Origin of the sequence: Psychromonas ossibalaenae ATCC BAA-1528 (assembly GCF_000381745.1) — a bacterium.
Lineage (GTDB): Bacteria > Pseudomonadota > Gammaproteobacteria > Enterobacterales > Psychromonadaceae > Psychromonas > Psychromonas ossibalaenae.
The window spans coordinates 1-55,001 of the sequence record NZ_KB907001.1 but is presented as its reverse complement, the minus strand read 5'-3'; the positions used below and the strand labels follow the sequence as shown (position 1 = coordinate 55,001).

The 55,001-nt window shown below is 43.1% G+C and carries 43 protein-coding genes; 18 read left to right on the top strand and 25 right to left on the bottom strand.

Translation table 11 applies throughout. The features are described 5' to 3' along the window. Positions 1–80 precede the first annotated feature (80 nt). Both pykF and G327_RS0116025 read right to left on the bottom strand, forming a co-directional pair. Positions 81–1,490 (bottom strand): pyruvate kinase PykF, encoded by a 1,410-nt coding sequence (gene pykF, locus G327_RS0116030; protein ID WP_026339401.1) that lies wholly within the window; start codon positions 1,488–1,490, stop codon positions 81–83. A 182-nt stretch (positions 1,491–1,672) separates the two neighbouring features. Further along, the gene (locus tag G327_RS0116025; RefSeq protein ID WP_425413794.1) at positions 1,673–3,031 is read right to left on the bottom strand and encodes a DegQ family serine endoprotease; all 1,359 of its coding nucleotides are present in this window, start codon (positions 3,029–3,031) and stop codon (positions 1,673–1,675) included. 182 nt (positions 3,032–3,213) lie between these two features. Here G327_RS0116025 and zapE point away from each other — a divergent pair, with 182 nt between their 5' ends. The 9 genes from zapE to G327_RS0115980 all read left to right on the top strand — a co-directional run bounded on the left by zapE (position 3,214) and on the right by G327_RS0115980 (position 10,143). After that, on the top strand, positions 3,214–4,329 hold the full coding sequence (zapE, locus tag G327_RS0116020; protein ID WP_026339400.1) for a cell division protein ZapE: 1,116 nt from the start codon (positions 3,214–3,216) through the stop codon (positions 4,327–4,329). 238 nt (positions 4,330–4,567) lie between these two features. Continuing rightward, the gene (rplM, locus tag G327_RS0116015; protein WP_019615814.1) at positions 4,568–4,996 is read left to right on the top strand and encodes a 50S ribosomal protein L13; all 429 of its coding nucleotides are present in this window, start codon (positions 4,568–4,570) and stop codon (positions 4,994–4,996) included. 13 nt (positions 4,997–5,009) lie between these two features. Continuing rightward, positions 5,010–5,399 (top strand): 30S ribosomal protein S9, encoded by a 390-nt coding sequence (rpsI, locus tag G327_RS0116010; RefSeq protein WP_019615813.1) that lies wholly within the window; start codon positions 5,010–5,012, stop codon positions 5,397–5,399. 205 nt (positions 5,400–5,604) lie between these two features. Next, entirely contained in the window at positions 5,605–6,129 is a 525-nt protein-coding gene (gene ftnA / locus G327_RS0116005; protein WP_019615812.1) for a non-heme ferritin, read from the top strand. Between the two features lie 241 nt (positions 6,130–6,370). Beyond that, on the top strand, positions 6,371–6,961 hold the full coding sequence (petA, locus tag G327_RS0116000; protein ID WP_019615811.1) for a ubiquinol-cytochrome c reductase iron-sulfur subunit: 591 nt from the start codon (positions 6,371–6,373) through the stop codon (positions 6,959–6,961). Next, positions 6,961–8,241 (top strand): cytochrome b, encoded by a 1,281-nt coding sequence (locus G327_RS0115995; RefSeq protein ID WP_019615810.1) that lies wholly within the window; start codon positions 6,961–6,963, stop codon positions 8,239–8,241. Before petA ends, G327_RS0115995 begins: the two co-directional genes overlap by 1 nt. Beyond that, positions 8,238–8,972, top strand: coding sequence for a cytochrome c1 (locus tag G327_RS0115990; RefSeq protein ID WP_019615809.1), 735 nt, complete (start codon positions 8,238–8,240; stop codon positions 8,970–8,972). The genes G327_RS0115995 and G327_RS0115990 overlap by 4 nt, the downstream gene beginning before the upstream one ends. A gap of 122 nt (positions 8,973–9,094) precedes the next feature. Beyond that, the gene (sspA, locus tag G327_RS0115985) at positions 9,095–9,730 is read left to right on the top strand and encodes a stringent starvation protein SspA (RefSeq protein ID WP_019615808.1); all 636 of its coding nucleotides are present in this window, start codon (positions 9,095–9,097) and stop codon (positions 9,728–9,730) included. Next, positions 9,730–10,143 carry a ClpXP protease specificity-enhancing factor gene (locus G327_RS0115980; protein ID WP_019615807.1) on the top strand — a complete coding sequence of 138 codons (414 nt, stop codon included), beginning with the start codon at positions 9,730–9,732 and terminating at the stop codon, positions 10,141–10,143. Before sspA ends, G327_RS0115980 begins: the two co-directional genes overlap by 1 nt. Before the next feature lie 68 nt (positions 10,144–10,211). Here G327_RS0115980 and G327_RS0115975 read toward each other — a convergent pair whose 3' ends face one another. From G327_RS0115975 to miaB, 10 genes are all read right to left on the bottom strand, one after another. Then, positions 10,212–10,538: a hypothetical protein gene (locus G327_RS0115975; protein ID WP_019615806.1), complete on the bottom strand. Its 327-nt coding sequence runs from the start codon at positions 10,536–10,538 to the stop codon at positions 10,212–10,214. A gap of 64 nt (positions 10,539–10,602) precedes the next feature. After that, positions 10,603–11,550 (bottom strand): alpha-L-glutamate ligase-like protein, encoded by a 948-nt coding sequence (locus G327_RS0115970; protein WP_019615805.1) that lies wholly within the window; start codon positions 11,548–11,550, stop codon positions 10,603–10,605. Between the two features lie 3 nt (positions 11,551–11,553). Beyond that, positions 11,554–13,080: an inactive transglutaminase family protein gene (locus tag G327_RS0115965; RefSeq protein ID WP_019615804.1), complete on the bottom strand. Its 1,527-nt coding sequence runs from the start codon at positions 13,078–13,080 to the stop codon at positions 11,554–11,556. A gap of 9 nt (positions 13,081–13,089) precedes the next feature. Next, on the bottom strand, positions 13,090–13,830 hold the full coding sequence (locus tag G327_RS0115960; protein WP_019615803.1) for an ATP-dependent zinc protease family protein: 741 nt from the start codon (positions 13,828–13,830) through the stop codon (positions 13,090–13,092). Between the two features lie 128 nt (positions 13,831–13,958). Then, complete coding sequence (locus G327_RS0115955) at positions 13,959–15,329, bottom strand: MATE family efflux transporter (protein WP_019615802.1); 1,371 nt, start codon at positions 15,327–15,329, stop codon at positions 13,959–13,961. Between the two features lie 3 nt (positions 15,330–15,332). Continuing rightward, entirely contained in the window at positions 15,333–16,901 is a 1,569-nt protein-coding gene (gene lnt, locus G327_RS0115950) for an apolipoprotein N-acyltransferase (RefSeq protein WP_019615801.1), read from the bottom strand. Then, positions 16,891–17,760, bottom strand: a complete 870-nt coding sequence (gene corC / locus G327_RS0115945) for a CNNM family magnesium/cobalt transport protein CorC (protein WP_019615800.1) — start codon at positions 17,758–17,760, stop codon at positions 16,891–16,893. The genes lnt and corC overlap by 11 nt, the downstream gene beginning before the upstream one ends. Positions 17,761–17,769: 9 nt before the next feature. Next, positions 17,770–18,246 (bottom strand): rRNA maturation RNase YbeY, encoded by a 477-nt coding sequence (gene ybeY, locus G327_RS0115940; RefSeq protein ID WP_019615799.1) that lies wholly within the window; start codon positions 18,244–18,246, stop codon positions 17,770–17,772. Next, entirely contained in the window at positions 18,246–19,280 is a 1,035-nt protein-coding gene (locus G327_RS24910; protein WP_019615798.1) for a PhoH family protein, read from the bottom strand. The genes ybeY and G327_RS24910 overlap by 1 nt, the downstream gene beginning before the upstream one ends. Positions 19,281–19,398: 118 nt before the next feature. Continuing rightward, on the bottom strand, positions 19,399–20,829 hold the full coding sequence (gene miaB, locus G327_RS0115930) for a tRNA (N6-isopentenyl adenosine(37)-C2)-methylthiotransferase MiaB (protein ID WP_026339397.1): 1,431 nt from the start codon (positions 20,827–20,829) through the stop codon (positions 19,399–19,401). Between the two features lie 221 nt (positions 20,830–21,050). Between miaB and G327_RS0115925 the strand changes: the two genes are divergently transcribed. Next, positions 21,051–22,211, top strand: a complete 1,161-nt coding sequence (locus G327_RS0115925) for an FAD-dependent monooxygenase (RefSeq protein WP_019615796.1) — start codon at positions 21,051–21,053, stop codon at positions 22,209–22,211. A gap of 85 nt (positions 22,212–22,296) precedes the next feature. On the opposite strand, the gene G327_RS0115920 is transcribed toward G327_RS0115925, so the two are convergent. Further along, on the bottom strand, positions 22,297–23,490 hold the full coding sequence (locus G327_RS0115920) for a carbohydrate porin (RefSeq protein WP_019615795.1): 1,194 nt from the start codon (positions 23,488–23,490) through the stop codon (positions 22,297–22,299). A 483-nt stretch (positions 23,491–23,973) separates the two neighbouring features. On the opposite strand from G327_RS0115920, the gene G327_RS0115910 reads away from it, so the two are divergent. Then, the gene (locus G327_RS0115910; protein WP_019615793.1) at positions 23,974–24,981 is read left to right on the top strand and encodes an ABC transporter substrate-binding protein; all 1,008 of its coding nucleotides are present in this window, start codon (positions 23,974–23,976) and stop codon (positions 24,979–24,981) included. A gap of 64 nt (positions 24,982–25,045) precedes the next feature. Here the strand turns inward: G327_RS0115910 and G327_RS24905 are convergent, their stop codons facing one another. Continuing rightward, on the bottom strand, positions 25,046–26,056 hold the full coding sequence (locus tag G327_RS24905; RefSeq protein ID WP_019615792.1) for a DUF2860 family protein: 1,011 nt from the start codon (positions 26,054–26,056) through the stop codon (positions 25,046–25,048). A 568-nt stretch (positions 26,057–26,624) separates the two neighbouring features. Between G327_RS24905 and G327_RS26165 the strand changes: the two genes are divergently transcribed. Further along, positions 26,625–27,203 (top strand): winged helix-turn-helix domain-containing protein, encoded by a 579-nt coding sequence (locus G327_RS26165; protein ID WP_019615791.1) that lies wholly within the window; start codon positions 26,625–26,627, stop codon positions 27,201–27,203. 127 nt (positions 27,204–27,330) lie between these two features. Next, a complete protein-coding gene (locus G327_RS0115895; protein WP_019615790.1) occupies positions 27,331–27,642 on the top strand; it encodes a hypothetical protein in 312 nt (103 codons plus the stop codon). A 50-nt stretch (positions 27,643–27,692) separates the two neighbouring features. Here the strand turns inward: G327_RS0115895 and G327_RS0115890 are convergent, their stop codons facing one another. From G327_RS0115890 to G327_RS0115880, 3 genes are all read right to left on the bottom strand, one after another. Further along, positions 27,693–29,015 carry a DUF1501 domain-containing protein gene (locus G327_RS0115890; RefSeq protein ID WP_019615789.1) on the bottom strand — a complete coding sequence of 441 codons (1,323 nt, stop codon included), beginning with the start codon at positions 29,013–29,015 and terminating at the stop codon, positions 27,693–27,695. 4 nt (positions 29,016–29,019) lie between these two features. After that, positions 29,020–30,537, bottom strand: coding sequence for a DUF1800 domain-containing protein (locus G327_RS0115885; protein WP_019615788.1), 1,518 nt, complete (start codon positions 30,535–30,537; stop codon positions 29,020–29,022). Between the two features lie 270 nt (positions 30,538–30,807). Beyond that, entirely contained in the window at positions 30,808–31,791 is a 984-nt protein-coding gene (locus G327_RS0115880; protein WP_019615787.1) for a LysR substrate-binding domain-containing protein, read from the bottom strand. 130 nt (positions 31,792–31,921) lie between these two features. On the opposite strand from G327_RS0115880, the gene G327_RS0115875 reads away from it, so the two are divergent. Next, positions 31,922–33,124 (top strand): multidrug effflux MFS transporter, encoded by a 1,203-nt coding sequence (locus G327_RS0115875; RefSeq protein ID WP_019615786.1) that lies wholly within the window; start codon positions 31,922–31,924, stop codon positions 33,122–33,124. 208 nt (positions 33,125–33,332) lie between these two features. Then, complete coding sequence (locus tag G327_RS0115870; RefSeq protein ID WP_026339396.1) at positions 33,333–36,413, top strand: DUF2339 domain-containing protein; 3,081 nt, start codon at positions 33,333–33,335, stop codon at positions 36,411–36,413. A gap of 4 nt (positions 36,414–36,417) precedes the next feature. On the opposite strand, the gene G327_RS0115865 is transcribed toward G327_RS0115870, so the two are convergent. From G327_RS0115865 to G327_RS0115855, 3 genes are all read right to left on the bottom strand, one after another. Further along, complete coding sequence (locus tag G327_RS0115865; RefSeq protein WP_019615784.1) at positions 36,418–37,440, bottom strand: hypothetical protein; 1,023 nt, start codon at positions 37,438–37,440, stop codon at positions 36,418–36,420. A gap of 274 nt (positions 37,441–37,714) precedes the next feature. Further along, positions 37,715–39,397 (bottom strand): NAD-dependent malic enzyme, encoded by a 1,683-nt coding sequence (locus G327_RS0115860; protein ID WP_019615783.1) that lies wholly within the window; start codon positions 39,395–39,397, stop codon positions 37,715–37,717. 189 nt (positions 39,398–39,586) lie between these two features. Next, complete coding sequence (locus G327_RS0115855) at positions 39,587–41,431, bottom strand: hypothetical protein (protein ID WP_019615782.1); 1,845 nt, start codon at positions 41,429–41,431, stop codon at positions 39,587–39,589. A gap of 319 nt (positions 41,432–41,750) precedes the next feature. Here G327_RS0115855 and G327_RS0115850 point away from each other — a divergent pair, with 319 nt between their 5' ends. After that, positions 41,751–42,386 (top strand): alpha/beta fold hydrolase, encoded by a 636-nt coding sequence (locus G327_RS0115850; RefSeq protein WP_019615781.1) that lies wholly within the window; start codon positions 41,751–41,753, stop codon positions 42,384–42,386. Between the two features lie 342 nt (positions 42,387–42,728). On the opposite strand, the gene G327_RS0115845 is transcribed toward G327_RS0115850, so the two are convergent. The 5 genes from G327_RS0115845 to rapA form a co-directional block, all read right to left on the bottom strand. Beyond that, entirely contained in the window at positions 42,729–43,160 is a 432-nt protein-coding gene (locus tag G327_RS0115845) for a GNAT family N-acetyltransferase (protein WP_019615780.1), read from the bottom strand. 188 nt (positions 43,161–43,348) lie between these two features. Continuing rightward, positions 43,349–44,722 carry a Re/Si-specific NAD(P)(+) transhydrogenase subunit beta gene (gene pntB, locus G327_RS0115840; protein ID WP_019615779.1) on the bottom strand — a complete coding sequence of 458 codons (1,374 nt, stop codon included), beginning with the start codon at positions 44,720–44,722 and terminating at the stop codon, positions 43,349–43,351. Positions 44,723–44,724: 2 nt separating this feature from the next. Beyond that, positions 44,725–46,269, bottom strand: a complete 1,545-nt coding sequence (locus tag G327_RS0115835) for a Re/Si-specific NAD(P)(+) transhydrogenase subunit alpha (RefSeq protein ID WP_019615778.1) — start codon at positions 46,267–46,269, stop codon at positions 44,725–44,727. 437 nt (positions 46,270–46,706) lie between these two features. Continuing rightward, entirely contained in the window at positions 46,707–47,375 is a 669-nt protein-coding gene (locus G327_RS0115830) for an RluA family pseudouridine synthase (protein ID WP_019615777.1), read from the bottom strand. 73 nt (positions 47,376–47,448) lie between these two features. Beyond that, positions 47,449–50,361 (bottom strand): RNA polymerase-associated protein RapA, encoded by a 2,913-nt coding sequence (gene rapA, locus G327_RS0115825; RefSeq protein ID WP_019615776.1) that lies wholly within the window; start codon positions 50,359–50,361, stop codon positions 47,449–47,451. Between the two features lie 653 nt (positions 50,362–51,014). On the opposite strand from rapA, the gene G327_RS0115815 reads away from it, so the two are divergent. Then, positions 51,015–52,235: a sugar ABC transporter substrate-binding protein gene (locus tag G327_RS0115815; RefSeq protein WP_019615774.1), complete on the top strand. Its 1,221-nt coding sequence runs from the start codon at positions 51,015–51,017 to the stop codon at positions 52,233–52,235. After that, on the top strand, positions 52,225–54,243 hold the full coding sequence (locus tag G327_RS0115810) for a sensor histidine kinase (protein WP_019615773.1): 2,019 nt from the start codon (positions 52,225–52,227) through the stop codon (positions 54,241–54,243). Before G327_RS0115815 ends, G327_RS0115810 begins: the two co-directional genes overlap by 11 nt. The last annotated feature ends 758 nt before the right edge of the window (positions 54,244–55,001 follow it).

The window sequence follows — 55,001 nt, the reverse complement described above, 5'->3', positions numbered from 1 at the left end:
AATCAACTTATGGATGACCGAAATCCAGACAAAAAAAAGCACCGCTAAATGCAGTGCTTTTATTTTTCCGTATTTAGTTATTAAGCAATAACGTGTACAGAAGAAGTGTTTGTAGTACCTGAATCAACAAGAGCACCAGAAACAATCACTACTTTATCACCACTTACTACTAAACCTTGCTCTTTAGCGAAGTCCATACCTAGCTTGTAGAAATCTTCGATAGTAGCTTGCTGTTCGATAACTTTAGCAGAAACACCTTTAGTTAATGCTAACTGTTGGCGAGTCTTAGGATTGCTTGTTAGCGCTAAGATTTGTGCAGTTGGGAAGTATTTACGTACTGAACGTGCAGATTTACCTTCGCCTGTTGCTACGATGATTAATTTAGCACCAAGTTGCTCAGCGTTGACTACTGCGCCACTACATACTGCTTCAGTGATGCGTAGTTCAGATTTAGCACATGCAGTTTGTGTTGGCATAACACCATCGGTACGTTGACAGATAGTTGCCATGATTTCAACTGCTTCTGCAGGGTATTTACCTTTAGCAGATTCACCTGAAAGCATTACTGCATCTGTACCATCGATGATTGCATTTGCAACATCACCAGCTTCAGCACGTGTAGGACGCGGGTTTTTGATCATTGAATCAAGCATTTGCGTAGCAGTAATAACTGGTTTACGTGCTGCATTGGCTTTTTCGATCATCATTTTCTGTGCGAAGATTACTTCTTCAACAGCGATTTCAACACCTAAGTCACCACGAGCAACCATGATCGCATCAGAAACTGCTAAGATTTCGTCGAAGTTATCAACGCCTTCCTGGTTTTCAATTTTAGAGATGATCTGGATCTTTTCGCCGCCGTTTGCTTTTAATAGCTCACGGATTTCTAAAACGTCTTCTTTCTTACGAATAAAAGATGCTGCGATGAAGTCTACCTGCTGCTCACAACCAAATACTAAATCACCTTTATCTTTAGGAGATAGAGCTGGAAGTTGAACTTTAACGCCTGGTAAGTTAACACCTTTGTTTTCGCCTAGCTCACCAGTATTCATTACTTCACAAACAACGTTTGTATCTGTGATGCTTTTAACTGTCATTTCGATTAGACCATCGTCTAATAAAACAGTGTTACCAACAGCTAGGTCGTTAGTTAGGTTTTCGTAAGTTACTGCAACGATAGTGTTATCACCAACGATTGTCTGGTCTGTAGAAAGAGTGAACTCTTGACCTGCAGTTAATAATACGTCATCACCGTTTGCCAGTTTAACTGTACGGATTTCTGGACCTTTAGTATCTAATAATACTGCTACGTTTTTACCAGTTTCAGTACAAATTTCACGAATAGTCTCGATACGGCCGCCGTGCTCAGCGAAGTTACCATGTGAGAAGTTAAGGCGCATAACATTCATGCCGTTCTCAACTAGTTTAGTTAACATCTCTTTCGATTCTGATTTTGGACCAATCGTACATACTATTTTAGTTTTTCTCACCGTCTTTTCTCCAAGAGTGATTATGTTTTTTTATTACAAGTTTTAAAAAAAATTTAATATCCATATTTAATGGCGCGTATTTTACAAGAAATAATCGAATAAAAAATGATTTATAATCAATTTATTTCGATTTTTAGCCTTTATTTGTAAGTTTATTACGAATAAAGGCCGTTTTACCTTGTTTATTGGTTTAATATTAAATATAAACGTCTAGTATCGCGGAGCACATTTAATGCTAAAATCTCCGGCGATGTTTTAATTAGATCCGAAAGTTCCTTTAAATTGCGGATTCGCGTGCGGTTAATACCTATTATAATATCTCCCTGCTGCAGACCATAACGCTCAGCAGTTGAATCCCTCTCAACTTCTGTTACTACTACACCTTTATTTTCATCTGGCGAAATTGTATTGGTTAATACAGCTCCCGATAAAGAGGGGTGGATTGCCTGCGCCTGCACTTTACTGCTTGATGACTCTTTGAGTACAGCTGTGAGATTGAGAGTTTCACCGTCTCTTATAAGGGTTAATGAAATCTGCTTGCCTGCACTCAGACTGCCGATTTTTGCGCGCAGCTCTGCGAAAGACTTAATGGTATACCCGTTTAATGAAACAATAACATCTCCTGCTTTAATTCCTGATTCTTCAGCGGCTGAGTAAGGACTTACTTGATATATGAACGCTCCGTGCTGAGATTCCAGGTCAAAAGTTTTAGCCAGCTCCGGTGTTAATTCCCCGCCTTTTATTCCTAAAATACCTCGGCGGACTTCGCCATATTGTAATAACTGCTGAACTAAGTTGTTTACCATATTGGCAGGGATCGCAAAACCTATGCCTATATTGCCGCCGTTAGGGCCTAAAATGGCGGTATTAATGCCGATTAGTTCACCATTGAGGTTAACTAACGCTCCTCCGGAGTTGCCGCTGTTAATAGCCGCGTCTGTCTGGATGAAGTTTTCTAAATTCTCCAGATTAAGACCGCTGCGTCCAAGTGCACTGATAATACCCGAAGTAACCGTTTGCCCTAGGCCGAACGGGTTGCCGATGGCAATAACAAAGTCGCCGACCCGCAGATTATTAGAGTTAGCCAGGGGGATTTGAGTTAGTTTTTTACTGGTCTTAATTTGTAAAAGCGCAATATCACTGTGCATATCCTGCCCGATAACCTGTGCATCAAACTGGTGGCCTGATTTTAGTGTCACTTTTATTTCTTCTGCATTTTCAATAACGTGAAAATTGGTAATGATGTAACCTTGTTTCGAGTCAAAAATAACACCGGATCCTAGACCTATAAAGGGCTGTTTAGGAGTTTCAGCTTGACCGTCTTTATCGAAAAACTGAAACAGGTCGGGAAAAATCTGCTGATTAGACTGACTGCCTGAAACTGAAATATTAACTACTGCCGGGCTTACTTTATCGACGAGAGGGGCAAGGCTCGGCAGGGCTTTTCCGGCAACGGCCAGCGGCAGAGCTGCGTATGAGTTAATGCTAAGCATTATTAAACTGCAGGTGAAAAAAACGGAAGCGCTGAATTTACTCACAATAAAATTCCTTATTTATGGTCAAGATTTAAGTATTGACTAAAGGATTGCTTAATAGTTCTGTAAATACAAAGAAAAACAGGGCTTTATTTCTCACTTGTAAACAATATTTTAAAATATTGTTGAATAACCTCGGCTGCTGGGTTAAATATCTGATTAAACTTATTTATTACATCGAGCTATTTGTGACCCCACTTTCTTTATATCAGGCGGATCTGGAAAAGCCTGACTTTTTTGCGGACCCTTCCCAGGCCGCCGCTGTCGAACACCTGCAGCGTCTTTATACCGACTTGCAGGGGCAAACTGCCGAGCACGTGGAAAATGGCTTTCTGCCGTCTTTATTAAAAAAGCTGCTTAATAAACCGTTAAAAAAACAGCCTCTAAACGGGTTGTATTTTTACGGCGGCGTAGGGCGCGGCAAAACGTATCTGATGGATCTGTTTTTTCATAGCCTGCATACAGAGCGCAAATTACGCCTGCATTTTCACCATTTTATGCTTCGGGTGCATAAAGAACTGTCTGAGTTACAAGGGCAGGTTAATCCGCTGAAAATGATTGCTGAAAAATTTTCATCGGAAACTGATATTTTGTGTTTTGATGAATTTTTTGTTGATGACATTACTGATGCTATGATTCTGGCCGGTATGTTAGAAGCCCTGTTTGAACAGGGAGTCGTGCTGGTTGCCACTTCCAATATTCATCCGGCCGATTTATATAAAAACGGATTACAACGAGCGCGTTTTCTGCCAGCTATAGAATTAGTCTGTAGTTTTTGTGAAATAGTTAATTTAGACGGCGGAAAAGATTACCGTATAGGGCGGTTAATTGAAGCGGAGATTTATCATTACCCGTTAGATGAAGGAGCCGCTGTGCAGATTGAGCAGACTTTCGAAAGCTTAGCTGATGGAGACCGGGTATATGCTCAGCCGATTAAGATCAACGGCCGCAGTATTGCCGCTGCCGCTTATAGTGTTGATACTTTAAGTATTGAATTTGAATCACTGTGCGGCGGCCCTCGCAGTGTATTAGATTATATTGAACTGGCAATTCTCTACCGTACTGTTCTGATTGCCAATATTAAACAGATGAATGATCAGCATAATGATCTTGCTCGCCGTTTTATTGCGATGGTTGATGAATTTTACGATCGTCACGTCGTGGTTATTATTTCTGCGGAAGTGGAAATAATGCAGTTATATATAGGAACTAAGCTGAAGTTTGAATTCCAGCGCTGTATTTCCCGGCTGCTGGAGATGCAGAGTACAGCCTATTTACAGCAGGCACATCATAGCGAAGAGTAAAACTTATCCGCGCCAGTTTAAGCCGAAAATAATTATTGTTAATTATTTCAATATTAAGGTGATCTCTGTTGGTTTTTTCTATATAATTTCGCCGCCCACCTTATCCACACCCCAAAATTAATATGGTGGATTTGATTACGCTTGACGTATTCGAAGGGATACGAAATGGCAAATACATTTTTGATTATCAATAATGATAGTCATATTTTTTTTAAATCATTAAATTGGGTATAACTTAATGAAAACTTTTGTTGCTAAACCAGCTGAAGTCAAACGCGACTGGTTTGTAGTCGATGCTGAAGGTAAAACTTTAGGCCGTCTGGCTACTGAAATCGCTTTACGTCTACGTGGTAAACATAAAGCAGAATACACTCCGCATGTTGATACTGGCGATTACATCGTTGTTATCAATGCTGAGAAAATTACCGTAACTGGTAATAAAGCTAAAGGTAAAATCTACTACCACCACACTGGTTTCATCGGTGGTATTAAATCAATTAATTTTGAAGATCTTATCGTGCGTGCACCTGAACGTGTTATTGAGAAAGCTGTTAAAGGTATGTTACCAAAAGGCCCTCTAGGCCGTGCAATGTACCGTAAACTGAAAGTTTATGCTGGTACTGAGCATCAACATTCTGCACAGCAACCACAAGTTTTAGACATCTAATAGGATTAAAACAATGGCAAATCAATACTACGGCACTGGTCGTCGCAAAAGCTCTACAGCTCGTGTTTTTGTAAAAGCAGGTAGTGGTCAAATCACTATCAACAAGCGTAACATCGATGAATACTTCGGTCGTGAAACTGCTTGTATGGTTGTTCGTCAACCATTAGAACTTGTTGGTGCTACTGACAAGTTTGACCTTAACATCACTGTTAAAGGTGGTGGTACTACGGGTCAGTCTGGTGCTATCCGTCTAGGTATCACTCGTGCATTAATGCAGTATGACGAAACTCTTCGTTCTGAACTACGCGGCGCTGGTTTTGTTACCCGTGATGCACGTAAAGTTGAGCGTAAGAAAGTTGGTCTACACAAAGCACGTAAACGCCCACAGTTCTCAAAACGTTAATATTTCGTTTTCAGTACTGCAAAAAGCCCGGTTTATACCGGGCTTTTTTTATTCTAAATTTCCGTCTGCAGTCTAGTTGATTCCCCTTCGTCCTTTATTTTCCTGCCTCATTTTCATTCTCTCTCCAGCATCGCTTATTCTATATATTTGGTATAAAGTGAATGTTTAAAGAAATACTTACAGTAATTTAATAATGGAGTTCAATATGCTGGCCGATACTATGGTTGAAAAATTAAACGAACAGATTAATCTGGAATTTTACTCGTCGAACTTATATCTGCAGATGAGCGCGTGGTGTGAAGATAAAGGTTTTGAAGGGGCTGCATTAATGCTTCGTAATCACGCTGCAGAAGAGATGGAGCATATGAACCGTTTGTTTACCTATGTGAGTGAAACAGGGGCGTTACCCATTTTAGGGGCGATTGAGGCACCGCCGCATGAATTTGACTCTTTAAAAGATATCTTTATGGAAACTTATCAGCATGAATGCCTGATTACTAAAAAGATTAATGAGCTTACCCATGCTGCATTCAGCAGTCATGATTATTCTACTTTTAACTTTTTACAATGGTATGTCGCTGAGCAGCATGAAGAGGAGAAATTATTCAAAGGCATTCTAGATAAAATAAAATTAGTCGGTGAAGACGGCAAGGCGCTGTTCTGGATCGATAAAGATCTTGCCGAGTTAGCTAAGAACGGCTCGGCATCAATCATGGACAGCCCTGCATAATTAATGTCGTTTATTTTTAGTCTATTACCTCATAAATAGTTCACTTAATGAGAGCATGGTCAATTAAGCCGTGCTTTTCTTCTTCTGCCTTCGTAAAAGTAATGTTAATAGCTTGTAAATATTGGTCTATTTCTTTAGAATTCAGCCAGTTTTTGTGCACTTATTGCAACATGAAAAATGTGCATATCAAGTTTTATGTTTTCTGAACTGCTTTTCTGCAGCTCACAATGGAGATGGTTAAATGAGCAATGCGCCTGTTAATTCTGGTCGCCGCAAGTTTCTGACACTGACAACCGCGGTTGTCGGCGGAGTGGGGGCTGCCGCTGTTGCAGTACCTTTCGTGAAATCTTGGAGCCCAAGTGAAAAAGCAAAAGCGGCTGGAGCCCCTGTTGCTGTTGATGTCAGCAAGATTCAGCCGGGTCAGCTGATTCGTGTTGAATGGCGCGGTAAACCCGTTTGGATTGTATCTCGTACGCAGAAGATTATCGATGAATTAGCCTCGCTTTCAGGGCAGTTACGCGATCCTGACTCGCAGGAGCCGCAGCAGCCTGAATATGCATCAAATATAAATCGTTCATTAAAAGAAGAGATTTTCGTCGCTGTTGGTTTATGTACACATCTGGGCTGCTCTCCTACTTACCTTCCAGATTCCTTTGGCGAACAGGTTGAAGGGATCGAGTCCGGTTTCTTCTGCCCTTGTCATGGTTCAAAATTTGATATGGCGGGACGCGTTTTCCAGAATGTACCAGCTCCGCTAAATTTAGTTGTACCACCGCATCATTATGTCAGTGATACACAAATTCTAATCGGTTTAGATAAAGGAGATGCCTAATGCTTAAAAAACTAGTCACAGGCACAATCGACTGGGTTGATGCACGTATTCCTATGACTGAAACGTGGAATAAACATTTAGCACAATACCCGACGCCTGTTAATTTTAACTTCTGGTACTTTTTTGGTTCACTAGCGATGTTGGTGCTGGTTAATCAATTATTAACCGGTATCTGGTTAACAATGCATTATAACCCGTCTGCAGAAGGCGCATTTGCATCTATTGAATACATTATGCGCGATGTACCCTACGGCTGGTTATTACGCTACATGCACTCAACGGGAGCTTCTGCATTCTTTGTGGTTATCTACCTGCATATGTTCCGTGGTTTAATTTATGGTTCTTACCAGAAACCGCGTGAGCTTATCTGGATCTTCGGCATGCTGATCTTCCTGGTACTGATGGCTGAAGCCTTTATGGGCTACCTGCTGCCTTGGGGGCAGATGTCATTCTGGGGAGCTCAGGTAATCATCTCTTTGTTTGGTGCGATACCAATTATTGGTGATGACCTGACTTTATGGATCCGCGGGGACTATGTTATCTCCGGCGCTACCTTAAACCGTTTCTTTGCACTGCATGTTGTTGCTTTACCTTTAGCGCTGGTCGCCTTAGTTTTTTTACATATTGTTGCACTGCACGAAGTGGGCTCAAATAACCCCGATGGTATTGAGATTAAACAGAAAAAAGGCAGTGCTTCTGAAGAAGCTAAGGGTAAATTTACTTTCCACAAACATTACAGTGGTAAAAAAGATATTATCGATGCCATTCCCTTTCACCCCTATTTCACGGTTAAAGATATTATGGGGGTCGCGGGATTCTTAATCTTCTTCTGCGCCGTTATTTTCTTTCTACCTGAAGGCGGTGGTTACTTCCTTGAGCCGCCGAACTTTGAGCCGGCAAACAGTCTGAAAACACCGGATCATATCGCGCCAGTGTGGTATTACACGCCGTATTATGCAATTCTACGTGCAATTCCTGATAAATTAATCGGTGTAGTATTTTTCGGCGGATCAATTGCCATTTTATTCCTGCTGCCGTGGTTAGATCGCTGTAAAGTAAAGTCAATCCGCTACCGCAGCTGGATTCATAAAGCGAATATTACTCAGTTTATTATTTGTTTCATTGTATTAGGTGTCTTAGGCGCGCTAGCTGCAACACCGGTTCGTACCATCATTGCACAGATTGCCTCTGTTGGTTACTTCGGTTTCTTTATTGCACTTTGGGTATACAGTAAAAACGAAAAAACTAAACCGCTGCCAACGAGGTTAACATTCAAATGAAAAAATTAATGATAGCCTTAGTGGCACTGTTACCGACACTGGTGTTTGCCGCCGGTGGTAATGTTCATTTAGATAAAGCTGAATATGATTTAACGGACAAAACCTCACTGCAGAACGGTGCTAAGTTGTTCATGAATTACTGTTTTGCATGCCATTCAACGGGGTATCAGCGTTACCAGCGAGTGGCGACAGATCTGGATATCCCTGCTGAATTAATGCAAGATAATCTGATTTTTACCGACAGTAAAATCGGTGATTTGATGAATAACAGCATGGATGAAAAAGATGCTGCGAAATGGTTTGGTAATCCGCCGTTAGATCTGACATTAGAAGCACGTTTACGTGGTCCTGACTGGATCTACACTTATCTGCGTTCTTTTTACAAAGATGAAAACCGCCCGTTTGGTGTGAATAATACCGTGTTTAAAGATGTGGGCATGCCTCATGTACTTGAAGAGCTGCAGGGTATTCCTACGGCCGTTTTTGAAACTACCGTTGTAAACGGCGTTGAGCATAAAACGATTGTCGGTTTTGAGAGCAATGAAAATGGTGAGATGTCATCCGATGAGTATGACGCCGCGGTACTGGATCTGGTAAACTTCCTCGTTTACGCCGGTGAACCGAATAAGCTAGAGCGTCAAAACTTAGGTTTCTGGGTACTTGGTTTCCTAGTGATACTATTTATTCTAAGTTACTTATTGAAGAAAGAATATTGGCGTGATGTTCATTAAAGCTATCTATTCCTAATGCTAGGAGCAGGTGGTGCGTAATTATCGGCAATGCTGGTTTTATACCGTCATTGCCGTTGTCGTTTTTAAACAAATAGAATTTTAATTAATCTTAGGGGATTTCCATGGCCGTAGCTGCAAATAAACGTTCTGTAATGACACTCTTTTCGGGTGCATCAGATCTGTATAGTCATCAAACACGTATTGTTTTAGCAGAGAAAGGCGTTAATGTTGAAATCACATACGCTGACGAAGAGAACTGGCCTGAAGAGTTAGCTGAACTAAACCCTTATAATAACGTGCCGACATTAGTTGATCGTGAACTAGTCTTATACAACTCACGTATTATTATGGAATATTTAGACGAGCGTTTTCCGCATCCGCCTCTTATGCCTGTTTACCCGGTAGAGCGTGGCAAAAGCCGCCTGATGATGCAGCGCGTTGAAAGCGACTGGTATCCGTTAGTTGAAATCATTATGGGCAGCGATGCGCAGGCTGCTGAGCAGGCGAGAGTGAAATTGCGCGAGTCAATTTTGTTAATTGCACCTGTATTTGATCATTTCAGCTACTTTATGTCTGAAGAGTTCACTCTAGTTGATTGTTACATGGCACCGTTATTATGGCGTCTACCTGAATTGAATATTGATTTAGGCAATGAAAATGTCAGCGGCATTAAAAGCTATATGGTTAAAGTATTCGAGCGTGAATCTTTCCAGGCATCAATGACTGAAACCGAACGTGAAATTAGAGTAGGTATGTAATGACAGTTATGTTAGTGCAGCGTCCGTATCTTTTACGTGCATTCTATAACTGGATTGTTGATAGTGAATGTACCCCGCATATCATTGTTGATGCGGCTCAGCCTTGTGTTGAAGTGCCTCTGCAGTATGTTGAAGATGGAAAAATTGTTCTTAATATTGCACCGCAGTCTGTGATGCAGTTTTCCATGGATGATGATGCAGTTGCATTTAATGCTCGATTTGCTGGACAGCCTATGCAGGTATATGTACCTTTATACGCAATTGAAGGTATTTACGCCCGCGAAAATGGTGCCGGTACTATCTTTCCTGAAGAGCCGGCTTATCAGGCTCTGGATAAGCCGTTAGAGCCTGCACCTGAAGAACAGAAAAAACCTAAGCCGGGCAAACGCCCAAGCTTAACCGTGGTTAAATAATTTTTGCCCGCGCAGAAAAAACCGAGATTTATCTCGGTTTTTTTATATCTGCAGGAAACGTATTGAAATTAGTTATGGTTTGCCGCATTAAGATCGCTTTTTGCCCAGAATAGATAAATAGAATATAAGCAGGCAGGTATCATCAGCAGTGTGACCACTGTTGACGCTGAGAACAGCCAGGGTTCAGCGGCAAATAGAACGGGCTTAACTCTACCCGGAACCAGGTAACTTGCTATCTGCTGAGTATAAATGGCAGTCCAAAGCAGGTGAAAAAAGAGGGCTGTAAATGCGCTGCTGACAACCAGATTGAACAGCAAAGGCAGGCGGTAAATGCCGTGTGCACTGTCATTCGTATTCATTTTTAAGGTATTACGCAGCGGTATCTGTTTAAACATTATTTATTCCTATAAAAAAGCCGCTATGTGCAGAGCAGATAGCGGCTTTATGCTGAACTTTTAATTACTGAGAGAAATTTTCCTTAGAAAAAGCAATGCGCTCTTCTACGGTCATTCCATGGTCATCACCAAGGCTTTCAACCAGTTTTAAGCGCGGCAGGATACCTTCACCGTTAGCAATCTGAATAGCCAGCCCCGGGCGGGCATTAAGCTCTAACAGCATTGGCCCTAAATCTCGGTCAAGTACCATGTCCGTGCCTAAATAACCCATACCGGACATTTCATAACAGCTGGAAGCCAGGTAGATCAAACGCTCCCATTTCGGTACTTCTAACAGAGCAAGCTCTTTATTGGTGTCCGGGTGATATTTCACCGGCATATCAAACTGTACAGCGTGCAGTGCTTTACCTGTGGTGATATCGATGCCGACACCAACAGCACCCTGGTGTAAATTAGCTTTGCCGTCAGAAGCCGCCGTTGACAGGCGCATCATTGCCATCACTGGAAAGCCCTTAAATACGATTACGCGTACATCGGGCACACCTTCAAAACTAAAGCCGTCAAAAGCATTATCGAACTGGATTAAACCTTCTACTACAGCAACATCTGCACTGCCGCCTAGGCTAAACAGACCAGCAAGAATGTCAGTAACATGGCGTTTAATTTCAGACAGGCTCTCTTCGCTGCCGTTCGGCTTGAAATAGCGTCCGTTTTCAATTTTCGTAATAACCAGAATGCCTTTACCGCCGCTGCCTTTCGCGGGTTTAATAACAAAGCCTGGGGTGTCTTTGATATAGGTTTCAACCCCTTCAACTTCTGCCTGCATGGAGATAACACCTAATAAAGCCGGTGTTGTCACATTTGCTTCGCGGGCAATGATTTTGGTCTTTAGTTTATTATCAACTAACGGGTACAGTTTACGAGGGTTATAACGGCCGATATAGCCGCTATTACGCTGGTTCATGCCCATAATTCCTTTGCTTCTAAGCTTAAAGGGGCTGCAGAAAACCATAGGTTATTCCTTATCGGCTAAAGGTTTAAAGCGACGAAGCTCTAATAAACGGTAACCGGTATAACTTCCAAGAAGCAGCACCAGTGCCATAACAACGAACTGCAGGCCAATGAAGTTAAACATAAGATGACGAGTCACCTCATTGCTCATAGTAAAGTAGGCAAGTACCGCAACCGCTAAACTGCCTCCGCCCTGGAGCATGACTTCTTTTGCGCCTTCTTCTTCCCATAAAACCGACATACGTTCAATTGTCCAGGAAAGGATAATCATCGGGAAGAAAGTAATTTTAAGCCCTTCGGTTAACCCAAGCTTGTAGGACAGCACGCCGAACATGGCAATCAGCAGGATAACCATAATAATCACGGTGGATATTCGCGAGACCAGGAGCAGGTTAAGATGGGAAAGGTAGGAACGGATAAATAAACCGACAGCTACCAATAGAATAAAGCCGACTAATCCAGTTAGCAGGCTGGTTTGAATAAATGCCATAGCGATTAAAACCGGCATAAAAGTGCCCGATGTTTTAAGGCCGACTAATACGCGCATTATCACTACAATCAATACACCTAACGGAATCATTAAGATGCCTTTAAATAGTGACTGATCTTCAACGGGCAGGCTGTGAATTGAAAAGTTGAACAGGTGTTCATTTTCCGCTTTCTGCATAATTGCAGCCAGTGCCGGCTGCTCCTGCTGAATCATGGAAAAGCTGACCTTTGAGTTTCTAGCGCCGGTTAATTCCAGCAGGGCTGTACCGCTTTGATCCCAAAGCAGCAGGTTGCTGCGGTCTACCGCTTGTACACTGTCAGCATCAAATAAGCGTGAAGTTATTACACCATCTTTTTCTTGAAAAACTTCAACCAAAGGCTGCAGATGCTGCCGACGGCGACCGTCTTCCAGATAAAGCGCGCCGACTTTTTTCGATGGAATTTTAGCTTTGTTAAGTAATGAAATTAACAGATCTGTTTTACTGCTGTCCTCGTTGAGGACCAGGCTGACATTCTGACTGGTTTGTTCAGCGTTAAGTACTTTTAACAGCTCGCGGGTAAAACTAAATGCATCTGCACTAGTTTTTAATGCATCATTTATTATTTCTGCACCAGCAGTCTGCCCGGCTGGATCATACTGCAGATCAAGCAGGGGAGGCATCTCATCGATAGGTTGATCGGTGCTTTTAGCATCAGCTAGAAACTGCACATTGTAATATAGAGTCTGTTTACCGGTTGCTTCGCGAATTGTCCACTGTGCCTGCGGAGCATTACCTTCCTCTAAAAATGACAAGCCGTAACCTGGAGACGCAGCATTCTGGCTGAGCTGCAGATAACCGGCTTGTGCTTTCGGTGTGGTTAAAGAAGCGATGACTTCTTGACCATCGGCTTCAAAATCTATTTTTGCGTCAATATTCCAGATGGTACGTGTTTCGCCTGGCATCCATGGAATATCAAACGCCATATGACGCTGAATCGTCTGCGATAACCCTAAAGCAAATAAACCGGCCACGAGGACAAAAAAGAAAATACGAGCATTCATAACGGTTCCCTATTTTTTAGTTTTTTCTTGATATTTTGGGTGAATGTATTCCTGGCTGACGTCAACTAAAATCACATCACGCATAAATGTTCGGCCGATTAATACCGGGTATTCCATATGCTGACGGTCAGTTAAAGTGAATTCTGTCAGATGCACCGTATCGCCTATGCGTACCTGCAGGCGAACTACCGGACGTTCGTCAGTGACACCTGGTTTACTTGACTGGCTGATTTTAGCTATACGCTCTATTTTTGCTTCAATACGCTGAGGTTCGCTATCTTTGTTGTGCTTTAAGCTGAAGCGTACCCATTTTTTCCCGTCACGTTCGAAACGTTCGATATCAACGGCATTAAGTGATGAAGTAGTTGCACCAGTATCAATTCGTCCTTTATAACTGTTTTTGGCTGCTGAAATATAAACCCACTCAATGCGTCCAAGAACGGTTTTATCATCAAACTGCACTATCTCTTTTTTATCGCTAACCGGTACAATTTCAGTTTTAGGTGCTTTAGCTTTTTTGGCTTTTACCAGTAAAGCACTTAGTTCTGTTACTTTATCCTGGCTGGCTTTTAACGCTTCACTGGAAGCCGTTAACTCATCTTGTGTCTTCTGGTTGGTTTTTTGTGATTCCACAAGTTCACCTTGAAGATTGGTTATTTGTGTTTGTTGTGATTCAGTATCAATACTGACACAGCCGGAAGTCACAAAAAGAGCAAGTGCAGTCAACAACACTGTTTTATTTAAAAACATTAAAAATTCCTTAGCCATATATATGATAATCAAATAATAGATGTTATCAGCTTGACATCAAAATAGCAGGATTAATCTCACTATTTTGTTGGGTTTGCATCATAAGCATTAGATATAAAGTGATATTTTTACGGGTGCAGCATGTTTTTTAGCCAGTGTTTTTTATGAACACGCAGAATAACTAGAATAACCTTTATGAGCTCTTCCGATAGTGTGACTAGATAAGCTTCAACTAAAGTGAAATTATAATATTTAACGGCAATAAAAGTGAGTGGAATGCCGACACACCACATACAAAATATATCAATGAAGGTACTGTAATTAACATCTCCGCCGCTGCGTAATACGCCAATGATGCCGATAAAGTTAATAACGCGAACAAACAAAGCAAATGCCAGCACCATTAATACCTGTGAAGCACTTGCGGCTGCACTAACAGAAAGCGTCGGAAAAAATGCTAATACCGGCTCCCTGAAGAAAATAATAACCGGCGCAAAAAAAATCGCCAGGACCGGAACAAATAAAATAAAAGTCCAGGCCTGCTGCCAGGCTTTATCAAATGACTTTGCGCCCAGTTCATGGCCTATCATGGTGCCGCTGGCAATCGCAATACCGATAAACAGAGCAAAAATAGTTTGTTCGATAGTGGAAACCATGCTCATTACAGCCAGCTCCTGGATGCCTATCATGGCAAAAATCAGTGTATAAACAAAAACACCCAGTGCCCAGCAGCCGTCGTGCAGCACCATAGGTACAGCAAGTTTGATATAACGTTTTATTTCAAAAGCACTCAGTGCCTGCTTGATTTCCGCGGCCGCTGCGATAATAAAAGGACGCCTTTTCGCAACAAAAAAGAGCATTAACAGTAACTGAATAAATCGAGCAGCCACTGTGCCCCAGGCACTGCCTTCCACGCCCATTGCCGGGAAGCCAAAATGCCCGAAAATGAGTATGTAGTTCAGAAATGCATTGATCGGCAGTGCGAGCATGCTGATACGCATCGCTGTTTTAGTATCACCAGCGGATCGTAGTGCAGTCTCAACGGGCAGTACTACCGCAGTAAAAATAAAACTCCACGCGGTAATGACTAAGTAGTCATTTGCAAAACCTAAAAGATGTGAGTCATCACTAGCAAGTCCGGTAACTGTTTCCGGGGATAAAACATAAAAAGCGATAAAAGGAAGGGTGCTGACTACACTGAATAACAGCGAAATGATCAGGCTGCGTCTTAATCCAGAAAGATCTTCTGCGCCGTAATACTGCGAGGCCAGTACACCGCCTGCGTGACTGATCCCGACCATAACCAGTAGATTAAAGAAGAAGATTTTATTACCCAGTCCAACGGCGGCAATTTCACTCTCACCTAACTGGCTGACCATTAAAATATCAACCAGGCCGAGAAAAGAATATAACAGTGATTGAAAAGTAATAGGCAAAGCTAACTTCCAGAGCTTATTCTGGAAGTCAGGATGACGAAATGTGGCAATTTTGTTTTTCATTTATTACCCTGCAGACTTTTTAAGTTTTCTGTGATAGAAAAACATCCCTGTCAGTATTAATAAGCAGTATAGATACAGCGGCGTCGTTCCGTAACGCTGGTAGGGGGTCTGCCCGAATGCCGGCTGCACATTTTTACTCAATACCGCAGCTGTGTTTACCGGTAAGCGGCCGACTTCATTTCCAGATGAATCAAAAATAGCGGTTACCCCGTTATTTGTGCTGCGCAGCACCGGTCTGGCAAACTCAATGGCGCGCATCCTGGCAATCTCTAAATGCTGTTCCGGACCGATTGAATCACCGAACCAGGCATCGTTGCTTAAGGTCAAAATAAAACCAGTCTTTTCTGCGATATTTTTGCGTAGTAATTCGGGAAAAGCTATTTCATAACATAAAGCGGATGCTAAATCGGCCTGATCATTGTGCAGATTCGGCTGAATTTCAGCACCGCGCTGAAAACTCGACATCGGCAGGTTGAAATAGGGTGCTAGCGGGCGTAAATATTCTTCAAAGGGAACAAACTCGCCAATCGGCAGTAACTGATGCTTCTGGTAGCGGTTATCACTATCTAATGAATACTCATGTCCCTGCGGCAGTCTGCCCAGCATAATAATTGTATTGTGGTAATCCTCTGTCTCCAGTTCATAACCGACAATACCAGTGATCAGGGTTTTATTTTTACTGCTTAGATCGTCAGATAAAGGCACTAGGAAGCGCTGCATATCCAGTTCTAACGCGGCAATGGCAGACTCCGGCCAGATGATAAGCTCGTGTTGATCATCTAATCCGGTTTCACTGAGATCCAGGTATTTAAACAGCGACGGATAGAGCTGGTCTCTCTGCCATTTTTCATTCTGGTCAATATTACCCTGTACCAGTGAAATCATTACCTGCGGCTGCAGCTGTGTGTATTTCTGCTGCTGTAAAATGCTGCCGCCTAGCAGAATGGCGCAGATTAACAGTATATTTAAAAGTACCTTCTGTTTTTGGATAATCAGAGTCAGTGCACCGCAGATAATCATAATCGCCAGCGTGATCCCCTGAACACCTAATAACGGTGCAAACCCGACTAAAGGCGTATCTGCATGGCTGTAACCTAAATAGGCCCACGGGAACCCGGTTAACACATAACCGCGAAGCCAGTCTGAAATCAGCCAGAAAACGGGAATAACAAACAGATAGCGTTTACTGCGGGAAAAATGCAGGAAGCGTGTGCCTGCCCATAATGCCAGGGTTGGGAACAGGGCTAAATAAGCGCATAACAGAATTATTAAAAAAATACTGACCGCTGCCGGCATTCCCCCGAACTGATCCATGCTGACATAAACCCAGTGAATGGTCGCGATAAACATCGATAAGCTGAAGGTGAAGCTGACTAAAAAATAGCGTTGAGTCGTTTTTTGTACCTGCTGCAGTAAGAAGTACAAACCGATAAATGAAGGATAGACTGCCCACCATAACGAAAAAGGTGCAAAAGCAAAAACTTGTACAGCCCCCAAAATAAGGGCTGCAAAAAGCTGCCCTGGTAGATTTTGTGTAACAGCCGGCAGTTTTTTAAGGATATTATTGCTCAATATTTTTCAGCTCTCTAGGAAGGCGAACTTGAAGTTGTACTAAACGGCGGTTATCGGCGTTGATCACTTTAAATCGATGATCTTCAATAGTGATACTTTCACCTCGGCCCGGCAGATGCCCGAGTTTATGGATAATTAAACCGGCAATGGTATCCTGTTCATCAATATTAAACTGGGTTGCAAAGTAGTCATTAAAATCATCAATTGAAGTTAAGGCATTGACCGCATAAGTTCGTTTACCGATTTTGCGGATTTCGGCAACATCAATATCATCAAATTCATCTTCGATTTCACCGACGATAACTTCCAGGATATCTTCGATGGTTACCAGGCCGGAAACGCCGCCGTATTCATCAACAACAATTGCCATATGGTAACGCTGACTGCGGAAATCTTTAAGCAGGGTATCTAAGCGTTTGCTTTCAGGAACAACTACGGCTTCGCGCAGAATATCTTCAATTTTAAAATCGTCTGCTTCACTGCTGAAACCAAATTTGAGCAGATCTTTAGCCAGCAACAAGCCGACAATATGGTCTTTGTCTTCTGTTATCACCGGAAAACGGGAATGAGCGGATTCAATTAACTGTGGAAGAAACTCTTCCACACTTTGATGCAGCCCTAGTGTGATCATTTGTGAGCGGGGGATCATAATGTCGCGTACGCGTAGTTTGGAGACATCCAATACACCTTTGATCATCTCTTTGGTTTTTTGATCAATGACCTGGCGATTTTTTGCACCTTTTATTACTTCAAATAACTCTTTCTGGTTTTGCGGCTCTCCCTGGAAAAGGCTGCCGATTTTGTCTAATAGTCCAGATCTAGAGTTTTCAGGTACGCTTTGTATATTGTCTTCAGACATTAATTTTATTTACTCTTTTTCACTTAAATAGGGATCAGCAAAACCAAGTTCCATTAATAGTTTTGTCTCAAGGGTTTCCATCTCAACAGCTTCCTGCTCGATGATATGGTCGTAGCCTAACAGGTGTAATGTGCCGTGGATAAGCATATGCGCCCAGTGTTCCGTCTCAGATTTATTCTGCTGTAGTGCTTCTTTTTCAACCACTTGTTTACAGATTACCAGATCACCTAATAAAGGTAATGTGATCCCCGGCGGATTTTGAAAAGGAAACGACAGTACATTGGTCGGTTTATCTTTGCCGCGGTAGGTATTGTTCAGCTCCTGGCTTTCGTCCTGATCGACAATGCGCACGGTTAATTCGACTTCTTCGCGCTGTACCTCTAAACCTGCCAGCAGAGCGGCACATACCCATTTTTCAATAGAGAGAAGATCCGGCAGTTTGTGTTCATTTTCACTGGCAATTTGTAAATCAACAAACAGATCCATTATTTATTACCTAATTCAGAAGCTGCAATCTCAGCTTTACGGTCAAATGCTTCATAAGCTTTAACAATACGTGCTACAACCGGGTGACGCACCACATCTTCGGCAGCGAAGAAACTAAAGCTGATATCCTCTTCAACCTCACCAAGCACTTCTATTGCATGGCGCAGGCCCGATTTCTGATGACGAGGCAGATCAATCTGCGTGATATCACCGGTAATCACTGCGGTTGAATTAAACCCAATTCGGGTTAAGAACATTTTCATCTGTTCAACCGTGGTATTCTGACTTTCATCAAGAATAACAAATGCGTCATTTAAAGTACGGCCGCGCATGTATGCTAATGGGGCAATCTCAATAACATTTCGTTCAATTAGTTTTTCAACTTTTTCAAAACCTAACATTTCAAATAAAGCGTCATATAACGGGCGCAGGTAAGGATCTACTTTTTGGGACAGATCGCCGGGTAGGAAACCCAACTTTTCACCGGCTTCAACGGCTGGACGGGTCAGTAAAATACGTCGCACTTCCTGGCGTTCTAAAGCTTCAACTGCACAGGCAACTGCTAAATAGGTTTTACCCGTACCGGCTGGCCCGATACCAAAACTGATGTCATTTCTTAATATGTTGCTGACGTATTTGGTTTGATTTTCACCGCGGGGTTTAATAACACCACGTTTGGTTTTAATTGACAGGCTCTGATAACCGACCTGATCGTCTGCAGATTTGGCTTCTAATAAGCGGTGGTGGGAGATTAAATCCTGCAGTGCTAGATGCACCTCTTCATCTGATAAAGCTGCTGTTTTACCTTTGACCGGCATGGTGTCTATATACAGATCTTTTAAAAGATCCGAACATGCCTGAGCATAACGATGCTCGCCGACAACCTGGAAGTGTGAGTTTTTATAAATAATCTCAACACCTAAACGACGCTCAATCTGTTTAAGGTTGTCATCAAAAGATCCGCATAATACCGCTAAACGGTTGCTGTCTTCTGGTACTAAATCAAGATGAACGGTAGTCAGTTTTGTTGTCAAAATAATGGAACCTTATTTCAGATGAAGTTGTTTGAATCAGTTTATTAATGAAAGTTATATGCTGCCGGGCAGTTATATAAAACGGGTATAAAAATGTATACCCGTTTTGGGGGATATATTAACCGTTTAACTCAGGTGTGAATGTTTCCACACCGAGGTTTTTCTCATGTTTGTTAACGATATCGCTGGGACGAATTGATTCACGTAGATTCATATCAGCTTCACCGCGGATAAACTTACCGCGAATTGAGTTGGTATGTACTTCGGTAATTTCAACATCAACGAAACCGCCGATTGAGCGATGATCACCTTCAAAGTTAACAATACGGTTGTTTTCTGTACGCCCGCACAGTTCCATAATATTTTTACGTGAAGGACCTTCTACTAAAATACGCTGTACAGAGCCGACCATACGGCGTCCGATCAATTGTGAATTCTGATGGATTCTGTCCTGTAAGACAGCTAAACGCTGTTTTTTAGTTTCTAAGGTAACATCATCGGGCATATCAGCCGCCGGTGTACCCGGACGCTGGCTGTAGATAAAGCTGTAGCTGGTATCAAAACCGATGTAATTAATTAGATCCATGGTTTCCTGAAAATCAGCATCGGTTTCATTCGGGAAACCAACAATAAAGTCAGAGCTTACCGTCAGATTAGGACGAACGGCTTTCAGGCTGGCAATTCTTTCTTTGTATTCATCTGCCGTGTGGCCGCGTTTCATCAGGCTGAGAATACGGTCTGCACCGGCCTGGACCGGTAAGTGTAAGAAATCCACTAATTCAGGCGTATCGCTATAAACGTCAATAATATCATCACCAAAATCAATCGGGTTACTAGTGGTGTAGCGTAAACGGTCAATGCCGTCAATTGAGGCTACATAACGTAATAGCTCGGCAAAACTACAAATACCGCCGTCGTGAGTTGCACCGATAAATGAGTTTACATTCTGGCCTAACAGGTTAATTTCACGTACGCCCTGTTCAGCTAACTGCGCAACTTCTAATAAGATATCATCAAGCGGGCGGCTGACTTCTTCACCGCGAGTATAAGGAACAATACAGTAAGTACAGTATTTTGAGCAGCCTTCCATAATTGAAACAAATGCAGTTGCACCTTCTGCGCGCGGCTCAGGTAAGGCATCAAACTTTTCAATTTCAGGGAAACTGACATCAACGACGGTGCCGTGATTCTCTTTAACCTGCTTAATCATCTCCGGTAAACGGTGCAGAGTCTGCGGGCCGAAAACAATATCAACATAAGGTGCGCGGCGGCGAATTGCTTTGCCTTCCTGAGACGCAACACAGCCGCCGACACCAATAATTAAATCAGGTTTTTTATCTTTTAATTTTTTCCAGCGCCCCAGCTGGTGAAATACTTTTTCCTGGGCTTTTTCACGAATTGAACAAGTATTAAGCAAAATAACGTCTGCATCTTCTGCATTATCTACGGCGGTATAACCGTTGCTTGAATTTAACAGGTCTGCCATTTTTGATGAATCGTATTCATTCATCTGACAACCCCAAGTTTTGACGTGTAATTTCATGCTCATAATCTGTTTACTCATACTGTGTTCTATAAAAAGAGGTCGCATTTTACGCACTTCACCGCAATCATGCTACTTTTTGTTTAACTCTCTTAATAACCGCTAAAGCGCTTATAAACAGTGGGGAAATAAGTTTTTGAAATTTTGTGTTTTTATCTATTATTTTTCCATAAGTCAGGATAATTTGATTACAATAAACAGAGTTTAAAATTTTCAGGGAAATAATAATGCAGAACAGAGAAGTAATAATAATCGGCGGCGGTATGGTTGGCGCATTAACTGCATTATTATTAGCCCGGCAGGGGGATATTATTCATCTGGTGGAAAAAACGCCCTGTACTACTCCGTCTGCAGACGAAATCTTTGACCTGCGTGTATCGGCCTTTAGCGCGCAAAGTAAAAATCTATTAGAGCAGGCCGGAGTATGGGAGCAGATCCCCGCAAACCGCCTTTGTGCTTACCGGGGCTTACAGACCTGGGAAAAAGGCAGTGCCAGATTGAAATTTGACAGTGCAGATATTGGTATCGACGCTTTAGGTTATATTGCCGAAAATCGCTGGATCCAGGCTGTATTATGGCAGGCGCTGAAAGAACTTGATAACGTTACTTTCCACGAAAACAGACAGGTTAACAGCATCACTAACGCGGATTCAGGCGTGTCGATAAACTTAGACAATAATACGCAAATCAGTGCAGATCTGTTAATTGCCTGTGACGGTGCAAACTCTACTGTTCGGCAGTTGTTAAATATTGGTATTACAGCATGGGATTATCGTCAGCAGTGTATGCTGATTAATATTAAAACAAATCGTGGTCAGCAGGACATTACCTGGCAGGAGTTCCGAGAAACGGGACCCTGTGCATTTTTACCGCTTGCAGATAATAATGCCAGTTTAGTCTGGTATCATCATCCACTAAAAATCAATCAGTTAAAGTCATTATCTAATGCGCAGTTAAAAGAAGTGATAAAAGCTGAGTTTGCCTCTTTAGATTTTGATTTTGAAGTTCAAGACAAAGGTTCATTTCCTCTGACTCGCCGTCATGCGCAGCGTTATTATAAAGGTGTATGTGTTTTGTTAGGTGATGCTGCTCATACCATTAACCCCTTAGCAGGTCAGGGGGTAAACCTGGGATTTAAGGATGTTGAATGTTTAGTGGATCTTCTGCACAACAGCAGCGATCTGCCGCTGCAGAGTATATTAAAACGTTACGAAAACAGACGTAAACCGGCCAATTTACTAATGCAGACGGCTATGGATGTTTTTTATAAAGGCAGTAAGTGTGAATTAAGTTCGGTGCGCTTGTTACGTAAAGGCATTTTAGGACTGGCACAGAACAGCGGGGTCCTTAAAAACAGAGTGATGAAATATGCGATGGGACTACAGTAGTGAGTATTTGTGCTTAAAGAGATAATGTTGAAGATTAACAGGAGCCACCGGCTCCTGTTAATCTGATTGTCAGGTCAGTCTAGGTTTACCACCATGCTTCAGCCTGCATACCCACACTAACTTCGCTGTCTGCGCCGTTAAATGCTGTTTCATTTTCGTAATCATTCATGTAGCTTGCAAAAACCCGAATTTCAGGACGCGACCAGAAACCGACCTGTGGCACCCATGCCTGTGCAACAGTAAATTTACTGCCGGCACCGTCAATATCGTTAATTGTCTGTGTAAAGCCGCCTACTTCTACTATGGTACGCATCTTCTCTGTCCATTTGTACATTGGACGAGCAACAGCACTGAACAGCGTGTCATCAGTATCAGTACCGTCAACATCTCCTGCAGCGGCAAAAAGTACTGAGTGACCAAATTCGATATCATCACTTAAAGATATTACACCCCAGTTGATAATACGGTAGCCTGAAGCATCGTTATCATTAACATCACGTTTTATTCCGTTACCTGAACCGTAACCTGTCATCTGTTCTGCATATCCGGCAGTGGCTGCTTGTAAAATGGTTTTATTAAAACCGGCATCTAAGTTCTGCGTTATGCTGGCGGTCAACAATATACTGTCATCTGCATCAATCGACTGGCCGTTTCTTTCATGCCCGTAGTTGTAGTCAACACCTACTTCCAAATCAGCCCTGTTCCATAGAGGAATACCTGCATAACGGATGTCAGCTATCACTGCAGTGATTTCCTGACCGTCATCAAGGTCACCTGTAACTTCATCTTGAATCAATGCCATAGATAATTTACCCGGGCCCATATTGATATGTTCAATACCTGCACCTGTACCGCTTATATCCCAGTAGTAAGAGTCAAGAATATGCACGTCATGACGCTGGTAGTAACGTTTACCGCCCCAAAGAACAATATCTTTATCTTCAAACAGCCCCTTGGCCTGTACATTAAACTGTGCAACTTCTACATCACCTCCGGCTCCGTCCTGACCAGCCCAGTACTTAAGCATTGAATCAACAACATATGAAGTTTCACCGTCATTAAAAACTTCTTTTTTAAAACCAAATTCACCGTAGAGGTCATTTTCGTTACCTAAACGTCCAACTTTGTTGACTTCCCATTTTGGATTAGAGCCGCTTTCACTGCCCAGGCCTACACCGCCGCGCATGTAACCGTTAAATTCTAGAGGAGACGTTTCTGCCGTTACATTTGCTGATAATAGTGCTGCAGAAATTGCGCCTGCAAGAGGTAATAGTTTCATTGTTGTTTCCTTATTGTATTAAAGCTTAATCATATAAGCAGTCTGGATTTGCTGTATTTCCTTCCTACACCTTGTTTTAAAAGGCATTTTAAGTAAACGTGGTCATTGCTCCGGTTAATGAGAATCTCTGCGCTGAAGAATTTATTAAGTTCTTCGGTAAAATTGTTCACTCTTACCCGGTTTTTGGGACTGGTCCCGGGACCGGTCCCTATAATGTCTATTTAATAAAAAAATAAAAGTCGTCAACAGTAATATTGTGATCTACATAACGGTCATTTTTTACTCATTTTTATAAGGTTTATATGAATGTCGCTGATAATTTTTGCAAGCTATTGTTTTATACATCAATAATTTCGGTAGGAGTAGAGGCTGGTAGTTTATAACTCTTCTACTTTAATCTAGAAGAATAATGCATGTTTTTTATACAAAACAAGTAACAGTGTTGTACGCTATAAATGGATTCTAAATAATAGGGATATTAGTATGCGAAAACTCCTTGTCACCTCATTTTTTCTAGCATTAACTTCATTTTCCAGCAGTGCTTTTTCCAGTGAGTGTGGCAGAGTCAGTATTGCAGATATGAACTGGGATTCTGCGACTCTGATTGCCAGCCTCGACCGTTTTATTCTTGAGCATGGTTTTGGTTGTGACGTTCAGGTTATAGCCGGAGATACTATGCCTACGGGAGCTTCGATGATTGCTGCCGGGCAGCCGGATATTGTCCCTGAGTTCTGGAATAACTCGTTTAAGCAGGCATTAGACCTTGGTGTACAGCAAGGGGTCATTCGTTATGCCGGTTCGCCATTATCCGATGGCGGAGAAGAAGGTTTTTGGGTACCTGATTATATGGTGGAGAAAGATCCTGCATTAGCGACGATTGCCGGTATTAAAGCAAATGCAGCACTATTCAGAGATCCGCAAAATCCCGGTAAGTCAGTGTTTATGGGGTGTCCTGTCGGCTGGAACTGCCGGATTTCAGCAGGGCACCTGTTTCGCGCGCTGCAGTTAGATAAGTTCGGTTTTGATTTAGTTGACCCAGGTTCCGGCATAGCGCTTGCCGCCTCGATCGCTGAAGCTTATGAGCGTAAACAAGCATGGTTTGGTTACTACTGGGCGCCGACATCAGTGCTTGGTAAGTATAAAATGGTCAAGGTTGATTTCGGGTCGGGAACTGACGAACAGTATTTTAAAGAATGTATTATTCAACATGACTGCGCCGCGCCTAAAGTCACCATGTATCCGCTGTCTGTTGTTGATACAGTGGTAACTGAAAGGTTTGCAAAAAATGCACCTGAAGCATTAGCCTACATTTCAGCGCGCTCATTTACTAATGTACAAATGAATCAATTATTAGCCTGGATGGAAAAACAGCAGGCTGATGGCGAAGAGACCGTCGAATATTTTTTAGCACATTATCCGGGAATTTGGACCGAGTGGCTTGATACAGCAACCGTCGGAAAAATAAAAAAAGCATTGTCAGAAATCCAATAACAAGCAGTGGCTTGTAGTGAGTCTTGAATATTCTGACATAGTACTTTGCGCAGCTGAGTCCGCTTTAAAATTTGTAAACAACTCCGACTGAAACACGGGTGATCGTTGAGTCAAAGAAATCTTCCTGGGAATTTGATTGTCCCCACAGGACGGCAGCCAGCCCGCTTAGTGAATTTACTCCAAAGAGATTATGTCTGAACAGGCTGACATTGACTGCTGTTTCAGCGGTGTCGGTTTTTGTATCATAGACAGGATTGTTTTCATCATAGAGTAAGGCACCGGCATAAAGGTTGCTGACAATTGTGTAATTTTGAGTGGACAAGCTATGGGTGAGCTGTCCGCCGATACGCGTTCGACTCATCGCATCTCCCTGCAGATCATAATTTTCCCAGATCAGTGCACCGGTCAGCTGCTGATTATTCTGCAGCCGCCAGCGGTAGGCGCCTTCAAGCGAATTTATTGTGCCGTTGCGGTCCAGGCTCTGCTGCTCATTAGCTGTTAAGTCTAAACTACGACCGCTGCTCTCCTCTGTCAGGCTCTGCTCTCGTCGTGTGTAAGTTAGCGTTAGTGGTGTCGCCCATACCTGTTCCCAGCCTAGGCGTACACCGTTTGCGCTTTTTTCCGTACTGCTGCGTTGTGCATCTGTCTGATAGGGATCAGCCCAGACTTCGCTGGGCATACCGGAAAACAGATAGGAAACGGAGACAATACCCTCATTATTTACCTTTTGACGAATGCCAAGCTGCTGACTGAAATCGAGACGTAATGCATCCTGCATTAGATTCCCTAAGACAATCTGTGTACCGCTGTGTGCAAAAGTGTAGCGAATATCAAAGTTATACTGCACTGCGAAGCTAGACTCTGTGTGGGGGGAATTGTAAAGAGAATCTGTCTCTGCGGATGACAGGCTGTTCATTTGAGTACCGGAAACAAAGTTTGATGAAAACTGCGTATTGCCGAGTCCTCCCATTAAAAATCCGTCCCATCCCGACTGTTGAGGAATGGCTGTAACATCGGAGGCGTAAGTATTCATCGTAAATACAAGTAGAGCCGCGGGGAAAAGCTGTTTAAGCATAGTTTGTCCTATCTGTTCAGATGCCTGATATATCTACTTGTTCAGGTCTGGGTTGCTAAATGGGATACCAGCTTAGGGAGCTTCACCTGAAGAATGAAATCAAAAACTATTATTGATTATTACTGATACAGATACTGTACAAATAGGTGTATGTATTTTATTGATAAATAAGGGATATATTAGTTGGTGCAATTATCAGTAGTGCTATAATGGACTATTTCTGAAAGCCATGGATCCTGGCTGTGGCGGTTAATATAGTGAAATTTTATACTAAAAAGAGTGTTTCAGGTGGGTAATTGCTCACATTTAGAATAATAAATATTCTTTGTCAGTGAATGTATAGTTGTCGCGGTATCACTTTAGGGGTATTATGCGCAGCTCGAAGTTTTTGACGCAAACAGAAATATGGATTAGAAACTGCAGTTTCCTTATTTAGCAGGAGTGAATTAATTGTATGTTCCACGTGTCAGCTGCTCTATGAAATAAATTTAAGTTACGTTATGTTTTTGGGTTTTTTGTTTAAGTCCCATTATATTCAAAGATTAAAGTTGGTTGTGAAGACGTCGATATGACAGTAAAAATAAAAATTGAGCATCACACTTTGTGTCTGCATGATAAAAAAATTCAACTGCCTCACTCAGAAATAAAGATATTACGCTTATTATTACTGCAGGCTGGAAAGGTGGTTGAAAGAGAGGATCTTCTTAAAATAGGCTGGCCGGATCGGGTTGTAAGCAATAATACGCTTAGTGTTGCGATCAAAAGTCTACGCAGAAAACTGCTGGAACTTGGTGTTGAAAGCAGTATAACAACAGTACCTTCCAGGGGCTATTATATTGAAGCCGAAATTTTACCTGCTTATTTTTCTCTCGTTGAGGGATTTGAGCTTGATTCTGAATCTTTAGCTGTTATCAATAAAGCTGAACAGGCGGATTCGTTAGACGAAACGGATAATAATTTACAGGATCCCGCTTTAACTGCTCAAGTACAGCCTTATAGAGGCTGGTTTTATAAACATATTATAGCGCTAATCGTATTATTGTTTTTAATACTTGTCCTGGCTAATAAGATCTATTCTCCATTTTCCAGCATTTATTTTTGCGATGACTCCCCTGACAAAGTACATTGCAAGTTAACTGACGATTAAATAAAAGGCCTGATTTTTTATGAACCTTTCAGTATTTAAAAACAAACCCTCATTATTATTTGGGGGAGGACTACTGATCATATTGGTTGTACTGAGCGTCCCGTTTCTAATTGGAACTTCATGTGCAATGAATTATTACGGAGAAAAGGAGAGCTTCGATTTTAAAATGAAATGTGATGGCGGCATCGCTTATACATCCATTGAAACGGATAAAGGCTCATTTTTCTTTGGTAAAGCTTTATTCGGCCAGTTAGGCGATAATATATATTTGCTGATGTTTGCTAGAGAAGTTCATATTTCATCTGATGATGAATCACGTTTTATTAAGCAGTTTTTTTTAAGAAAAACGCTTAATCATCTACGTTTGGTGGAAGTCGATGGTCGCCGGGTAATGTGCAGTATGGAAGACTCTATTAAACAATGTATTACAGGAATTTGATAATAAAACGGCAGGCAGATATAACGTTATCTACCCGTCGCTTTTAAGTTTTATACACTAAAAAAGTCTAAGTCAGGTGAGTCAAAATTGTTTAGGTTAGGAAATAATTCTAGAATCTTTTCATTACTTAAACCAAACCAGCTGCATAAAGAAGCATTAACCTGATCGGCTGCAATGCCCGGGATAATACGCCCGTTATTATAGTTACTCTCACTCTCTAGTGTTAAGTCCGGCCAGCTTCCGTAAGCGGATGTCGTATTAACGGCCCCGCCGCTGATAATCTGATGTCCGCCCCAGCCGTGATCCGTACCCGAAGCATTAGCGATGATCCGTCGTCCGAAATCTGACATGGTAATACTGGTTACCTGGTCATTGAGCCCCTGCTCATTTATATCCTGATTAAAGGCTGCTATGGCATCACTGACTTGAGCCAGCAGGTCATGATGCACTGCCTGCTGATTTTTATGAGTATCAAAGCCGCCTATTCCGACAAAAAAGACCTGACGCTTTTGCCCCATCATATCTTTAGCCTGAATTAAACGGCTTACCATGCTCAGCTGCTCTGCCAGATCGCTTTGCGGATAGCTGCCCGTTGCCGGGTAGGCATTAAGTACATTTTTTAACTCTTGATTTTCTATTACGCTCTCCTGCATACGCTGAGCATAATTACGTTCATAGACATTTGTGTATTCTCGAGTTCTGAAGTGAGAAAAATAACCGTTAACTCGGCTTTCCTGGTCCCAGGCAGTGTAGTCATCTACACCTGAGCTGTTAATAATTACCTGACTGGCATTGGCATTGCGCAGCAGTTTTGCCTCATTCGTAATGGAAAACAGAGGTGAAATATCACTGCTGATGCCGAGCATATCCATCATTCTGCCTGCCCAGCCGTAAGGATGAGAAAGGTTCTCTGCACCAGACTGCCACATATCCTGCTGGGAATTATGCGCCATTAAAAAATCGGGTAAGCGTACCTCTTTCTGTTCGATTTGAGTTCGTGTGGCCGGTTCAATCAGCTGGCCGCTGTTAATAAACGCACTGGCCTGACCGTTTGTAAATAACGGCAGCATAGAGGCCATTGCATGATGAATACCCAGCTGTACGCCGTTATCTGTGGCCAGCCCTGTGGGAAGAATCTGATCCTGTGTCAGCCCAAGATCCGGGCGGGCGGTTATATATTGAGAATAAGCCGGCTCGGACATAGGCACCAGCATGTTATAAGCATCGTTGCCGCCAAATAAAAAGATGCACACCAGAGCTTTGTGTCCGTCTTCAATGTTGCTTGCGGTGGCTGTACTCGGCAGTGCTGTTAGTGCAGTTGATGATGCAAGTGTTGCGCTCATTTGTAAAAAAGTTCGACGAGATAGTTTCATTCTATTACTCCGGACTGAAAAATTCAGGTGACGTTACAGCGACATACAGGGTGTTTCTTACCCTGAGATGAGCATATGCGCCCTGCAGTTCAACAGTAAGCATATAGTTGAGATATTCCGCTAATCCTTGTGATATTAAACCGCCGAATAAGCGCTCGTTAATCAATGCTATATACTGCTCGGGAAATGCCTGCAGTGCTTCAAATTCAGCCGCATCCCAGATCCAGCTTTTTTCGTTAGGTTGAGCCCATGCCGCATAAATATTTGCCCATAAACGATTGTGAATACGGCGCATATTATCTGCTGTCAGTATATAAAATTCCGGTGAAGTCAGGTTATTCTCTGCCAGTTCTCCCTGGGGAGTAAAGTCCGGCGTATAAAAATTAAATACACTCGGGGAGGTTAACGGAGACTGTCCTAAGTGAGCCTCGGTATACTGATAGTCCCACCAGCGCGGACCCGATGACTCCATAGCAAATGCTCTAGCCAGATTGGCGACTGCAATAATCGGCTCATGTACCCGTCCGAAGGTGTTTTTTCTCTGCAGATCACCGGATTCGGCAAAACCGTTGAGCACATCGCTGTCGGTCAGTACTGCGGTCAGTACCGCCTGCAGGTCTCCTCTAATACCGTCTGCATTGCTTCTAAATACATCCGCCACACGCAGAATATACTGTCTGCGCGGGTTACTGGTAACAAAACGTTTGATTAACAAAGTGGCAATAAATGCCGGGGTATTATCGTGATTAAAGAGCAGATCCAATGCCTGCTGCATGTCTTGTTCAGCACTTTGGCCGGCAGGGAAAGAGGTGCCGAGTATCTCTTTTGCTTCGTTGTCGTGGCGCCCGTTATCAGCATACATAGGAGCAAAAAGATCATTGCTGCGCCAGCCGGTGAAGGCTCTGGCCAGCTCTTCGACATCATTTTGAGAATAAGTCGGAATCTTATTACCCTGTGCATCTAGTTTCGGCCAGCCGTTCGGCTGCAGTTCCCATAACCCTAAACTGAACAGCTGCATAATTTCCCGGGCAAAGTTCTCATCTGGAAAAGTGTTTTTATCAGTATTTGTTTTTTGACTGCCTTCCAGCGTCAGGTATTTGCCCATTACTGAGCTTAAAGTGATCTCTTCCAGCAGATCCCGGAAATTACCAAAGGCGTGTTTGACTAGAATATCGTAATAATTAGCCAGCTCAGCATGGCGGTTGCCTACGCCGTGTTTTGATACAACAAATATCTGACTTAACGTATAAGCCATTCTTTGTCTAAGCTGGTCATCTGCCTGTATCGTTCTCTGCCACCACGCTCCGGTGCGCATATTGTCATTCACCGATTCATCACTTAGGGCCGCGAACTCCTGCGCTTTAGGCAGATGATAAGAAGGCGGGGCCGCTGTCTGCTGCTCAAACCAGGTTTCAATTCCTATTTTCTGTAAATTGTCGATTTCGCCTTTTTTCGGACCAAAAGTTGCGCGGTATAAAAACTTGGCATACTGCGCTCTCTGCTCATTAGCATCGTTTTTCATTTTATCTCCAGCATTATTATGGTGCAGATTATGCTAACCGAGAGCTGGATTTTACCGGCATGAAATATAGTGAAAAAAAGTGAAAAAAAGTGAAAAAGCACCGGCGGCAGGGGCCTGTGCTTGTTTTAATTGTGTACTTGGTTGACAATCAATGAGTTAAGTGAGTTGTTGTTTATCACTTAGTGAACCACCCGCCTGACAGATTTTTATCGCCAGGCGGCCTGAATAGTCGGCTTTTGCTTTAGAGAGGGGCTGTCTGTCTTATTGTCATTAAAATTTATGCTGCTGCCCAGCCTCCTGCTGCATTGCCTGCGCCGCAGTTTCACAAATAGTTTCCCGCAGCCATTTATGCCCGGGTTCGTCATTATTACGTTTGTGCCATAACAGAACATAAGCAAGCGGTGAAAACTCTATTGGCAAAGGCAGCTGTACTAACGGATAAAGTCTCTGCGCATGTGCTACAAAACTGGACGGCAGGGTAACAATCAGATCGCTGTGTGCACAGGCGCTGACTGCACCGTAAAAATCCGGCAGGGTGGTACTGATCTGACGATGTCTGCCGGATTCTGCGAGATGATAATCTAATGCCCACCAGTCATTGCCTTCACAGCGTATCTGTACATGTGACATGTGCAGATATTTATCCAGATCCCAGGGCTCTGTTTTTAATACCTCTAGAATCGGGTGATTCTGACGTACTAGACAAATCTGTTTGTCGGTAAACAATGTGGTCTGGGTGATGCCGTCGGGCAGGTTATTCAGTCTAAAGTCAGATGTTGGATGCAGATCCCGGGCGGTAATCCCCAGATCAATCTGCCCTTGCTGCAGCCCCTGCATTGATTTCTCTGTCCAGCCGTAAGAGTTCAGCGTAATATTAGGTGCCTGACGCAGAAGCGGGCCGATATAATAAGGCAGCAGGGTATCGTAAGCACTTTCGACCATAGCGAAAGAAAACTGGCGATGGCTGCTGGAGGGAGTAAAACCAGGCGGCAGGGTAACCTGATAAAGCCCCTGCAGAATACCCGGCAGCTGCGATTTTAACTGTAGCGCGTGGGTGGTGGGTTTCAGGCCGTGAGCACTGCGTAAAAAAAGCGGATCATCTAAGGTATCCCGCAGCCGGTTAAGACTTTTACTCAGTGCAGACTGGCTAAGGTGCAGGCGGCTGGCCGCCCGGGTAACACTCTCTTCTTCAAGAAGTATCTGTAGGATGACTAATAAGTTAAGATCAATGCGGGCTAGTTTATCAATATTCATAGATATTCCTTAAAGGAAATTAGGTTTGGACATTATACCATTATGATTCATATCATAACCCGGCTAAACTGCGCTGCATAGCCTGACAGGCTGTCACTGTGTTATTTAAAGAAAATTACAGAGGAATACAATGCGCAAAAATATATTACCAGTACTGATGACTATGGTGGTTTTAAGCCCCTTGGCTATCGATATTTATTTACCTTCTATGCCGGTTATGGCGACAGAATTTAATGTTTCTGCCGGCGAAGTGCAGTCTACTTTAGTATTGTTTTTATTTGCTATGGGCATAGGGCAGATTCTGATCGGTCCGCTGGCGGATCGTTTCGGGCGTCGTCCGATCGCTATTGCCGGTATTCTACTTTACGGACTGAGCAGTTTAGTCGGTGCTGCGGCGGTGCAGTTTGAATGGCTGCAGATTGCCCGGGTACTGCAGGGAATTGCAGCTTGTGCAACTTCTATCGTGGTATTTAGTGCGGTACGTGACAGTTTTAACAGTCAGCAGAGTGCGCATTATTACAGTTATCTGAACGGTGTTATCTGTGTGATCCCTGCGTTAGCTCCAACCTTAGGCGGGCTGCTTGCGCTGCAGTTCGGCTGGCGTTCAACTTTTATATTTATGGCCCTGTTTGCAATACTGGTACTGCTGATTGTTTTATACAAGCTGCCTGAAACACGCCCGGAAAATACCGATACCAGCGGGCGGCTATATCATTGGGAACGTTTTAAGCCTGTACTGCGTGAAACGCACTTTATGTTTTATGCTTTGACCTGCATGGTAGGTATGGCGTCTATTTTGACTTACGTATCCTATGCGCCTGACTGGCTGATAAGGCACCTGGGTGTTTCTGAATTAGGCTTCAGTGCATTATTCGGGCTGAATGCAGCGGTTAATATTGTCGCCTGCTTCTGTGCACCTATGGTGATTAAGCGCTTCGGCAACCGCCCGACGGTTATTCTTGCCTTATTGACCCTGTTAGCTTCAGCTGCACTGCAGTTTATTGCGCAGCAGTGGGGGCCTGATGCAGGTCTAGCAGCTGCATTCAGCTTTATGCTGCCTATGATGCTGCTGTGTATTGGTTTTGCATTATTGCTTGGACCGGCTACCAGCATGGCGCTGTCAGCATTCGGTGAACGAGCTGGTACAGCTTCAGCAATGCTTGGTTGTATTCAGATGAGCGGTGCAGCCCTGCTTGCCGGACTGATCCAGCAGACTGGATTAAGTGCACCTTACGCAGTTATTGTGCTGATGGGCGGTTTATCGCTAGGTCTGCTGCTGATGATGTTAATGCCGCGTTTTAATCACTGGCATCAAGAGCAGTTCGCAAGTTAATAATAAAACCGGGCATTCCCTTATTACCAGGGGATGCCCGCTTATCTCTATAGTGGTCTTTCTTCCTGGCTAAAAAATTTTTAGCACTTCTACCATAAGCTTCTTATCTCAAAACAATGCCGCCAAATATAATATCCCTAGCTCTAGAAACAATAGGCAACTACACTCTTCTCAGTAAAAATAGATAGTTATGATTCGGGATGAGGTTATGCAGTTAAAGGATGAACTATTACATCTTAGAGCCGAGCTCGATTTGCTTCGGACTTCGCAGGATAAACAACAGCAGAATATAAATAAGCGTTTTGATGATTTAAGCCTTCGCCTAGAGCAGTTAAGTTTGTTGTCAGACAGCAGCATGCCGCCTTCTTCGACAAAGCAGTCAAGAAAGACTGTGCAGCTGGCTATAAAAAATGGTCATGCAGCTTTTCAGGCTGATAAAAATGAAACACTGCGGCCGGGTATCGAAAAAATCACCGCAGATATTTTTTTCAACAGTGAAGAAAGTATCCGGGAGCAGAATAACGACAAGACGCAGCCGGAGCTGAGGGGGGAAATTACTCGTGAAGCCGTTATTCAGCTTGGCCAGTCAGGTCTACTGGGCCGCTTAAGCGAATTTGGCGGTGCGTTATTCGGACCTTTTAGTGCTGTTAGTGCTCAAATCCACTCTTTTTACAAACATTATCAACAACGTGGTTTAGGGCCGGTTTTTCTGATGACGGTTGTCGGAATTATTACCCTGACCGTTGGTTTTGCCTACCTGCTGCAGTATTCGATCAATAACTGGTTTTCTGAACTGGCAAAGGCATTACTAGGATTTACCGCCGCAAATGCAGTTTTACTTCTTGCTGTCTTTATCCGTAAAAAACGTCCCGGTATGGAAGATTTTTCTTCGGGACTGGTTGGTCTTGGGCTGATTCTTAATTATTTGTGCACTTACTTTATCGGCCCCTATTTTGAACTGATTCCGAGCAGTATGAGTTTTCTTTTACTGCTGCTGATCACCTCTGCCGGGTTTGTTATTTCCATGAAACTTGAAACCCGGGTGATTGCGGTTGTTGCCCTGCTTGGTGGTTCCCTTGCTCCAATTATGCTGCTTTTCGACAGTCAGGCACCGCTGCTTTACCTGCCTTACCTGCTGCTGATCGGCTGCTGTGCTGTGGTGCAGAGCCGTATGCTTAACTGGCCGGCATTAATGGAAGTAACCGCCTTAGTACATATCGCCTGCATTGAACTGTTTATGCTTTATCTCGGCCGGCCCTTTGCGTCGGTGGACTGGCAGGTGCTGGCAGCACTGTTTTCGGTAAACGTCTTGTTTTATGTTTACGCTTTGACGGCCATCCTTGCTTTTAATAAAAGCAAGCAACTGTCTGAAAAATCAGGTTCTTATAATAAAGTGGTAGGGCTCCTGCCTTTTGCTTTACTGGCCTTTGTGCTGCTGACAATCACTCAGTTAAGTGTATTCAGTGGTGAAATATTTTTAGCTAACAGCTTATTTAGCAGTGCTGGATATCTGTTTTTCCGCAGGTATAAACAGCTGCGTCCCATTCTGCTGGTGTTTGCCGCCAGCTTTGCTGGTTTTGCCGCCCTGCAGCTGGTCAGTCGCGACTTCTTAGGTTTAGTGTTACTGCTGGAAGGGACGCTGCTGCTGTGGTTAGGTGCTAAAGACTCTTATCTGACGGCACGTTCAGAGGCCTATCTGCTGCTGGCCACCGGTCTACTGGTGAATATTGCTGCTTTAAGTGAAACCGTTAGTTTCAGCCTCTTCAATATCAATGATTTTGACTCCTATGCTTTTAGTTTAATCATTTTATCTATGACAGCGGCGGCACTATATACCAGTGCCGCCTTGATGAGAAAGCTGCTTTTTGAGTCTGACCAACTGTTGTTTACAGCGCTTGAAGGGAAAATCTGGATTGTGATTAAAGAGCTGCTTAGCCTGAGTTATGCTACTTGTTTATTGTTTAGTGCCTATCTGCTTAATGATCAGTATTTTGTCAATATCAGCCCGTTAATTAGCCTGCTGCTGCTTTACTTAGCAGCCAAAGATAAGCTCAAACTGACAGAAATAACGGCCTGGCTGCTGTTTTTACCGCTGCTGGCCTTAACGGTGCTGGGTATTATGGATTCCGGAAGCTACAGTTTTACGCATCAGCCGCTTTATGCACAGTTAGCCCGAGTGGAACTATTTGTCTGTTTGTTACTGACTTATTACTGGTATAGACGCTATTTTGCAGACTCAAAGATTATTAAATTAGCTTACCGCCTGCAGCTGCTGTGTTTACTGGCCGTTCCTTTATTGTTCCTGCCGAAAGTATTACGCCTGTTTACTGACTATATCAGCATTGCACTCTGGTTAAGCACTTTTATCAGTTTGATGCTGGCTCGATATATTAAGCATAGAGCTTTGATTTTAGAGGCCAAAATCCTGACCATCAGCGCGATTATTATTACTGCGCTCAGCTGTCTGTTTGAACTGTGGCAGGGGTTAGCCGCATTAGCTGTCGGGGGCTTATTTATGGGCTTTCTGCTGTATCGTTATCTGTATCTAGACCGGATTTTCCAACTTGTGGTGCGCCTGCAGTGGCAGTTAACCCCCTATTATTTTGCGCTGGTTGCGGCGGTTATTACCCATAGTCTAATGAGTTTATGGCAGTCTAACTGGGCGGTGGCAGCTGCTGTATTATGTGCTTATTTTGCTTTACTGCTCCGCAGTAGCCCAACTGTTACGGTATTACGAGCTAGTTATAGCTGCGCTTATGTGCTGCTGTTTGTGTTTGCCGCCGTTCCCGTATTGATGCACAGCCAGCTGTCTTTCAGCTTATCTGTTGAAAGTTTGATATTTGTGCTTTGTGAAATAAGTATACTGTTTATTGTCGGAAGATTAATCTTTGAGCGCGGTGCTGTGGTGCGTGTGCATCGAAAAAGTCTGCCGCTGGATCTGCTGCGCTGGGGCTGGCATATTTTATTAGGCTTGAGTTACCTATTGTGGAGCTATCAGTTGAATCGACTGGCGGCTGCGCCGTTAAGTGCCATTCTTCTGGTAATACACGGCAGCGCTTTAATGTTTATCAGCCTGAGAGTCGGGCGGCAGGGCATGATCAGATTGGCGGGAATTGTGTTTGCATTAGCCTGTATTAAGGTCCTGTTTGTGGATATGGCCAGTTTTGAAATTATCCAGAAGGTTATCGCTTTTATGGTAATAGGCGCGATACTGCTGAGTGTTTCATACTTTTATCAGAAAGTGCGAAACAAACAGCAGGCGAGTGCGATAAATGACAAAACCGTCTAGTTAATCAGGCCTGTTCACCCTGCCAGGTGAAGTGGCGGTTGGGTTTCTGAGTGACAAAGCCTTTTTCCAGCAGGGTAAGAAATATATGGTTCACTTCATCACCGCTGATATCAAGTTTATCAGCAACCGCTTTTTTAGTGCAGCGGATATCACCTGTCAGCAGAACATCCAGTGCTTTTTGAAACAGTATATCGGGACGTGAAACCTGCATCTCTGTTTCATTATGCGCTTCACTGAGCTCTGTTGCTGCCTGCGGTGCAGTCTGAACTGCTGTCGTGTTCTGTTGTTTTTCTTTTTTACGGGCTGCCATAGTACGAATAAATCTCAGTTCTTCACCGATTAAACCGACAAAGAAAGCTGCAAAAAGATCCAGTAATACCGATAAAAATATCACCAGTCCCAGCTGCGCTGTTACCGGGCTGGTATTAAGGCCGTCGGCCAGGCTGCCGATCAGTCCGAATACCGACCCCTGGCTGGCAACGGGTAAATTATCTCTTTGCACCGCCAGTTCAACCTGCTGCTGACGAAGTGCTGCATTTTCTTTCTGAATACGGGCGACCCCTGTTGCAATACGATTCAAGGTAATATATTTCTCAGCCGCCACATTATTTAAATCAATCTGTTTATCAATGGCTGCAATTTGTAAGTCGAAGGCATTAACCTTACTCTGCTGTACATCCACGTGACGCTGTGCGGTATTAGTTGCACTGTTAATACCACCGATACTGCCGCCGATTGAGATGGCTGCTAAAATGGAATAAAAAGTAAATGCAGAAAAGGCTGCTGTTAAATGCCGCCTTGCCATACGTTCACCGAATTCATACCAGGCAAAAAATTTGCCTAATTCGAAAATTACCGCCAGAGAACCGAATAAAACTTTCATCCATGGATCATCGTCTATTGACAGAAACAGCAGCAGGGAAAATATAATGGAAGCTAAAATTGCCGCACCAGTAAAGCTGTATACCACTGTCATTGCAAAAGGGCCTTTTGCATGGCGGATACGTCTCTTTTGTAAATTATTCATGGCATGATTCATCTAAGTGATAATATTTGCCTGTAAGATCAAAGGTCATGATCTTTACTTACAAATATAGGAATAAAAATTGTCGCGCATTGTAGAGGGCGGACTGCAAAAAATCCACTAAGGGCAGGAATTGAGTGTCAATCTATTAAAAAGAGTATAAATTTCATTCGATTAACAACAGAAGTGAGCAAAGGAGAGTTTTAGAAAGCGGTGCTTTTACGTTTAAACTGAGTAAGGAAAAACGTAAAAACAGCGGCTGTTTAGTCAGGAAGCGCTAAAAAGAAGTACGTCGGTAAGCACGATATTTAGGTGTCCAGAAGTTATCAACCAGTCTGCGCTGCAGTACCTGTTCCGATATCGGTAAAGCTAAGCCGTCTGTAATGGCCTGCTGTGCAACGGCAAAGGCGATTGACTTACTGATTTCCTTGATTTCATTTAACGGCGGTAATAATGCACCGCTGGTTTTTTTATAACTCATGGAAGCATCGGCTAATGCCTGGCTGGCGGCCATCAGCATATTATCACTGATCGAGGTCGCTCTTACTGCAAGCACACCTAAGCCGATACCGGGAAAGATATAACTGTTGTTGCATTGAGATACTTCAAACTGCTGATCCTGATAGTGAGTAGGTGCAAACGGGCTGCCTGTTGCTATTATCGCTTTACCCTGGCTCCAGTTCATTATCTCCTGCGGTGTTGCTTCAACACGAGATGTCGGATTAGATAAAGGCAGTACAATCGGCTGATTAACATTTTTACTTAAGGCTGTAATGACTTCCTGAGTAAATAACCCCGGTTGGCCGCTTACCCCGATCAATACGCTGATCTTGCCCTGAATTACCACCTGCTCTATACCCATAGTCTGTTTTTTATCCCAGGAGTCGATATCCTGCACTTTCTGTACAAGTGGTTTCTGGAATGTCTGCAGATCTGGCATTTGATCGGTTAATAGACCATAGCGGTCAACCATAAAGACCTGCCGGCGCGCCTGTTGTTCACTTAAGCCTTCCCGCTGCATCTGCCTTATTATGTGTTCTGCAATGCCGCAGCCTGCGGAGCCGCCGCCTAAAAAGGCAATACGCTGCTCGCTGAGTTTTTCGCCCTTATTCTGGCAGGCCGCAATCAGTGTGCCCACGGAAACAGCAGCGGTACCCTGAATATCATCATTAAAGCAGCACAGTTCGTTGCGGTACTTATTGAGCAGCGGCGTCGCATTGGTCTGTGCAAAGTCTTCAAACTGCAGCAGTACTTCCGGCCAGCGTCGTCTGACTGCCTGAATAAAAAGATCCACAAATTCGTTATATTCCTGGCCGGTAATACGCGGGTGACGCCAGCCCATATACATAGGGTCAGCTAACAGCTGGCTGTTATTGGTGCCGACATCCAGCACTATCGGTAAACAATACGCAGGACTGATCCCCCCGCAGGCTGTGTACAAAGCAAGTTTGCCGATGGGAATACCCATACCGCCGATTCCTTGATCGCCTAGTCCTAAGATGCGCTCACCATCGGTGACCACAATCACTTTTACATTCTGTTTGGTGGCATTCTGGAGCATGTCATCAATTTTGTCCCGTTCAGGATAAGAAACAAACAGACCTCTTTTACGACGGTATATTTTAGAGAACTTCTCACAGGCGAGTCCGACGGTTGGTGTGTAGATCAGCGGCATCACTTCTTCTAAATGATGTTCAATCAGATGATGAAATAATGTTTCATTGGTATCCTGAATATTGCGTAGATAGATATGTTTATCCAAATCTGACTTAAATGCACTAAGCTGCTGATAAGCCCGTGCCGACTGCTCTTCAATGCTTTCAATATAATGAGGCAGCAGGCCGGTTAAATTAAAATGATCCCTTTCTTCAAGAGAAAAGGCACTGCCTTTATTAAGCAGAGGGGTTTCTAATAATGCTGGACCAGCAAAGGGAATGTATAAAGGTCGTTGAAATGGCATAGATCCTCGTTTCAATATCTAGTATGTGAGTTGGTTTTATTGTCAAAATAGATCGACATCTGTCCATACTGCTGGTTTACATTGCATTTACAAGTCGGTTACAAGGTGTTTGCATTACTCGTCATATTAAATACAGTAAAGGTTAGCCGCTTTAGCTTAAAGCGGCTGTGTGTGCGGAGTTTGTGAAGGTTAAACTTGAGGCTCTAAGATCAGTAAGCTGCCCAGTTTCGTGCCGGCAGTTGATTTCTTTTTCGCTGCCCGTTTTGCTTTAAAGCGTGAATCCGCCGCTCTTTCAACCCCTGCCTGTGCATTAGTCAGTGCATCATCGCTGTTATCCGTTGAATCTAAGTAGGCGGCCTCAAGCTCCGGCGGCCTGAACAAATTCGCTAGAGTGCCGCGCATTCCTTCTATGTTAGATTCAGCAAAGTCTGTGATAACGGAAATCCGCCATAATTCTTCGGCAAGATGCTGATAGCTTTGATCTAATATGGCCATGTAAGTGAGCGCTTTATCCTGACAGCGGCAAAGTGCCACTCTGTTGACACTGCGGTCATACTTTTCATTTTTACGTTTTTGATAAGCTTTGCTGGTTAAACGGCTGGCTAATTTATCCCACAGCAGAATTTTAAGGAGCATAGGGTTAACCATAGTTTCGGTATCAAAATCCGTGCCGATACCAGCGGTCACACCTGCTACCATTCTTACTTTCAGATCGCCGCTGCCGCGGACAACGGCTTCAACCTTAGCGTTTATTCCTGCACCGGCGCTTACCGCACCTTCAATTTTGAAGCGGGCAGCATCAATGCTGCGCGCCTTAAAAACGGCTGTTACAGAGCCCTTGGCTTTAGCGCCGATAAACGCACTGCCGCCGATGCTGCCGACAATAAATTCGTCAGCCCCGAGGATATTGCTGCTGTTGAATGCACCGTTTACCTGCGCTTTGACTTCGGCACCGACAAATAAGGATGCTTCGCTCTGCAGTGCAAATAACTGCCCGATACTCAGTTCATGGCTGACTTCAACGACTAAGCCGCATTTTGCCGCCAGTTCAAGATTGACACCGATATCGATACCCGGGACTAGCTGCATCGGTGCAAAACCATTACGGTTTTCCAGTTCTGCCTGTGAAAAATTGGTTTCTTTTGCCAGAGTCTGACTCACACCCGCATTGCCTGTTATGCCTATTTCCGGTTTGCCGGCTCGCCCCTGGGTAACGGTTGCACCGCCATTACTGCCGAATTTTGCATGCATCCCCATTTTCCCCTGGGCGCGTGCTTCAAATCCAGCCTGCATACTGACTTCATTGCGGATGATGTTCTTAAAGTCCCAGGTTCGTTTTATCTTAATTTTGGCTTCGGCAAAAAGATCCAGCGTATTTTCGGTACTCAGTGAGCCGTCTTTTGCCGAAGCTTGATCTTCATAACCTGCCTTAAAACCTTTATGACAGATGGCTGTATATAAACTGCGTTTATGCTGGTCGTTGAGGATCTGCCAGATATTGTTATCCATGCTCTCTTTCTGATCATATAAACTTTTCAGACTGTCAAGCTGTGCATCAATCACTTCAAGTTGTATCCGGCCCAACTCACCATTTCGTACAATATTCGTTTTTAGTGATTCAACGAGTTTTATCTGCTGCAGTAAAAAATTATAGGTGGTACGGTTAATACATTTAAAGCGAATATTTTCCAGCGGCGTTCTGCTTGGACGGACTTCTCTTATTATTTTGCTGAAATGCACTCTAATCTGGCTGCGCAAAACCATCCATACTGGATCATTAGTCACATCAAATGCGCCATAACCATAACTGTCACTTAGCTTTTTATGATGTCTGTACTTCATCGCTTCAAGATTAGAGTAGACGATATCAATGCCTCTCTGCAGATAAGGTGTTGCTTTTATTTTATTGCTTTTAAAGGCTGTATGAAGATTTTTAGTCCATTTCGCAAATTCTCTTGAGCAGACGGAAGGCGGCTGGAAACTGTTATAGGGTTTTAAAATAGAATCGATGTTGAGCTCTAAGGGGTCTGCCATTTTAAATTCCTGAATAGAATTGAGTGGTAAATGCGGTTATTAGAATAACTGCAGCGTACTGTAATTACGGGGTAGGGCATGCCTTTTATTTATAAGGAATAGGAAATTATCGGAGATAATAATGTATTGATTTATCAGTGCTTTGATTTTGGTAAACTAGAGGCCGTAATACTACAGCCTGAAGCACATTTTTTACACCTTCTATCGTTACAGTTAAGAGCTGTATCTCTCCTGACAGTACCTCTAATATTTAAACCTTGACCATCTAAACTTCGCTGAGCATTATACTTTTATATTAATTTTAACCTCTTGGATAACAATGAATCTAATCTACAACGGCCCGGTTGACGGACCTTTATTTGTTTTTGCTCATGGTGCCGGGGCACCTGCCGATTCTGATTTTATGGAAATGATTGCCAAAGGGCTTGCTCAGCAGGGGATAAGAGTGGCGCGCTTTAATTTCCCGTATATGCAGCAGCGTATCGATAACGGCACCCGCCGCCCGCCGGAAAGGGCGGCTAAGTTAATCGCGCAGTTTGTTGAACTGCTGGAGCAGATAGATCAACCTATGGTAATCGGCGGTAAATCAATGGGCGGGCGCATGGCTACCTTAGTCGCTTCACAGCTCTGCAGTGACAGCCGCAATGCACATAATATAAAAGGCATAACCTGCTTAGGTTTCCCCTTTCATCCAAGCGGCAAGCCGGAAAAATTGAGAACCGAACATTTCCCGTTAATTAAACAGGAAATTTTAATTATTCAAGGTGAACGGGATGTAATGGGGAGTAAAGAAGAGGTAAGCAGTTACGGCCTGCCGGCTGATATTGAATGGTTGTGGCTTGCTGACGGTGATCACGACTTAAAACCGCGGGTAAAAAGCGGCTTTAAGCATCTGCAGCATCTGCACAAAGCGGTGGAAGTGACGGCTGAATTTATTAAAAGGGTATTAAATTAGTTAGGATGAACTGCTTGAATTTCTGCTTCCAGGCAGTTCAGAATGACTTTCCGGCTTATTGTTTTTTACCGCAGTCGGGGCAGAATTTAGCACCCTGCGGAACAGCCAGCTTCAAGTTGATAACAAATTTATAAGCTTAGTCACTGATTTATTTTTTCTGCAGTGAGTGCGGATTACAAGTTTTGTAAAATCGCATCAGCTAATAACATCTCTGATTTATTATGGGATATTTAAAAGCATGCTCGTATGAATTTATTATTCTACTAGTTAATATACGGAAACGCCCAAAGTTATTAGCTTTGGGCGTTTCTTCTAGCTGATTTGGTTACGACAAACCGAGGCTTAAAGTGTCATGTGCAGAATTGGAAATGGTTTCCCCATATCATCATGTGCTGAGCGAGAAATAATTTTGAACCCCATATGCTCGTAGAAACTTACAGCTAGTGGGTTTTGCTCGTTCACATCAACTTTCGTTGCTCCTAGTTGCTCAATGGCATACTGTAAGAGTGCTTTACCTATCCCTCGTCCTCTTGATGCGTTTGAAATAAACAGCATTTCAATTTTGGAGTCATGGATACCCACGAAACCGGTGATTGCGCCATTTTCATTTTTAACACATTTCAGAGAAACAGCAGGAAAAGCTTGTTCAATGATAATTGGTTTAAAAAACTCAATATCTTCTTCTGTTATGAAATCATGAGTTGCTCGGACTGAGTTCTCCCAAACATCAAGCATTTCTGCGTAATATTCAGGAAGCACATTTTCTACAATCATAATAATCCTAATCAATTAATTTATGTTATTTCGAGTGTGCAGTCGCGAACGAAATGCTAACAAAATAAAGATATTCTGTATACAGCTCTGGGTAACCGTAAGTCATAACCTATTCAAGGTTTAGAATCGTTCAGGCACAAAAAAGCCCACTATTAAGTGGGCTTGAATAGGGTTAGTTTAAAAACCCATTAAAGATTAGAAAGTATCGCATCCACTGAAGCTTTTGCATCACCTAACAGCATTTCAGAGTTTTCTTTAAAGAATAACGGATTTTGTACACCGGCATAACCAGCACCCATTGAACGTTTAAAGATAACTACTTTTTCTGCTTCCCAAACGCTTAATACCGGCATGCCTGAGATAGGCGTGCCCGGCTCGTTGGCCGCCGGGTTAACTGTATCGTTAGCACCGATTACTAATACTACATCAGTTTCAGGGAAATCATCGTTGATTTCATCCATCTCTAATACGATATCGTAAGGCACCTTAGATTCAGCTAATAATACGTTCATATGACCTGGTAAACGGCCTGCAACAGGGTGGATACCAAAACGGACATTTTTACCTTTATCGCGTAAACGCTTAGTTAGTTCAGCAACCGGGTATTGTGCCTGTGCAACCGCCATACCGTAACCTGGTACGATAATTACATTTTTAGCCGCCGCTAATGAGTCAGCAACTTCTTGTGCGCTGGTCTCAAAGTGCTCGCCGTACTCTTCGTCGCCTTCTGATACAAACTCTTCGTTACCAAAGCCGCCTAGAATAACGCTGATAAATGAACGGTTCATTGCTTTACACATTATGTAAGAAAGAATCGCACCTGAAGAGCCTACTAATGCACCGGTGATGATTAACAGGTCGTTTGCAAGCATGAAACCTGTTGCCGCCGCTGCCCAGCCTGAGTATGAGTTAAGCATTGAAACAACAACCGGCATATCCGCACCACCAATTGATGCCACTAAGTGCCAGCCGAATGCTAATGCAATCACTGTCATAATGATCAATGCAGTTAAACCTAAATCACCGCTGACAAAGCTGACTAACAATAAAGCCGAAGCAGTAAGGGCTGCGATATTGATCCAGTTTTTTCCCGGCAGTGATAATGCAGAGCTGTTGACTTTACCGCTTAGTTTACCAAAGGCAACAATTGAACCGGTAAAGGTTACCGCACCGATAAAGATACCCAGGAACACTTCAACGTCATGAATTGTTTTTTCAATGCCGAATAGAGCGCCGTGGTCAATATATGAGTTGAAACCGATAAAGACAGCCGCTAGACCAACAAAACTGTGCAGAACTGCGATAAGTTCAGGCATTGAAGTCATTTCAACTTTTAATGCTAAACGTACACCGATACCTGCACCGACGGCCATTGCTACAGTAATGTAACCTAAGCCGGAAACCTGTGCGCTGGCGATGGTTGCGACAACCGCAATGATCATGCCTATGATGCCGAAGAAGTTACCACGTTTAGCACTTTCTTGACTGCTTAAGCCGTTAAGGCTGGCAATGAACAGGATGGCTGCAATAATGTATGCAGCAGTAATTAATCCTTGAGACATGGTTATTTATCCTTCTGGAACATTTTCAACATACGGTGTGTCACGGTAAAACCGCCGACTATGTTGATGGTTGCGATCAGTATCGCAATCGTAGATAACATAGTAACAACCGCACTGTCACTGCCGACCTGAAGCAGGGCACCGATAACGATGATACCGCTGATTGCGTTTGTTACACTCATAAGCGGAGTATGTAGAGAATGAGCAACATTCCAGACAACACCGTAACCTACGATACATGCCAGCATAAATACCGTGAAGTGTGCAAGGAAGTCTGTCGGTGCAACACTTGCTAACCAGCCGAATAGACCTGCTGCCACAACCGCACAGGCAGGTTTAATCCACTTGTTAGGTTGTTTTTCTTCAACGACAGCAGCTTCTTTAACTTCAGCTGCTTTAGGAGCAGGGGCTGCGCTGACATTAATTGCCGGCGGCGGCCATGAAATTTCACCGTCTTTGACAACGGTTGCGCCGCGAACTACTTCATCTTCAAAGTCGATATCAATTAGACCGTCTTTGTTTTTACAAAGCAGTTTCATTAAGTTAACTAAGTTTGTTGCATACAGTTGACTTGACTGTGTTGGTAAACGGCTTGGCAAATCGGTGTAACCAATGATTTTTACGCCGTTCTCAGTCTGAAAGATTTCATCTTTAACAGTTAACGCCGCGTTACCGCCGGCCTGTGCTGCTAAATCAACAATCACGCTGCCGTCTTTCATTGAAGCGATCATCTCTTCAGTGATAAGAAGCGGTGCTGGTTTACCCGGGATAAGCGCAGTTGTGATAATGATATCAACATCTTTCGCCTGCTCAGCCATCATTTCAGCCTGTGCAGCCTGATAACCGGCACTCATGGTTTTTGCATAACCGTCTGAGCTGACTTCTTCTTCTTCCTGGTAGTCTACAACCAGGAACTCGGCACCCATACTTTCAACCTGCTCTTTAACTTCAGGGCGAGTATCAAATGCGCGTACGATTGCACCTAGGCTGCCGGCTGCGCCAAGGGCGGCAAGACCTGCAACACCTGCACCGATAATCAGTACTTTTGCCGGCGGTACTTTACCGGCCGCGGTAATTTGACCGGTAAAGAAACGACCAAACTGGTTAGCTGATTCAATAACCGCACGGTAACCGGCGATATTCGCCATCGAGCTTAACGCATCAAGTGCCTGTGCACGCGAGGTACGAGGTACTGAATCCATTGCGATCACGCTGATTTTTTTCGCTGTCAGCTTTTTCAGTAATTCAGGGTTTTGCGCCGGCCAGATAAAACTAACCAGAGTTGCCCCTTCTTTCATTTGTTCAATTTCAGTATCGGTAGGCGCATTAACTTTAAAGATAATGTCTGACTGCCATACTAGAAAATTATCAGCACCTATTTCGGCGCCTGAATCCTGGTATGCTTGATCAGAAAAGCTTGCGGCTGTTCCGGCGTTTGTTTCTACAAGAAAAGTGAAACCCTGCTTGATCAGTAACTCAACTGTTTTAGGAGTTGCTGCTACGCGGTTTTCATTTTCTTGGATCTCTCTAGGTATACCTATTTGCATAGTTAAGTCCGTGATCGCTTGTTATTATGATTGGTCGATTTTACGTACAATAAAAAGGGAAAAATAGATCTGGATCATTTTCATCTTTTATTTATATCAATACACAGAAACAAATACTTTCTCTGTGAGCCGTAATGATAGCGTCGTGCAATATATGTTGTTTTTTTACAACAATAAAATTGGAGGTAAATATTAGTGAATAAATATGCGTTCGGCTACTGTTTTTACCTTAAAATTTAACGATTTCTGCAACAATTCTCTTACTTGTTATAGCAAAAGGCTATATCCAGCTTATTCTTATTAAGAAAACATAAAATAAAGAGTGTTTTGTTGTTAATTTACAGGATTAGTACAGATTTTGAAGTTTTAAGATAAGGCTGTAGAAAAGTAAAAATATCAGTCGCCGGGTTTATCAGCTGCTGATATTCAGTCTGTTTTTAAATATCCGCAAATGGAGGAGGGCAGTTAAAAGTAATTCTTTTCTCACTGCTCGGGTGAGTTAAAGTGATGCTGGCTGCATGCAGTGCTAAACGTACCGGTGACAGTTTTTTCCCAAATTCCGTGGCATAGAATTCATCGCCGACAATCGGATGGCCGATTGCCTGCATATGTACGCGTAATTGATGGGTACGTCCGGTTAAGGGTTTTAAACAAACCAAAGTCGTCATTTTCTCTCGTTTAACCACTGTCCATTCTGTTTGTGAACTTTTACCCTGATCAAAATCGACAATCTGGCGCGGCCTGTTTTCCCAGTCGCAGCGGATAGGTAAGTCAACTGTGCCTGAGTCTTGTTTAATAATACCTTCAACACGTGCATAGTAGGTTTTATCAATCACTTTCTGCTGGAACTGACGGCCCATATGGCTTTGTGCTGATTTACGCATTGCTAAAATAATAATGCCCGATGTCGCCATATCTAATCGATGTACAACACATGCATCCGGCCAGACGCGTAAAATGCGTAGAGCCAGACTGTCCCAATGTTTCTTTTCACGTCCCGGTACACTTAATAAACCATAGGGTTTATTTAATACAACAATATCTTGATCCTGATAAATAATATCCAGGTAGGGGGTTTGCGGCGGGTTGTAAACAAAATTCGGCATGTCGGCTCTATTTCTTGGTTAATAACAAAGAGGAGCGGGCTCCTCTTTATATAGGTTATCGTTATTTTACTTTTTATGTATGAGTTGAAACAATAAATCTTATCGCATCTAGTTTCAGTTGTGTCTGATCCAGGATCTGCTCAAAACTTGCCTGCTGATCGCGAATAAACTGAATTTCTTCTTCACGAATATTTGGATTTACAGCCTGTAATGCCTGCAGGCGATCACGCTCCTGCTGCAGTGTCTGCTGCATATTTTGTTTTGCTTCCGTTAAAATATCGGCCATTAACGATTGTGCTGTCGGCAGGGAATCTTTAATCAGCTGATGGATCAAGGCTTGTGATGTATTGGCAATTTTACGGCTGATATGGCGGTTAACCGGTGACAGCTGACGGTTAAAACTGTCAAAAGTCACGTTTTGCCCAAGATCTTTGGCATTTTTATCCAGCAGTAAACGAATCGGCGTTGTTGGCAGGAAGCGGTTTAACTGGGCGTTATCAGTATTCAATGCTTCCACAACATAAATAAGTTCTAGGAAAGTTGACGCGGGCGGCAGCGAATTGTTTTTAAGAAGAGAAACGGACGTTGTACCGGTATCTGAACTTAATACCATCTCCATGCCGCCGGTGATCATCGGGTGTTCCCAGCTTAAGTAATGCACATCATCACGGCTTAATGCAGTCTGGCGGTTAAAGGTAACGGTTGCACCTTCTTCGCTTAATCCCGGGAAATCACTGGCTAGCATATGTTGTGTCGGACGGAGTACTAGACAGTGTTCACTCTGATCTTCCTGCTGTACACCAACAACATCAAACAGCTGTAAGGCGAATTGAGTAAAGTCAGGTAATTGATCCATTTCAGTGAGATCGTCAAGCAGATCACTTTTATGCAGCAGACCGCTTGAATTGATTTCCAGCAGTTTATCACGGCCCTGTTCAAGCTGTGTTTTAAGGGCCTGGTTAGTCGTACGGGTTGTCTGAATTAATTTATCAAATTCGCCATCACTGTTTTCACCGGTTGCCAGCAGCTTAATCAGATCATCTTTAACTAATTCATAAACTGTATGCCCAGTTGGTGTGGTTTGCGTAAAGGCTGTTAAGCCCTGTTCATACCAGTTCTGCAGAAATTCCTGCGAAGTCTCTTTTAAGTACGGTGTATAAATCTGAATATCACAACGCTGACCGATGCGATCCAGTCGACCGATACGCTGTTCTAACAGATCCGGGTTAACCGGCAGATCAAATAGTACAAGGTGATGTGCAAACTGGAAGTTACGGCCTTCAGAACCGATTTCAGAACAGACCATTACCTGAGCACCGTCTTCGACCTGAGCAAAATAAGCGGCTGCTTTATCACGCTCGATTAGTGATAAACCTTCATGGAAAACGGCCGCTTTGATAGCTTCACGTGTACGTAATGCTTCTTCAATGGCTAAAGCTGTTTCTGCCTGAGCGGCAATAATTAAGATTTTCTCATCTTTTAACTGCAGCGCCAGATCGATGATCCAGCTGATACGCGGGTCAAACTGGCACCAGGAATTACTGCTTGTGCCTTCAAATGCCTGGTAAGTCTGCTCAGGGTACAGCGCTGTTAATGCTTGTTCTTCAAGTGTGCCCGACGGCAGCATCTTAGAAACTTTGATTGCCGTTTTATACTGCTCAGGCAGCTGCAGGGCAATAGATTTTAAGCAGCGTTTAGGGAAACCTTTAATTGCTGAACGGGTATTACGAAATAATAAACGCCCGGTGCCGTGGCGGTCTAACAGATTACTGATTAATTCATGTTTTGCCTGCTGACGTTCATCTTGATCAAGAGACTGGTCATCAATGACTCTCAGTAACGGCTGAACGTCTTGTTCGCCAAGCAGCTCAGTGATACTGTTTTTAGCCTCATCTGAAAGCTTCTGATTATCAACCAGCTGATTTACTGCATTAACGACGGGTTTATAACCGGCTTCTTCATTAACAAACGCCTGGTAGTCATAGAAACGGCTCGGATCCAGAAGACGCAGACGGGCAAAGTGACTTTCGTGGCCCAGCTGCTCCGGTGTCGCTGTTAACAGTAAAACACCTGGAATATCATTTGCTAACGCTTCAACTACTTGGTATTCCCGGCTTGGTTTTTGTTTATCCCAAATCAGGTGATGCGCTTCATCAACGATCAGCAGATCCCAGTCGGCCTCCAATACATGTTCAAAATGCTGTTTTTTACGTAATAGATTAATACTGCATAAAACTAACTGTTCAGTTTCAAAAGGATTAATTTCATCAAGATAAGCATCATTACAGCGGGAATCATCGAAAATACTGAAATGAAGATTAAAGCGGCGCATCATTTCAACTAACCACTGATGCTGCAGGTTTTCAGGCAGAACGATTAATACGCGTTTAGCACGGCCGGTGATTAACTGCTGGTGGATAATTAATCCGGCTTCTATTGTTTTACCAAGACCAACTTCATCTGCTAATAAAATACGTGGTGCATGACGTTTACCTACTTCCTCTGCAATATAAAACTGGTGAGGAATAAGATCTACACGTGCCCCTAGTAAACCGCGAAGGTTGGAGCGCTGCTGCTGATGCTGATGAGTAAGGGCTTTATAACGCAGGATAAAACGGTCAAATTTATCAATCTGACCGGCAAAAAGTTTATCTTGAGGTTTATTAAATTTAATGAAGTTATTTAAAAAAGTTTCTTTTAACCGGCATGGTTCACCAGTATCTACCCGTATACCTGCGTAGGTAATTAGGTTATCGTTTTCCGTAACTTCACTAACTAATAATTTCCATTCTTCATGACTTAGTATTTCGTCACCAATATTAAAACGAACACGGGTGATCGGTGCTTCTTCGATAGAATAAAGGCGCTGTTCGCCGGAAGCCGCAAATAATAATGTCAACATACGCCCTTCTAAAGCGACAATAGTGCCTAATCCTAATTCCGATTCTGCATCACTGATCCAACGTTGACCCAAAGAAAATGTCATAAAATACCACTCAAAATAAAACTGAAAAAAAGAAAGGGCGCTATGTTACCTAAATCATATGGCTAGGTACTAATTATAAAACTATAAATTTAATCTTTATATTGAACCAAGGTAAAAATGCACAACTGTTTAACATAATAGAGGGGAAGTTTTCACATCGGTAGGCGAATGATTAAAATAAGTGTTATTTATATATATACCCAAGCTACTTGAAGATGCAGGAATCAGCCAGTTGAGAGGTGACCATATTCAAGGCATGAAGTAGAAGGTTCAGTCATTCTAAATCAATGCTTCATAACACCGAAGATGGTTGCCTCTCACCTGGCCCTACGGGAGGCTCACTCGAAAGCCAGCTCTGCGTTACAACACTTGAAAAGGGAATAACCATTCGCTTCATGTTGTGCCTTAATCTGACATCCGAGCGAGCCTCTGAATCTGCATCTTCAGGTAGTTTGGGTATACCCGTTATCATCGTATTACGCCTTGTTCTGGTGTCAGAGCCAGCACCTGATAAATGTATTTTGACTGGTAGCGGGCAATGGCTGCAGTCTATGTCATCATAGCTTAACAACCTCTAATGTTTAGCTGATTTTTAAGATCAAATAAACAAAGCTCTACTAGACTACTATTAAGAGCATGTTTAGGGCGGAGTTATGAAAAATTTTCTTTATAAGTTAATACATTATCAAATGTTATTCGTGTTTATTCTTGTTGGAGCCGCTGCTGCAGAAGTAAAGACTCAAGATAATAGGGGCAGTATCAATATGGTGCATGCTCGCGAGTCTGCAGAGGCGATGCTTAAAGAAGGGGTAAAGCTGTTTGAGCTGGAGTCGGGTTATAAAGTTAACCTGGTATTTGTACATACCGATAATCTAAAACAGTTACTAATTAAAGGCGCGCTTAATAATTCATTGCCTGATGTCATCTTGGCACCTTCTGATTTTGCGTCTATCGCTCCCATTATTAAATTATCTAAACTGCCTCCAGCATTATTAAGTTCTGACCTGATGCCGGAAGCCGTCGAATCGATGCACTATCAAGAAAATTATTACGGCGTGCCGGTGATCAGCGGCAATCACCTGATGCTTTTTTATAATAAAAAATATGTGCAAAACCCGGCGAAAAACTGGCAGGAACTCAAAGAACAAGCGCCTGAATTAAGAGCCAGGGGGATTGAACCTATCGGCTGGAACTATCATGAAATGTACTGGTTTAGCGGCTTTGCGGCCACCTTGGGCGGATCCATCCTCAGCAACGGCAAACTTTCTCTCAATTCATCTGCATATGCTGATGCTTTGGTTTTTTATAAAGAGTTAACTGAATCTGGTTTAATCCCCTTTGCTTGTGATTATGACTGTGCACAAAAAGATTTCCAGGATCAGCGCTTTGCTTATTCTATTAACGGGGAATGGGCGTTGGCTGATTTTGAGCATGCCCTTGGCAAAAATCTAGGAATTACACTGATCCCTGCAATTGGGGATAAACCGTTTCGGCCGCTTTTTTCCACACTAGGTTTGATGTTTCCAGATAACTCGTTAGAAGGTGTTAAGGCAAAATCATTATCTGCCTTAGCGCTGTTTTTTCAAAGCAGTGGTTTTCAAGATCGTATTTTTGAACAACAGCGTTTTTTACCGGTAAATAAGAATTCATTTAAACATGTGGAGGCGGAAGCCAGTGACAATATTAAGATGTTATTAAAACAACTGGCACAAGCAAGGCCTATGTCTCCAAACCCTGTTATGGCCAGCGCCTGGTTAGGGATGAGAAAAGGTTTTGAGCGATATATGGCTGGTATTTCCTCAGCAGAAGAGGCTGTTGACTATATGCAGAAATTTGCGGAGCGGGATTATCAAAAACTACAAAGTGAAAAATAACTCCGAACCGGCTAATTGTCTGGCCATGTTTTTATCCCGTATAGGCTCCAACAGTCTTTACAGGTTGTTTTGGCTGGTGATTATTTTAGTCGCCCTGCTGCCTACAGTAGTTGTTACATATCTGCTGTTAGATAAGGTGGTTCAGCAGTCGCGCGAGCAGGTATTAGCCAGTTTAAGCCATAGAGCCGAGCTGCAGTCGGAACTGCTGGAGCAGCGTTTGATGGTACAGTTGAACTCTCTTGAGCGTCTGTCTCAGATCCCGGATGTCAGACTGACGCCTACCTCTGCTGTATTTGGTTATCAGGCTGGTGTTCAGCTAAAAAAGTTTATCGGCCGTTCTCCTACAGCCAGTGCCAGCTATATCTTAGATCGTGATCATTGGCCTGTAGAGGTATATCCCGTTGTCGCAGAACTAGTTCAGCTGGCGTCGGTAACCGGCCGGGTGGAGTCGTTTCTGAAGCAGGTTGAAAAAGATCAGATTATTAAGCCGTTAATTTTTAATGTAAATGACCCTGCTATGGTTTCTGCTTTAAGCGGCAGTGACCTGACTGCGACCATCGATAATGGCTGGGTGATGGCGATGGTATTACCGTTAATTCAGGAAACTCAGCACGGAAGCACAAAATTTAAAGTGGTGGGAAGTCTGGTAACACTTGAGCCTTATCTGTTTTTCGGTGAGGTATTTGAAAAGTGGCGATCGGACAATGGTGGACTGCTGCTGCTGGAGCAGGATGTAAAACTTTATAGCACTGGTTTAATAAAAGAAAATGAAGTTGACTCCAATATTATGAGCTGGGATGTCGCGATTAAACTGGCGGATAAAACCTTTATTCTGCGTATTACTGAGCCTTCCGAAGGCCTCAAAGCTATTGTTTTTGAAGATCTGTGGCGCTTAAGCTTAATTGTAGGAAGCATATTACTGTTTGTTTCTTTCATTTCGTTACTAATCACCAGGCTGGTGGGGCAGCAGATAGCTAAGTTAATCAGTCAGGTTAAGGCTTTTTCCCAGGGGGATTATCAGTATCACGTATCTGGTTTACGTTTTTCTGAGTTTTTACAAGTATCTGCGGTACTTGAGCAGTTATCGAAAAAGGTGATCACCGATCAGACGCAGCTGGAGCGTAAAGTCGACGAGCGAACCCTGGCATTAAGTCAGACAAATAAAGAATTAAATTCGACGCTTACTGCGTTAACTGAGACCCAAAGCCGTTTAGTACAGAGTGAAAAGATGGCCTCTTTGGGGCTCCTGACTGCAGGTATTGCCCACGAGCTGAATACCCCGCTGGGGATTTGTGTTACAGCGACTGGACTGGTTGAGGGGGTGGGGACAAACTTAACTAATATGGTTAATAATGAGACACTCACAAAAAGTGAACTCACCTCGCAGCTTGAAACCCTGATAAAAGCGGCCGCATTGATCAGCAGTAACATTCGTCGCTCCAGTGACCTGGTCTGCATGTTTAAAGAGTTATCCCTTGAGCATGGACCGGAAGGCGTGACGCAGTTTGAACTGAAAAATTTTCTGCAGCAGCTGGGAAATGTATGGTTATATTCTCAGGATAATGAAGGTATAGAGATACAAATAACAGGTGATGAGATTTTTGTGCAAACCTATATCGGTATATTAAGAAAAGTATTATCAGTTTTTTTTAGCAATGCATTAGCCCATGCATTTAAAAAAAAGACTGCCGATGAATTTAAGCCTAAGATAAAATTAGACTGCCGTCTGAATAACGGCTTAGTTAAACTCTGTTTTATTGACAACGGTTACGGGGTGGATATTGAACCGGTTTCTCGGATCTTTGAACCTTTTTATACGTCAAACCGTTATCAGGGCAGTGTGGGGTTAGGGCTGCATCTGGCTTACAACTTAGTAACTCAAAGGCTAGAAGGAGAAATTGAAGCGACAAACTGTAAAGAAGGGGGATTTAAATTGTGCCTTATATTTCCCAGGCAGCTTGAACTCGCTGCCGAACCACAAGGCAAGGACAAAAAACTCTACAATTAAGAATAGGTCTATTAGTCCTTTAACCTTTCACTGATATAGCTCTTACCTGCATTGATATATACCCGTTATCATTCAAGATGCAAAAATCAGCAAGTCGTGAGGTGAATAGTTTCTAGGCGTGAAGGTGAAGATCTAACGGGTTAAATCGAAACTTCACAACAACGAAAGTGTTTGCCTCACGGCTTGCTCTGTGGGGCGCTAGCTCGAAAACCAATACCGCGTTGCAGCATTCGATAAGGACTAGCCATTGCCATCATGCTGCGCCTTGTATTGGTGTCCTAGCTAGCGCCTGATAAATGCATTTTGATTGGTAACGGGTATAGTTAGATTATGGCTATCTTTTGTTAACACTACCCATGATGTCGTGAACTTTCATGTATGATGGCTCAAAGTGAACAGTTCCTGCATATAAATGAAGAAAAACTATTTTTGCTCATTAAGTGAGCAGTCAGTTTTTATTTGCAAATAAAGTGTTGCCAACTAGATTCGAATCTCTATAATGCGCACCCACAGACACGGGATGAAGCGCAAGCTGCTGACTAAGTCTAATAACGAAAGATGTTTGATTTTAAAGTTAAAATTAATCATTGACATCGTTTTAAGGTTGCGTATTATACGCACCTCGCCGAAAGGCACGCTCTTTAACAATTTAATCAAACAATCTGTGTGGACATTCAAGAAGTCTTTGCTTGCAAAGCTTCTCCGATAGATGAATCGCTTGCGAATCATCGGTAGGGTGTTGATGTGATTTCAAAAAA

Excerpts from the sequence above, each read along its gene's own strand:
- rplM (WP_019615814.1), top strand. The coding sequence starts at position 4,568 with ATGAAAACTTTTGTTGCTAAACCAGCTGAAGTCAAACGCGACTGGTTT.
- rpsI (WP_019615813.1), top strand. The coding sequence starts at position 5,010 with ATGGCAAATCAATACTACGGCACTGGTCGTCGCAAAAGCTCTACAGCT.
- ftnA (WP_019615812.1), top strand. The coding sequence starts at position 5,605 with ATGCTGGCCGATACTATGGTTGAAAAATTAAACGAACAGATTAATCTG.
- petA (WP_019615811.1), top strand. The coding sequence starts at position 6,371 with ATGAGCAATGCGCCTGTTAATTCTGGTCGCCGCAAGTTTCTGACACTG.
- G327_RS0115995 (WP_019615810.1), top strand. The coding sequence starts at position 6,961 with ATGCTTAAAAAACTAGTCACAGGCACAATCGACTGGGTTGATGCACGT.
- G327_RS0115990 (WP_019615809.1), top strand. The coding sequence starts at position 8,238 with ATGAAAAAATTAATGATAGCCTTAGTGGCACTGTTACCGACACTGGTG.
- sspA (WP_019615808.1), top strand. The coding sequence starts at position 9,095 with ATGGCCGTAGCTGCAAATAAACGTTCTGTAATGACACTCTTTTCGGGT.
- G327_RS0115980 (WP_019615807.1), top strand. The coding sequence starts at position 9,730 with ATGACAGTTATGTTAGTGCAGCGTCCGTATCTTTTACGTGCATTCTAT.
- G327_RS0115975 (WP_019615806.1), bottom strand. The coding sequence starts at position 10,538 with ATGTTTAAACAGATACCGCTGCGTAATACCTTAAAAATGAATACGAAT.
- G327_RS0115970 (WP_019615805.1), bottom strand. The coding sequence starts at position 11,550 with ATGGTTTTCTGCAGCCCCTTTAAGCTTAGAAGCAAAGGAATTATGGGC.
- G327_RS0115965 (WP_019615804.1), bottom strand. The coding sequence starts at position 13,080 with ATGAATGCTCGTATTTTCTTTTTTGTCCTCGTGGCCGGTTTATTTGCT.
- G327_RS0115960 (WP_019615803.1), bottom strand. The coding sequence starts at position 13,830 with ATGTTTTTAAATAAAACAGTGTTGTTGACTGCACTTGCTCTTTTTGTG.
- G327_RS0115955 (WP_019615802.1), bottom strand. The coding sequence starts at position 15,329 with ATGAAAAACAAAATTGCCACATTTCGTCATCCTGACTTCCAGAATAAG.
- corC (WP_019615800.1), bottom strand. The coding sequence starts at position 17,760 with ATGTCTGAAGACAATATACAAAGCGTACCTGAAAACTCTAGATCTGGA.
- ybeY (WP_019615799.1), bottom strand. The coding sequence starts at position 18,246 with ATGGATCTGTTTGTTGATTTACAAATTGCCAGTGAAAATGAACACAAA.
- miaB (WP_026339397.1), bottom strand. The coding sequence starts at position 20,829 with ATGAGCATGAAATTACACGTCAAAACTTGGGGTTGTCAGATGAATGAA.
- G327_RS0115925 (WP_019615796.1), top strand. The coding sequence starts at position 21,051 with ATGCAGAACAGAGAAGTAATAATAATCGGCGGCGGTATGGTTGGCGCA.
- G327_RS0115920 (WP_019615795.1), bottom strand. The coding sequence starts at position 23,490 with ATGAAACTATTACCTCTTGCAGGCGCAATTTCTGCAGCACTATTATCA.
- G327_RS0115910 (WP_019615793.1), top strand. The coding sequence starts at position 23,974 with ATGCGAAAACTCCTTGTCACCTCATTTTTTCTAGCATTAACTTCATTT.
- G327_RS24905 (WP_019615792.1), bottom strand. The coding sequence starts at position 26,056 with ATGCTTAAACAGCTTTTCCCCGCGGCTCTACTTGTATTTACGATGAAT.
- G327_RS26165 (WP_019615791.1), top strand. The coding sequence starts at position 26,625 with ATGACAGTAAAAATAAAAATTGAGCATCACACTTTGTGTCTGCATGAT.
- G327_RS0115895 (WP_019615790.1), top strand. The coding sequence starts at position 27,331 with ATGAATTATTACGGAGAAAAGGAGAGCTTCGATTTTAAAATGAAATGT.
- G327_RS0115890 (WP_019615789.1), bottom strand. The coding sequence starts at position 29,015 with ATGAAACTATCTCGTCGAACTTTTTTACAAATGAGCGCAACACTTGCA.
- G327_RS0115885 (WP_019615788.1), bottom strand. The coding sequence starts at position 30,537 with ATGAAAAACGATGCTAATGAGCAGAGAGCGCAGTATGCCAAGTTTTTA.
- G327_RS0115880 (WP_019615787.1), bottom strand. The coding sequence starts at position 31,791 with ATGAATATTGATAAACTAGCCCGCATTGATCTTAACTTATTAGTCATC.
- G327_RS0115875 (WP_019615786.1), top strand. The coding sequence starts at position 31,922 with ATGCGCAAAAATATATTACCAGTACTGATGACTATGGTGGTTTTAAGC.
- G327_RS0115870 (WP_026339396.1), top strand. The coding sequence starts at position 33,333 with ATGCAGTTAAAGGATGAACTATTACATCTTAGAGCCGAGCTCGATTTG.
- G327_RS0115865 (WP_019615784.1), bottom strand. The coding sequence starts at position 37,440 with ATGAATAATTTACAAAAGAGACGTATCCGCCATGCAAAAGGCCCTTTT.
- G327_RS0115860 (WP_019615783.1), bottom strand. The coding sequence starts at position 39,397 with ATGCCATTTCAACGACCTTTATACATTCCCTTTGCTGGTCCAGCATTA.
- G327_RS0115855 (WP_019615782.1), bottom strand. The coding sequence starts at position 41,431 with ATGGCAGACCCCTTAGAGCTCAACATCGATTCTATTTTAAAACCCTAT.
- G327_RS0115850 (WP_019615781.1), top strand. The coding sequence starts at position 41,751 with ATGAATCTAATCTACAACGGCCCGGTTGACGGACCTTTATTTGTTTTT.
- G327_RS0115845 (WP_019615780.1), bottom strand. The coding sequence starts at position 43,160 with ATGATTGTAGAAAATGTGCTTCCTGAATATTACGCAGAAATGCTTGAT.
- pntB (WP_019615779.1), bottom strand. The coding sequence starts at position 44,722 with ATGTCTCAAGGATTAATTACTGCTGCATACATTATTGCAGCCATCCTG.
- G327_RS0115835 (WP_019615778.1), bottom strand. The coding sequence starts at position 46,269 with ATGCAAATAGGTATACCTAGAGAGATCCAAGAAAATGAAAACCGCGTA.
- G327_RS0115830 (WP_019615777.1), bottom strand. The coding sequence starts at position 47,375 with ATGCCGAATTTTGTTTACAACCCGCCGCAAACCCCCTACCTGGATATT.
- rapA (WP_019615776.1), bottom strand. The coding sequence starts at position 50,361 with ATGACATTTTCTTTGGGTCAACGTTGGATCAGTGATGCAGAATCGGAA.
- G327_RS0115815 (WP_019615774.1), top strand. The coding sequence starts at position 51,015 with ATGAAAAATTTTCTTTATAAGTTAATACATTATCAAATGTTATTCGTG.